This window comes from Arthrobacter gyeryongensis, from assembly GCF_039543785.1.
Taxonomy (GTDB): domain Bacteria; phylum Actinomycetota; class Actinomycetes; order Actinomycetales; family Micrococcaceae; genus Arthrobacter; species Arthrobacter gyeryongensis.
In genome coordinates this window covers 169,436-219,348 of record NZ_BAABKK010000032.1, presented here as the reverse complement: position 1 = coordinate 219,348, position 49,913 = coordinate 169,436, and the positions used below count along the sequence as shown (strand labels likewise).

46 protein-coding genes, 1 tRNA gene and 3 pseudogenes (1 of these 50 cut by a window edge) are annotated in these 49,913 nt (G+C 62.8%); 21 read left to right on the top strand and 29 right to left on the bottom strand.

Annotated features, from left to right (window positions below):
• The first annotated feature begins 748 nt into the window (after positions 1 to 748).
• The 4 genes and pseudogenes from ABEA18_RS21680 (at position 749) to ABEA18_RS21665 (ending at position 4,609) form a co-directional block, all read left to right on the top strand.
• Positions 749 to 1,243: an SRPBCC family protein gene (locus tag ABEA18_RS21680; RefSeq protein WP_345452658.1), complete on the top strand. Its 495-nt coding sequence runs from the start codon at positions 749 to 751 to the stop codon at positions 1,241 to 1,243.
• Positions 1,212 to 1,682: pseudogene (locus ABEA18_RS21675) on the top strand (GNAT family N-acetyltransferase); the annotation flags it as partial. The gene ABEA18_RS21680 and the pseudogene ABEA18_RS21675, both read left to right, overlap by 32 nt.
• 114 nt (positions 1,683 to 1,796) lie before the next feature.
• Positions 1,797 to 3,155, top strand: a complete 1,359-nt coding sequence (locus ABEA18_RS21670; RefSeq protein WP_345452666.1) for an FAD-binding oxidoreductase — start codon at positions 1,797 to 1,799, stop codon at positions 3,153 to 3,155.
• 134 nt (positions 3,156 to 3,289) lie between these two features.
• Positions 3,290 to 4,609: an MFS transporter gene (locus tag ABEA18_RS21665; RefSeq protein WP_345452656.1), complete on the top strand. Its 1,320-nt coding sequence runs from the start codon at positions 3,290 to 3,292 to the stop codon at positions 4,607 to 4,609.
• Between the two features lie 57 nt (positions 4,610 to 4,666).
• On the opposite strand, the gene ABEA18_RS21660 is transcribed toward ABEA18_RS21665, so the two are convergent.
• Together ABEA18_RS21660 and ABEA18_RS21655 are read right to left on the bottom strand one after the other, a co-directional pair.
• Positions 4,667 to 5,896, bottom strand: a complete 1,230-nt coding sequence (locus ABEA18_RS21660) for an amidohydrolase family protein (RefSeq protein WP_345452654.1) — start codon at positions 5,894 to 5,896, stop codon at positions 4,667 to 4,669.
• 24 nt (positions 5,897 to 5,920) lie between these two features.
• Positions 5,921 to 6,235 (bottom strand): oligopeptide/dipeptide ABC transporter ATP-binding protein, encoded by a 315-nt coding sequence (locus ABEA18_RS21655; RefSeq protein WP_345452652.1) that lies wholly within the window; start codon positions 6,233 to 6,235, stop codon positions 5,921 to 5,923.
• Between the two features lie 373 nt (positions 6,236 to 6,608).
• Between ABEA18_RS21655 and ABEA18_RS21650 the strand changes: the two genes are divergently transcribed.
• Entirely contained in the window at positions 6,609 to 7,280 is a 672-nt protein-coding gene (locus ABEA18_RS21650; RefSeq protein ID WP_345452650.1) for a GntR family transcriptional regulator, read from the top strand.
• An 8-nt stretch (positions 7,281 to 7,288) separates the two neighbouring features.
• Here the strand turns inward: ABEA18_RS21650 and ABEA18_RS21645 are convergent, their stop codons facing one another.
• The 4 genes from ABEA18_RS21645 to ABEA18_RS21630 all read right to left on the bottom strand — a co-directional run bounded on the left by ABEA18_RS21645 (position 7,289) and on the right by ABEA18_RS21630 (position 12,424).
• Positions 7,289 to 8,698: a DUF4032 domain-containing protein gene (locus ABEA18_RS21645; protein WP_345452649.1), complete on the bottom strand. Its 1,410-nt coding sequence runs from the start codon at positions 8,696 to 8,698 to the stop codon at positions 7,289 to 7,291.
• A gap of 144 nt (positions 8,699 to 8,842) precedes the next feature.
• Positions 8,843 to 9,925: an ABC transporter ATP-binding protein gene (locus ABEA18_RS21640; RefSeq protein ID WP_234751365.1), complete on the bottom strand. Its 1,083-nt coding sequence runs from the start codon at positions 9,923 to 9,925 to the stop codon at positions 8,843 to 8,845.
• 194 nt (positions 9,926 to 10,119) lie between these two features.
• A complete protein-coding gene (gene otsB / locus ABEA18_RS21635) occupies positions 10,120 to 10,944 on the bottom strand; it encodes a trehalose-phosphatase (protein ID WP_345452647.1) in 825 nt (274 codons plus the stop codon).
• On the bottom strand, positions 10,934 to 12,424 hold the full coding sequence (locus ABEA18_RS21630) for an alpha,alpha-trehalose-phosphate synthase (UDP-forming) (RefSeq protein ID WP_345452645.1): 1,491 nt from the start codon (positions 12,422 to 12,424) through the stop codon (positions 10,934 to 10,936). Before ABEA18_RS21630 ends, otsB begins: the two co-directional genes overlap by 11 nt.
• 179 nt (positions 12,425 to 12,603) lie before the next feature.
• Here ABEA18_RS21630 and ABEA18_RS21625 point away from each other — a divergent pair, with 179 nt between their 5' ends.
• Both ABEA18_RS21625 and ABEA18_RS21620 read left to right on the top strand, forming a co-directional pair.
• Positions 12,604 to 13,482: a DsbA family protein gene (locus ABEA18_RS21625; RefSeq protein WP_345452643.1), complete on the top strand. Its 879-nt coding sequence runs from the start codon at positions 12,604 to 12,606 to the stop codon at positions 13,480 to 13,482.
• Between the two features lie 150 nt (positions 13,483 to 13,632).
• Positions 13,633 to 13,706, top strand: a tRNA-Thr gene (locus ABEA18_RS21620).
• A gap of 89 nt (positions 13,707 to 13,795) precedes the next feature.
• Here the strand turns inward: ABEA18_RS21620 and ABEA18_RS21615 are convergent.
• From ABEA18_RS21615 to mobF, 4 genes and pseudogenes are all read right to left on the bottom strand, one after another.
• The gene (locus ABEA18_RS21615; protein WP_345452641.1) at positions 13,796 to 14,935 is read right to left on the bottom strand and encodes a site-specific integrase; all 1,140 of its coding nucleotides are present in this window, start codon (positions 14,933 to 14,935) and stop codon (positions 13,796 to 13,798) included.
• Positions 14,936 to 15,033: 98 nt separating this feature from the next.
• Positions 15,034 to 15,246, bottom strand: a complete 213-nt coding sequence (locus ABEA18_RS21610) for a helix-turn-helix domain-containing protein (protein ID WP_345452639.1) — start codon at positions 15,244 to 15,246, stop codon at positions 15,034 to 15,036.
• Positions 15,247 to 15,358: 112 nt separating this feature from the next.
• Positions 15,359 to 17,524: an ATP-dependent DNA helicase gene (locus ABEA18_RS21605; RefSeq protein WP_345452637.1), complete on the bottom strand. Its 2,166-nt coding sequence runs from the start codon at positions 17,522 to 17,524 to the stop codon at positions 15,359 to 15,361.
• 412 nt (positions 17,525 to 17,936) lie between these two features.
• Positions 17,937 to 18,926, bottom strand: a pseudogene (gene mobF, locus ABEA18_RS21600) (MobF family relaxase); the annotation flags it as partial.
• Between the two features lie 429 nt (positions 18,927 to 19,355).
• On the opposite strand from mobF, the gene ABEA18_RS21595 reads away from it, so the two are divergent.
• From ABEA18_RS21595 to ABEA18_RS21585, 3 genes are all read left to right on the top strand, one after another.
• On the top strand, positions 19,356 to 19,490 hold the full coding sequence (locus tag ABEA18_RS21595) for a hypothetical protein (RefSeq protein ID WP_345452635.1): 135 nt from the start codon (positions 19,356 to 19,358) through the stop codon (positions 19,488 to 19,490).
• Positions 19,487 to 20,602 carry an IS110 family RNA-guided transposase gene (locus ABEA18_RS21590; protein WP_345452633.1) on the top strand — a complete coding sequence of 372 codons (1,116 nt, stop codon included), beginning with the start codon at positions 19,487 to 19,489 and terminating at the stop codon, positions 20,600 to 20,602. Before ABEA18_RS21595 ends, ABEA18_RS21590 begins: the two co-directional genes overlap by 4 nt.
• A gap of 214 nt (positions 20,603 to 20,816) precedes the next feature.
• Positions 20,817 to 21,005 carry a hypothetical protein gene (locus ABEA18_RS21585; RefSeq protein WP_345452631.1) on the top strand — a complete coding sequence of 63 codons (189 nt, stop codon included), beginning with the start codon at positions 20,817 to 20,819 and terminating at the stop codon, positions 21,003 to 21,005.
• 80 nt (positions 21,006 to 21,085) lie between these two features.
• Here the strand turns inward: ABEA18_RS21585 and ABEA18_RS21580 are convergent, their stop codons facing one another.
• Entirely contained in the window at positions 21,086 to 21,298 is a 213-nt protein-coding gene (locus tag ABEA18_RS21580; protein ID WP_234751376.1) for a hypothetical protein, read from the bottom strand.
• 547 nt (positions 21,299 to 21,845) lie between these two features.
• Between ABEA18_RS21580 and ABEA18_RS24735 the strand changes: the two genes are divergently transcribed.
• Entirely contained in the window at positions 21,846 to 22,049 is a 204-nt protein-coding gene (locus ABEA18_RS24735; protein WP_425550560.1) for an HAD family hydrolase, read from the top strand.
• A gap of 217 nt (positions 22,050 to 22,266) precedes the next feature.
• A complete protein-coding gene (locus tag ABEA18_RS21570) occupies positions 22,267 to 22,932 on the top strand; it encodes a hypothetical protein (RefSeq protein ID WP_345452627.1) in 666 nt (221 codons plus the stop codon).
• Between the two features lie 193 nt (positions 22,933 to 23,125).
• Here ABEA18_RS21570 and ABEA18_RS21565 read toward each other — a convergent pair whose 3' ends face one another.
• Positions 23,126 to 23,899, bottom strand: a complete 774-nt coding sequence (locus ABEA18_RS21565; protein ID WP_345452625.1) for an AbiU2 domain-containing protein — start codon at positions 23,897 to 23,899, stop codon at positions 23,126 to 23,128.
• A gap of 226 nt (positions 23,900 to 24,125) precedes the next feature.
• Positions 24,126 to 24,764 (bottom strand): hypothetical protein, encoded by a 639-nt coding sequence (locus tag ABEA18_RS21560; protein ID WP_345452623.1) that lies wholly within the window; start codon positions 24,762 to 24,764, stop codon positions 24,126 to 24,128.
• Between the two features lie 342 nt (positions 24,765 to 25,106).
• Between ABEA18_RS21560 and ABEA18_RS21555 the strand changes: the two genes are divergently transcribed.
• On the top strand, positions 25,107 to 25,640 hold the full coding sequence (locus ABEA18_RS21555; RefSeq protein ID WP_345452621.1) for an ankyrin repeat domain-containing protein: 534 nt from the start codon (positions 25,107 to 25,109) through the stop codon (positions 25,638 to 25,640).
• An 89-nt stretch (positions 25,641 to 25,729) separates the two neighbouring features.
• On the opposite strand, the gene ABEA18_RS21550 is transcribed toward ABEA18_RS21555, so the two are convergent.
• From ABEA18_RS21550 to ABEA18_RS21520, 7 genes and pseudogenes are all read right to left on the bottom strand, one after another.
• Positions 25,730 to 26,149 (bottom strand): SMI1/KNR4 family protein, encoded by a 420-nt coding sequence (locus ABEA18_RS21550; RefSeq protein WP_234751387.1) that lies wholly within the window; start codon positions 26,147 to 26,149, stop codon positions 25,730 to 25,732.
• 179 nt (positions 26,150 to 26,328) lie between these two features.
• Positions 26,329 to 27,234 (bottom strand): hypothetical protein, encoded by a 906-nt coding sequence (locus ABEA18_RS21545; protein ID WP_345452619.1) that lies wholly within the window; start codon positions 27,232 to 27,234, stop codon positions 26,329 to 26,331.
• 753 nt (positions 27,235 to 27,987) lie between these two features.
• Positions 27,988 to 28,245, bottom strand: coding sequence for a hypothetical protein (locus ABEA18_RS21540; protein WP_345452617.1), 258 nt, complete (start codon positions 28,243 to 28,245; stop codon positions 27,988 to 27,990).
• 71 nt (positions 28,246 to 28,316) lie between these two features.
• Positions 28,317 to 28,799 (bottom strand): hypothetical protein, encoded by a 483-nt coding sequence (locus ABEA18_RS21535; protein WP_234751390.1) that lies wholly within the window; start codon positions 28,797 to 28,799, stop codon positions 28,317 to 28,319.
• Complete coding sequence (locus tag ABEA18_RS21530) at positions 28,796 to 29,200, bottom strand: helix-turn-helix domain-containing protein (RefSeq protein WP_345452615.1); 405 nt, start codon at positions 29,198 to 29,200, stop codon at positions 28,796 to 28,798. Before ABEA18_RS21530 ends, ABEA18_RS21535 begins: the two co-directional genes overlap by 4 nt.
• Before the next feature lie 553 nt (positions 29,201 to 29,753).
• Positions 29,754 to 30,425, bottom strand: a pseudogene (locus ABEA18_RS21525) (recombinase family protein).
• Complete coding sequence (locus tag ABEA18_RS21520) at positions 30,376 to 30,993, bottom strand: hypothetical protein (RefSeq protein WP_345452613.1); 618 nt, start codon at positions 30,991 to 30,993, stop codon at positions 30,376 to 30,378. The pseudogene ABEA18_RS21525 and the gene ABEA18_RS21520 overlap by 50 nt, the downstream one beginning before the upstream one ends.
• 171 nt (positions 30,994 to 31,164) lie before the next feature.
• Between ABEA18_RS21520 and ABEA18_RS21515 the strand changes: the two genes are divergently transcribed.
• The 3 genes from ABEA18_RS21515 (at position 31,165) to ABEA18_RS21505 (ending at position 34,460) form a co-directional block, all read left to right on the top strand.
• Positions 31,165 to 32,676 carry an AbiJ-related protein gene (locus tag ABEA18_RS21515; RefSeq protein ID WP_345452611.1) on the top strand — a complete coding sequence of 504 codons (1,512 nt, stop codon included), beginning with the start codon at positions 31,165 to 31,167 and terminating at the stop codon, positions 32,674 to 32,676.
• A gap of 177 nt (positions 32,677 to 32,853) precedes the next feature.
• On the top strand, positions 32,854 to 33,516 hold the full coding sequence (locus tag ABEA18_RS21510; protein WP_345452609.1) for a hypothetical protein: 663 nt from the start codon (positions 32,854 to 32,856) through the stop codon (positions 33,514 to 33,516).
• A 44-nt stretch (positions 33,517 to 33,560) separates the two neighbouring features.
• A complete protein-coding gene (locus tag ABEA18_RS21505; RefSeq protein ID WP_345452607.1) occupies positions 33,561 to 34,460 on the top strand; it encodes a hypothetical protein in 900 nt (299 codons plus the stop codon).
• A gap of 160 nt (positions 34,461 to 34,620) precedes the next feature.
• Here ABEA18_RS21505 and ABEA18_RS21500 read toward each other — a convergent pair whose 3' ends face one another.
• The 5 genes from ABEA18_RS21500 to ABEA18_RS21480 form a co-directional block, all read right to left on the bottom strand.
• The gene (locus tag ABEA18_RS21500) at positions 34,621 to 34,899 is read right to left on the bottom strand and encodes a hypothetical protein (protein WP_345452606.1); all 279 of its coding nucleotides are present in this window, start codon (positions 34,897 to 34,899) and stop codon (positions 34,621 to 34,623) included.
• A 14-nt stretch (positions 34,900 to 34,913) separates the two neighbouring features.
• A complete protein-coding gene (locus ABEA18_RS21495; RefSeq protein ID WP_345452604.1) occupies positions 34,914 to 35,066 on the bottom strand; it encodes a hypothetical protein in 153 nt (50 codons plus the stop codon).
• A gap of 680 nt (positions 35,067 to 35,746) precedes the next feature.
• Positions 35,747 to 37,027 carry a hypothetical protein gene (locus ABEA18_RS21490; protein WP_345452602.1) on the bottom strand — a complete coding sequence of 427 codons (1,281 nt, stop codon included), beginning with the start codon at positions 37,025 to 37,027 and terminating at the stop codon, positions 35,747 to 35,749.
• 227 nt (positions 37,028 to 37,254) lie between these two features.
• The gene (locus tag ABEA18_RS21485) at positions 37,255 to 39,315 is read right to left on the bottom strand and encodes a phosphocholine-specific phospholipase C (protein ID WP_345452600.1); all 2,061 of its coding nucleotides are present in this window, start codon (positions 39,313 to 39,315) and stop codon (positions 37,255 to 37,257) included.
• A 123-nt stretch (positions 39,316 to 39,438) separates the two neighbouring features.
• Positions 39,439 to 40,296 carry a phosphatase PAP2 family protein gene (locus tag ABEA18_RS21480; RefSeq protein WP_345452598.1) on the bottom strand — a complete coding sequence of 286 codons (858 nt, stop codon included), beginning with the start codon at positions 40,294 to 40,296 and terminating at the stop codon, positions 39,439 to 39,441.
• 109 nt (positions 40,297 to 40,405) lie between these two features.
• Between ABEA18_RS21480 and ABEA18_RS21475 the strand changes: the two genes are divergently transcribed.
• Positions 40,406 to 42,031: a phospholipase D family protein gene (locus ABEA18_RS21475; protein WP_345452596.1), complete on the top strand. Its 1,626-nt coding sequence runs from the start codon at positions 40,406 to 40,408 to the stop codon at positions 42,029 to 42,031.
• A gap of 46 nt (positions 42,032 to 42,077) precedes the next feature.
• On the opposite strand, the gene ABEA18_RS21470 is transcribed toward ABEA18_RS21475, so the two are convergent.
• Positions 42,078 to 42,383 carry a hypothetical protein gene (locus tag ABEA18_RS21470; RefSeq protein ID WP_345452594.1) on the bottom strand — a complete coding sequence of 102 codons (306 nt, stop codon included), beginning with the start codon at positions 42,381 to 42,383 and terminating at the stop codon, positions 42,078 to 42,080.
• 732 nt (positions 42,384 to 43,115) lie between these two features.
• On the opposite strand from ABEA18_RS21470, the gene ABEA18_RS21465 reads away from it, so the two are divergent.
• A complete protein-coding gene (locus ABEA18_RS21465) occupies positions 43,116 to 44,258 on the top strand; it encodes a fibronectin type III domain-containing protein (RefSeq protein WP_345452592.1) in 1,143 nt (380 codons plus the stop codon).
• A gap of 66 nt (positions 44,259 to 44,324) precedes the next feature.
• Here ABEA18_RS21465 and ABEA18_RS21460 read toward each other — a convergent pair whose 3' ends face one another.
• Positions 44,325 to 44,948 carry a PadR family transcriptional regulator gene (locus ABEA18_RS21460; protein WP_345452590.1) on the bottom strand — a complete coding sequence of 208 codons (624 nt, stop codon included), beginning with the start codon at positions 44,946 to 44,948 and terminating at the stop codon, positions 44,325 to 44,327.
• A gap of 207 nt (positions 44,949 to 45,155) precedes the next feature.
• Between ABEA18_RS21460 and ABEA18_RS21455 the strand changes: the two genes are divergently transcribed.
• Together ABEA18_RS21455 and ABEA18_RS21450 are read left to right on the top strand one after the other, a co-directional pair.
• A complete protein-coding gene (locus tag ABEA18_RS21455; protein WP_345452589.1) occupies positions 45,156 to 45,620 on the top strand; it encodes an SRPBCC family protein in 465 nt (154 codons plus the stop codon).
• A gap of 8 nt (positions 45,621 to 45,628) precedes the next feature.
• On the top strand, positions 45,629 to 45,916 hold the full coding sequence (locus ABEA18_RS21450; protein ID WP_345452587.1) for a YciI family protein: 288 nt from the start codon (positions 45,629 to 45,631) through the stop codon (positions 45,914 to 45,916).
• A gap of 598 nt (positions 45,917 to 46,514) precedes the next feature.
• Here the strand turns inward: ABEA18_RS21450 and ABEA18_RS21445 are convergent.
• Together ABEA18_RS21445 and ABEA18_RS21440 are read right to left on the bottom strand one after the other, a co-directional pair.
• Positions 46,515 to 47,129 carry a PepSY domain-containing protein gene (locus ABEA18_RS21445; protein WP_345452585.1) on the bottom strand — a complete coding sequence of 205 codons (615 nt, stop codon included), beginning with the start codon at positions 47,127 to 47,129 and terminating at the stop codon, positions 46,515 to 46,517.
• A gap of 152 nt (positions 47,130 to 47,281) precedes the next feature.
• Positions 47,282 to 48,280: an aldo/keto reductase gene (locus ABEA18_RS21440; protein ID WP_345452583.1), complete on the bottom strand. Its 999-nt coding sequence runs from the start codon at positions 48,278 to 48,280 to the stop codon at positions 47,282 to 47,284.
• Between the two features lie 310 nt (positions 48,281 to 48,590).
• On the opposite strand from ABEA18_RS21440, the gene ABEA18_RS21435 reads away from it, so the two are divergent.
• A protein-coding gene (locus tag ABEA18_RS21435; RefSeq protein ID WP_345452581.1) for an ATP-binding protein crosses the window boundary here: on the top strand, positions 48,591 to 49,913 show its 5' portion. It continues 228 nt past the right edge of the window; only the first 1,323 of its 1,551 coding nucleotides appear in the window; its start codon is at positions 48,591 to 48,593; its stop codon lies beyond the right edge, outside the window.

The window sequence follows — 49,913 nt, the reverse complement described above, 5'->3', positions numbered from 1 at the left end:
GGCGTCCCGCCCGGACCCGGTATATGTGAGCCCGCGTCCAAGGAAAACCCTTAACAAGTGAGCGGGGGGTTGGGTTATCAAACCCCCGCTCACCTATCACCGGAATCCCCCAACCCCCGCTCACGTATGGGCGGGAATCCCCCAAACGCCGGCTCACGTATGAGCCGGGTATCCCCAAACGCCGGCTCACCTATGGGCCGGTATCCCCAAACGCCGGCTCACCTATCGCCCGGTTTCCACCAACCCCGGCTCACCCTGGAGCCGGGCCGCGGCCCCTGCCCCACCCCGACCTCAGCAGAAGTGAGCCGGCGTCGGGCCAGAACCCCTTATATGTGAGCCGGCGTCCGGCCGGGACCCCCTATATGTGAGCGAGCGTGCGGCCGGGACCCCCTATATGTGAGCGAGCGTGCGGCCGGGACCCCCTATATGTGAGCCGGCGTCCGGCCGGGACCCCCTATATGTGAGCCGGCGTCCGGACGGGACCCCCTATATGTGAGCCGGCGTCCGGACGGGACCTCGGGCATATGTGAGCCGGCGTCCGGCCGGGACCCCCTATATGTGAGCGAGCGTCCACCCGGCACCCGGGACCCGGCACCCGGGACCCGACAGAAGTGAGCCGGCGTCCGGCCGGGAACCGGTATAAGTGAGCGGGCGTCCGGTCAGAACCCCGTATATGTGAGCGGGCGTTTGCGGGGGAGCGCGTCGGGCCCGAAGTCGCGGGTGTCGCTGGGCGGTAAAGTTGGTGCACATGGAGAGCCTCTTTAGTCACCTCGCGCCGGACTCCGAACCCCAGCCGGAGCAATCCGGTGAGCTGGACCCTGTAGTGTGCACCGTCGTCGTGCCTTCGCCGGTGGCGCATGCTTTCATGGGCTTCACTGATCACCCGCATCTTTGGTGGCCAATGGAGGACCACAGCGTCTACGGGGCGGGTTCGCACGTTGAGTTCGAGGAGAATTTGATCCTGGAGACGGCGGACGACGGACGTACCTCGATATGGGGAACGATCGACGATTGGCAGCCGCCGTTGTCCTTCCATGCGAGCTGGTATCCGGGCAGCACCGCGATGTGGTCTACGGAACTTCGAGTGGCCTTCCGGGCGGTTGACGGAGGTACTGAAGTTCGCCTGGTGCACGACGGCTGGGAAGGCGCCGAACACCCGGCGCAGACCCGTGCAGACTACGCCGCTGACTGGCCTGGAGTTCTTGATCGATATGTCCGGTTCATGGGCGGCGGCAGTGAATAGAATCCGTCGGCTGCAAGCGGCTGACTGGCGGTTGCTTCGCGACGTCCGGTTGGAGATGCTGTCGGACACCCCGATGGCCTACGTCGAGAGCCTCGCGGCCGCCCGGCGCCAGACTGACACTCAATGGCAAGAGCGCGCAGCCACGATGTCGAGCGACTCGAGCATCACCCTCGTGGCGGATGACGGTACAGACGGTAGCCGGATCAGTGGACTCATGCGCGTGGTCGTCAAGCAGCCGCAGGATCCTTCCCAAGCCCTACAAGCCATGTTGATCAGCGTCTACGTTGCACCTGAACACAGGGGCTTGGGCCTGGCTGACCAGTTGCTTGATGAAGCTTGCGCAGTAGCAGGCGCCGAGCTTGGAGCCGGCGTGATAGAACTGGGGGTCCACGAGGATAACGCCCGCGCGAAGGCGTTCTATGAGCGGCATGGATTTGAATACACCGGTGCCAGCCGGCCGTATCCGCAGGACAAAGCGAGGTTGGAGATCGTCATGGCCCGACGGATTCCGCATGCGGGTCCAACCCGGCAAAGCGCAAGTCCTCACGAGTTCATGGATGAGCTAGCGGCGGCCCTTGCTCCTGGGCAAATCGCCGTCGACAAAGACACACGGACGAGCTATGCGGCAGACTTGGGACCAGTCCTGGACTTGCAGCTGCCCCTGGCAGTGGTGTTCGCCGAATCCGTTGAAGACGTGCAGAATGTGGTGCGCAGTTGCGCCAAGCACGGGGTTCCGATTGTTGCCCGCGGCGCCGGCACCGGGGTTTCCGGCGGCGCCCATGCCAGCAAGGGGTGCATCGTACTCAGCCTGGAACGCATGAACCGCATCCTGCAGCTCAACGCGGATGATGAGACTGCCGTCGTTGAACCTGGCGTGGTCAACGCTGACCTCAACGCCGCAGCGGGTGAACACGGCCTGATGTACGCGCCGGATCCCGCGAGCTACAAAATGTCCACGATCGGCGGCAATGTGGCCACGAACGCCGGTGGCTTGCGCTGCGCAAAATATGGCGTGACCAGGGACTCTGTGCTGGCGCTCGACGTCGTCATGGCCGACGGCTCGCTGATCCACACAGGGCACCAGACCTTCAAAGGTGTGGCCGGATACGATCTCACGGCGTTGTTTGTGGGCTCGGAAGGCACCCTCGGGATCGTGGTGGGCGTGACGGTGCGCCTGCGCTACCTGCCCCGCGAGGTACAGACGGTGGCGGCCTTCTATCCGGACTTCCGCGGTGCCGCGGCCGGCGTCCTGGCTGTCGGAAGGGCACGCGTTCAGCCTGCCATCATGGAAATGCTCGACGCCGGAACGCTGGCCCAGCTCGACGAACTGTACGGCTCGGACCTCGGAGAACGTGGACAGTCGCTGCTGCTGATCCAGACAGACGGTTTCGGAGCTGCCGCCGAGGCAGCGCTGGTGCGGGAAGTTCTCGCGTCCGGCGGCGCCGCGGTGACGGCGGAATCGACTGCGGAAGCCGAGCGACTCATTGAAATGCGGCGCTCGAGTCGAGGCGACGAAGTGGACAACGAGTACCGGGTTGGCGAGGACGTCGCCGTTCCGAGGTCGCGGCTAGTCGACTACGTGGCCGCCCTTGAGGCCATGGCTGTTACCCACGATGTCCGGCTCAAGGTGGTGGCGCATGCCGGCGACGGCAACCTGCACCCCACCTTCTGGGTGGACCGTGTGGACAGGGAAGTGGACGCTGATGCCATGTCCCGCCTCAACAAGGCCCTGGACGACTCCATCGATGCCGCGCTTGAGATGGGCGGAACCATCACCGGTGAGCACGGGGTGGGGCAGTACAAACTGCGTTGGCTCGGCCTTGAGCAGCCCGGGCCCCTCCGGGAGTTGCAGCACCGCATCAAGGAGCTTTTCGACCCAGCCGGAATCCTCAACCCTGGCAAGGCGATCTAGAGCCCTGGTATTCCAAGTCTGATCGTCAAGGTCCAGTGTCACGCATCGTTGCGACTTTGACGCCAGTTTACTTTGCCCGGCAATGCCCCTAATCTTATTTGGTATACCAAATTAGGATTCCAGGGAGGCAATCAATGGGACAAGCACAGCCGCCGCGCCGCGGTACTTCTGCATACGCCGCTCGGAGGACTGCCTGGGTACTCGTTGCACTGGCGCTTGTCTCCATCAACCTCCGCCCGGCCATCACGACGATCGCCGGCACCATGGGTCAGCTGCAGACAGGCTTCGGACTCGACGCGCATTTACTGCCGCTGCTTGGCGCCTTGCCTGTACTAGCGTTCGGCGTCTCGGCTCCTTGCGGGCCATGGCTGGCCCGTCGCCTGGGCACCGGCAGGGCCGTTGCGGCGGCGCTCCTGGTACTTGCCGCGGCGCTGCTCGTCCGCGTATTCGTCCCCGGACTGTTGCTGCCCGGAACGCTCCTGGCAGGAGCATCCATCATGACGGCCAGCGTGCTGGTGCCGCAGATCGTCAAGGCAAACCGCGGTTCCGGCTGGTGGACGGGGCTGTGCACCATGGGCTTCGGGCTGGGCGCGGCACTCGGCGCAGGGCTCGTCCAGCCGCTGCAGGAAGCGCTCGGCGGAAGCCTCGCCTGGGCACTGGCCGTCTGGGCCGTCCCCGCCTTGCTTGGGGCCGCGCTGATCCACCGCGCCGGTCAAACAGCCCCGCGTCCCGACGGGACCGGCGAGACCGGCGGGACCGGCCGACAGGCGTCGGGCGCTGGCCTACAGGATACGACGACGGCGGGCGTCGCCACGCGGGAAGCCGGCACCATCCCGCTGCGGAAGCAGCGGACGGCCTGGGCCGTGACCGCATTCTTCGGGCTGCAAGCCATGCTGTATTTCGCCGTTACCTCGTGGCTCGCGGTCTTCCTGGTATCGAAGGGCCAGACCGCGGCCGACGCAGCAGGTCTCTTGGCCTGGTTCAGCGTCGCAGGACTGCCCGCGAGTCTGTTGGCTCCCGTTCTCGCGGGAAGACGAGCGATCCTGAAGTTTATGGCCCCGGGCTTGGGACTGCTCGTCGCGGCGGCTTTGATAGGAGTTTTGACCGCGCCAGTAGATTTGCAGTTCCTCATGGTCGGCGTCCTGGGGATCGTCCAGAGTGCCGGATTCGGGCTGGGAATGGCGTTGGTCGTCATCCGCTCGGCAGGGCCAGAGAGCGCTGGCAGCCTATCCGCCATGAGCCAGGGCCTGGGCTTCGCGCTGGCTTCCCTGGGGCCGTTGGGGGCGGGATTCCTGCATGAGTGGTCCGGCGGCTGGGACGTTCCTTTCTGGGTCTTGGCCGCGGAGGCGGTGCTGCTCGCGGTGGCCGGTTTCCTCGCCGTGCGCGGGACCACCGTGTCGGTGGCAGCCGCCGAGACTGAGCACCTTGGCGAGCCCGCCGTCGTCGGGCGCTAAGCCTTAAACAAAGTAGCCGGTCCCTCAACGAGGGACCGGCCACATTTTTGTGCGGGCTTAGACGAGCTCGAGCTGCTCTGCCACGACCTTTCCGCGGTGGATGACAGTGCGGTCGGTGCCGCGGTCCATGACGGCCGAGGCGACGGTTTCGCCGTCGAGCAGCAAGAGTTCGGCGGGGTCGCCGACCTCGACGCCGGGGCGGTGTGCCGTGCCCTTCAAGCGGGTGGCGGACGGGTCGAGGATGCTGGCGCCGCCTACCGTGGCGATCGCAAGGCAGTGCTCGATGAGCTCGTCCTTGCGGAAGCCGTGGGTGAAAGCGAGCTGCCAGGTGCGGTCGAGCATGTCGGTGTTGCCGTAGGGGGACCAGTAGTCGCGCTGGCCGTCCTCGCCCAAGCCCATCCGGACGCCGGCTTCGGCGAGCAGCGGGATCGGAAGCTGGCCCGCCACACCGGCGGAGCCCGGCGCCACGGACGCCATGGAGATGTCCAGCTCGGCGAACTCTTCGATGAGGCGGCGCGTGGTGGCTTCGGAGACGCTGCCCAGCTGGTACGCGTGGGACATGGTGACCTTGCCCTGCATCCCCAAGGCGCGGGTGCGCTCGATGACCAGGTCCGTGCTGAAGACGCCGAGCTCGCCGGGCTCGTGGAGGTGGATATCAATGGGGACCTGGTACTTTTCGGCCAGTCCGAAGACGATGTCCAGGTGGCGGGCGGGGTCGCGGTCCAGGCTGCAGGGGTCGATGCCGCCCATGACATTGGCGCCGGCCTTGAGTGCTTGGTCCATGAGGGGTACGGTGCCGTCCTCAAGGAGCAGGCCAGCCTGCGGAAACGCGATGATGTCGACGTCGGCCTGGCCTTTGAACTGCTCCTTGGCGGCCATCACGGCATCGAAACGCTCGAGGCGGCAATCGACGTCGATCTGGGCATAAGAACGGACACGGGTGGTGCCGCGGGCGATCATCCGGCCGAGGGTGTTGTTGACCCGTTCCTGTAGCGGGACCTCGGCGTTGCGCCAGTTCTGCCGGTCGTTCATCATCATGGTCCACACGCCCGGGCCGCCGGTGTGTTCACGGAACGGAAGACCGATGCGGGTGGAGTCCAGGTGCACATGGACATCCGAGAAAGACGGCACGAGGAGGCGGCCGCGGCCCTCGACGACGGTAGTGTCGCCAGTCGCCGCAGGGCGTGCAGGGTCATGGGCTTCGACGCCGGTGATCTTGCCGTCCGTGATGAGGACGTCGCTCAATGCTTGTCCCCAGGGGCGGACGGCGCGAATCAGGGTGTTCAATGTATTGCTCCTTTGATATTGGATCTATTGGACACCAGCGAGAGCTGCGGATTCCAGCCCTGAGTGATGGCAGGCCGGGGCAGCCGCGCTGGCTGGTCTCGGGACTTCGCTGATGCAGCGTTGCTGCTGTTCCGCGCCCAGGGCGCCGAACAACGGACATCGGGTGCGGAAGACGCAACCGCTGGGTGGGTTTGCCGGGGACGGCAGATCTCCCCGGAGGCGGATCTTTTGCTGCTGGCCGGCTGCCCGGGGATCCGGCAACGGCACGGCGGACAGGAGAGCTTGCGTGTAGGGATGCCGGGGATTCCGGAACAGTTCCTCCCGGGCTCCTTGTTCCACGATCTTGCCGAGAGATCCATGATCCGGCTGATGCAGAGGCTCAACAAGGCGATCTTGCTGCGACGGATCCGCAACCACGCGGTGGCCAGAAGCGACCGTGCCTCGGCGGTGAGTCTATTCGGGGCCGTACTGGGGGATGGACTCGCAGCCGTAGCTTCGACGGTGGACTGTAGCTGGGTCAACGGGGGTGCTCGATTCATGATCCAAGGAGTGATCTCCGGTCTTTTTGTATACCAAAAATAGACTAGAGCAGGTTCGATGGGATGTAAATCACAAATATCGCACTATCTGGAATACCAAACAGCTCTCTTTCCGTCCGTGTATGCTCGGGTGGAATGCAAGACGATGGGGAAGGGAAGGGTGGCCGAAGCCGATGCCCGAAACGTTGACGACCCGCGACGACGAAGCCTTGGCCGAACAGGTCTACCAGCTGGTTCTTGAGGGAATAGTGGCGGGGAGATACGAACAGGGCGCGCGGCTGCGCGAACGGGAGCTCTCCGAGCTCTACAACGTTTCACGAATCCCCGTGCGGGAAGCTATCCAACGCCTCGAGCAGGATGGCTTCGTGGAAACCTTCCCGCGCCGGGGCGCCGTGGTGCGCCAATTGACGCTCACCGACGTCAATGAACTCTTCGACGTACGGCTCTGCCTGGAAACTTTCGCGGCCCGCATGGCGGCCGTCCGCGTCGCGGCGGGCGAACCGGGCGGGCGCCTGCAGGAACTCCTCGACGACACGAGGCAAGCGATCGACGACGACCGGACCGACGACGTCGTGCGCCTCAGTGCTGCGTTCCACGCCGAAATCGTGCGACTGTCCGGCAATCGGCTGCTCATCGAATCGGTCAAACCTTTGTTCGGCCGTATGCGCTGGATCTTCGGGCTCGCGCACAACCGCAGCAACGAACTCCAGCGCGACGAGCACATGGAACTGTGCAACGCCATCCTCGGCGGCAAGGCCGATCTCGCCTACACTCTGGCGTACTCCCACATAGAGCTCGGGCGTGAACCCGTGCTTAAGGGACTCGCGCAGACGTTGGAGCCCTAAACCCCGCGCTAGTCGTCGGAATCCGGGTATTCGTCCTCGTTGTACCGGGATTCCTCGGTTTCAGCTTCAAGGATCTTGAGCATCGCCGTGTCCGGATTGAGCATGATGGCAGCCTCGTCGCGCCGGTGGCGCAGGATGGTGTCCAAGTAGGACTGCACGGCTTCAGCCAAGGGGATGTGGCTGTCCTGCTTCTGGCTCATGTACCAGCGGTGTTCGAGGACTTCGTGGACCACTTCCGCCGGCTCAAGCTTGCCTGCGAGGTCGCGCGGGATGGACCGGACGATGGGCTCGAAGATCTGGCTGACCCAGGTATGGGCACTGATTTCTTCGTCCATGTCCGGGTTGTTGTCCGCCCGGAATGAATCCATGTCATTGAGCAGCCGGCGGGCCTGGTTCTCCTGGGCGTCCAAGCCCGTGAGGCGGAGCAACCGCCGCTGGTGGTGGCCGGCGTCGACGACCTTGGGCTGAAGCTGGATGGTTGAGCCGTCCGCCGTGGTCTTGATGGCGTATTCCTCGACGTCAAAGCCGAGTTCGTTGAGGCGGCGGATGCGCGCGCCCACACGCCAGCGTTCGCCGAGCTCAAACGATTCCTTCTCGGTGAGTTCGGCCCAAAGCCGGCGGTACGAGTCCATGATGAGCTCCGACGTTGCCACCGGGTCCACCTTCTCCTCGATCAGGCCGCCTTCGAGCAGGTCCATGAGTTCCCCTGCGATGTTGACGCGGGCAATCTCCAGATCGTACTCACGCTGGCCCACCGACAGATCGGGGTACAGCTCACCCGTCTCGGCGTCCACCAAGTAGGCGGCGAACGCGCCGGCGTCGCGGCGGAACAAGGTGTTGGACAAGGAAACGTCGCCCCAATAGAAACCGATCAGGTGCAAGCGCACCAGCAGCAGCGCCTGGGCGTCGATAAGCCTTGTGAGGGTGTCCCGGCGCAGCATCTGGGAGAAGAGCGCCCGGTATGGCATGGAGAACTTGAGGTGCCGCGTGACCAGCACGGGGTTCAGGGGCCTGCCGTCAACAGTGGTGCGGCCGGTGATGACCGCGACCGGCTCAACGCAAGGCACATCCATTCGTGCCAGCTTCCGGAGCATGTGGTATTCGTGCCGGGCAACGTGCTCGGACGTTTCCTTGATGGCGATGACGGAGCCGGCCAGGTGCGCGAAACGCACGATGTGCCGGGAAATACCGCGCGGCAGGGCGGCCAAGTTCGCTGCAGGCCAGTCTTCGAGTGCGATGTGCCAGGGCAGGTCCAGTAGCTCGGGATCCGCTGCCGCGGCGGTGATGTTGAGGGATCCGATCACACCCGCCGGCGGAGCAATGTCATTGGCGCTGGCAGCCTCGGTGCGCGGGAGTTTGCCGATCTGCGCGTAGTCGGTGGGTTCGTCATGCCACTTGGCACCGCTTTGCTCGGTCATGGAGTCAATTCTTCCGTATGGAGGCTGCTGTTAACGACGACGGCGGCCCGTCCACTCGGAAGGGCCGCCGTGCGATTGACCTGGGCCCACGCCGGCAGGGTTCCCTGGCCGAAGCGGAGCGAGGTTAGGGGGCTGGTGGGGCTGTTAGTCGCCCAGGCGCAGGCCCGACTTGGTGTCGAACAAGTGCACGTGGCCCGACTGCGGACGAACGAAGATGGACTCGCCCTTCATCGGGGGGCGGCGGCCGTCGACGCGGGCCACGATGTCGTGGCTCTTGCCGTCAAGCGTGGTGTGGCCGTAGACGTAGGCGTCGGCGCCGAGCTCTTCGACGACGTCAACCTCAACCTCAAGGCCTTCGCCGGCACCAACGGTCTCGAGGTCTTCCGGACGGGAACCGAGCGTGACGGTCTTGCCGTGTGCCTCTTCGAGGACATCGTGCGGTACCGGGTAAACGGTGCCACCGAACTGGACGCCGCCGTCGACGACGGGCAGTTCGAGCAGGTTCATGGCGGGGGAGCCGATGAAGCCGGCAACGAAGACGTTCTTCGGACGGTCGTACAGGTTGCGCGGCGTGTCTACCTGCTGCAGCAGGCCGTCCTTGAGAACGGCAACGCGGTCACCCATGGTCATGGCCTCGACCTGGTCGTGGGTCACGTAGACCGTGGTAACACCGAGACGGCGGGTCAGGGACGCGATCTGCGTACGGGTCTGGACACGGAGCTTGGCGTCCAAGTTGGAAAGGGGCTCATCCATGAGGAAGACCTGCGGGTTACGGACGATTGCGCGGCCCATGGCAACGCGCTGACGCTGGCCACCGGAGAGTGCCTTCGGCTTGCGGTCCAGGTAAAGCTCGAGGTCAAGAAGCTTGGCTGCTTCGCGGACACGCTCGGCGCGCTCTTCCTTGGAGACGCCGGCGATCTTGAGTGCGAAGCCCATATTGTCCGCAACCGTCATGTGCGGGTACAGAGCGTAGTTCTGGAAGACCATTGCGATGTCGCGGTCCTTCGGCGGGACGTCCGTGACGTCGCGGTCGCCGATCAAAATGCGGCCGGAGTTCACATCCTCGAGGCCTGCGAGCATGCGCAGGGAGGTGGACTTACCGCAACCGGAGGGTCCAACGAGGACCAGGAATTCGCCATCGGCGATGTCGATGTTGAGCTTATCGACGGCGGGCTTATCTGTGCCCGGGTACAGACGCGTAGCGTTATCAAAAGTAACTGTTGCCACAGTTATCAATCCCTTCACCGGCAGGTACGTGCCGGACGATCCGTTGTGAATGGTTCATGTTTATTCAGTTGGACTCCCCGCCCTGGGCTGGGCCCGGGCAAGGGAGACTGAGTGACGCCGCACGGTAGTTGTGCGCCACATCACAACCTAGAGTATGGCAGTAGCTCGGGTTATTCGCCTAAATGTTACGAATGTCACATGTGAGATGAGTCTCCTGAGACTTCGCGGCGACGTTCGCGAAGGACCGCCTCCAAGAGTTCGGCGACGTGGACAGGGGCCTCGACGCGGAACTCGGCCTGGGTGAAATCCAGCCCGACCTTGACCCCGACGTCGGCGGCGCCAAGCCTGGCGATTGCGTCCTCGTCCGTCACATCGTCGCCGGCGAAGAGGATCCCGGTGGCGGAGGTGGCCTGGCGCAGGAACTCGACAGCTTCGCCTTTGGAGGAGTGCACCACCGAGGTCTCAAGGACCCGCTTGCCGTTTTTGAGGAAGACTCCCGGGCGACCTTCAAGGACCGCCCGGGCAGCGGCGACAGCGTCCTCCGCCACGTCATCGTCGGCTCGCCGCGTGTGGAGTACGACGCCGGCGGGCTTGTCTTCGAGGACGGTCCCCGGAGCTTCCTGCGAGATTCCGGCCAGGACCTCGCGGACTTCGGCAAGGAGCTCCCTTTGCGCGTCGTCGAGCTGCAGTTCCGCCGAGCCGGGGCCCATCCAGGCCTCCGCGCCGTGGCTGCCAATCAGCAGCGTGGCCTCGGGAGGGGAGGCGACCGCCCGCAGGCTGGCCAGTGCCCGCCCGGAGATGAGCGCCGTCGTCGTCCTCGGAAGCTTGGCGAGTTCAGCGAAAGCGGCGGCTGAGCGCTGGAGCGGGCGCGCGGCGTCGGCGTGGTCCACGATCGGGGAGATGGTGCCATCAAAGTCCATGGCCACCAAAAGGTGGTCGGTGCCCGCGATCCTGCGGACGGCGTCGAGCAGTTCCGGCGGCAGGCTCAGCGGGGGAGTAGCTGCTGTCTCAGGAGTCATCGCGCACCACTATTTCTGCCAGGGCCGAGAGGAATTCGGCTGACCAATGATCGACGTCGTGGTCGAGGATTTGCTTGCGCATGGACTTCATCCGCCGGCGGGATTCGTTCGGGGGCAGGTCCACCGCCCTCATGATGGTGTTCTTCAGTCCATCGATGTCGTGCGGATTCATGAGGAGTGCTTGCTTGAGTTGATCGGCTGCGCCAGTGAATTCACTCAGGACCAACGCGCCCGTGTTGTTGGTCCGGGCTGTCACGTATTCCTTCGCAACGAGGTTCATGCCGTCGCGCAACGCCGTCACCAGCATGACGTCGGCCGCGAGGTACAGGGCCACCATCTCCTCGATCGGGTAGCTGTGGTGGAGGTAGCGAACGGCGGTGTTCTGCATCGTGTCGTAGCTGCCGTTGATGTGGCCCACGGTGCCTTCAATTTCTTCACGCAGGAGTCTGTACTGCCGCACGCGCTCGCGGCTGGGGCTCGCCACCTGGATCAGTGTGGCGTCCTCCACCGTGAGCCGTCCTTCCTTGAGGAGTTCCTCAAAGGCCTTCAAGCGGTGGGGGATGCCCTTGGTGTAGTCGAGGCGGTCCACGCCCAGGAGGATGGTTTTGGGGTTGCCGAGGTCCTGGCGGATCTGCCGGGCACGATCGATGATGTCCGGGCGCTCAGCGAGTTCGCTGATCTGATCCACGGCGATGGAGATCGGGAAGGCCTGTGCGCGGGCAATATGGGTGATCCGGCCATCGGTTCCTTTGACGTGGATCTGTTGCTGTTTGACGCTTGCGCCAATGAAGCGGCGTGCCGAGCGCATGAAGTTTGCCGCGTCACTAGGGCGCTGGAAACCTACCAGGTCAGCGCCGAGCAGGCCTTCGATGATGGCCTGGCGCCACGGTAATTGGGCGAAGATCTCCGGAGGCGGGAACGGGATGTGGTTGAAGAAACCGATCCGGAGGTCCGGGCGCGCCTGGCGGAGCATGCTTGGCACGAGCTGGAGCTGGTAGTCCTGTACCCACACAGTGGCTCCGTGGTCCGCGTGCTGGATGACAGCGTCGGCGAACCGCCGGTTGACCCGGCGGTAGCTGTCCCACCACGTTCGGTGGAACTCCGGCGGGGCAATGACGTCGTGGTAGAGCGGCCAGAGGGTGGCGTTGGAGAAGCCTTCGTAATAGAGCTCAACATCGTCCGTGCTGAGGTCCACGGGAATCAGGTCCATGCCGCCGTGGTTGAAGGGCTCCAACGCTTCGTCCGGGGCGCCGTGCCAGCCCACCCACGCGCCGTCGGTCTTGGTCATCATCGGCGCAAGGGCAGTCACTAGCCCACCGGGGGAGCGGCGCCAACCTTCCTCGCTGTTTTCCCCGTCATCGCTAGGGTAACGGTCAACCGGAAGGCGGTTGGAGACCACCATGAAATCGTGTTTCCGGGTCGGTGGAGCCTGTTTGCCTTCGGGTGCGCTGTCGATTTTTTCGCTTGCCGTTTCTTGCATTGCTGCCCCCTGGGGTTGCTTGTGACTCATCTCCCACCCTACCGGCGGGAATCATCAACGACACTTGCTCGTTCCTCAGACTGGAGTCGAAGACTCCAGCAAAGCTGCCAGTCTTCTCCCGTAAACTGGCCCCGTTGCCATTGCTACAAACAACGCCGTCGATCAATCACGAGGAACTGATGAGCCCCGCAAACGAACCACGCCTGTCCAAGGCAGAGCGCACCGCCCAGGCCCGCGAAAAGGCCCGCGAGATCCGCGAAGCTCAGCTGAAGAAGGACAAGCGCAACAAGTTGCTCATCGGATGGGGCATTGTGGTCGCCGTCGTGGCGATCCTCGCGGTCATTGCCCTCGTGGTCACCCAGAACATTGCGAACAATGCCCCGATCGCCGATCAGGGCCCGACGCCGGCCAACGCCAACGCGCACGGCGGCGTGACGCTGCTTAAGGGCACGGATGTGACGAAGGTGGCCGCCGGCACCGTTAGCCTCGCGTCGCTTCCGTCTGCCCCGGCCACCGCGCCCGCCACGGTGACCGCTCCCGGCGCCGAGGCTGAAGCTGGCAAGCCGGTCAAGGTAGTTGCCTACATCGACTTCATCTGTCCCATCTGCAAGAACTTCGAGAGCACGTACAGCCAGCAGCTGACCCAGTTGCGCAACGACGGCAAGATCACCCTGGAGTACCGTCCGTTCGGCTTCTTGGACGCGAGTTCCAGCACCAACTACTCCTCACGCGCCGCCAACGCCGCAGCGTGCGTGGCGAACACGTCGCCGGACAAGTACTCGGCTCTCGTGGACCTGCTGTACGCACAGCAGCCCGCCGAGGGAAGTCCAGGCATTTCGGACAACGACCTCAAGAAGTTGGCCACCCAAGCGGGATCAGCCAACATTGACTCCTGCATCGACAACAAGACGTACCGGCCGTTTATCAAGGTGGTCACGCAGGAGGCCAAGAATATCGGGATCTCCGGCACGCCCACGGTCTTCATCGACGGCCAGCAGTGGGACAACAAGTCGGACTTCATGACGGTCCTGAACGCAGCTGTCGCAGCAAAGAAGTAGTAATCGAGGCTTAGGCCTCCTGCCCGCTGGAATTTCCGTGGGCGGGAGGTCTTGGGCTACCCTTATCTAGCGCTCGCGCGCACCAGCTCCGGCTTGCCGGGGCATTAGTCCCGGCTAGTCCGGGGCACCAGCTCCGGTCTGCCGGAGCGCGCCTCCTTAGCTCAGTTGGCCAGAGCACCGCTCTTGTAAAGCGGGGGTCGTCGGTTCGAATCCGACAGGGGGCTCTTAGTTTGGCTCTGACCTGCAGGTATGTTGATTCTGGTCAGAGCCATTTGAACTTTTTGGCGCCGGACTCACCTTTAACTCACCTGAATCAGATTTGGAGACCGGTCTTGCCGGGCGCTCCTGGTCCCCCGTTGGCTGCGTCGAAGGCGCCGAGCACGGCCCGTGTGTCGATCGCTTCTTTGTATTCCTCGACGTAGTGCTTTCGGGTCATTGACACCTTGGAGTGTCCTGCCTGGTAGGCGGCCGTTTCGGCGCCCATGGTCCGTGCGATGAGAGTCGCGTTGGCCTTGCGGAACGTTTTGAACGTCACCCACGAGTATCCGATTTCGTCCGCGGCTTTGCGCCAGGTCTTGCCGACATTGTTCGGATCGCACACCGTTCCTGTGGATGAGGGAAAGACCAGGTCCAAGTGATTCCCAGTGGCGTTGCTGCTTTGCCTGAGCTGTCGCCTTCGAAGCGACTCGGCGAGATTTGGCGGTATGGTCACGTAGCGGAATCCGTGCTCGGATTTTGGGTGGTCTTGAATGGTGACACCCCCGGTGGAAGTACGGATGACTGTGGCGTGGACATGGACGGTCGGCGGGTCTGCCTCGAGGTCGACATCAGCCCAGGACAGTGCGAACAGTTCGCCTGGGCGTAGGCCTGTGGTGATGAGGACGTCGGCGATTTGGTGGAGTTCCTGGGACCTCGTGCGGCCAAGCATCGATCCCTGCTCCCAAGCAATGAGCTTGGTCCTCAGATCCAGAAACTGTTCCGGATCCAGAGCTTGAGGTTTTGCCGCCCGACTTCTCGGGATAGAGATTCCTAGGACCGGATTGATGCTCACCGCGTCGTGGCGCAGCGCAATTTTGAACATCGATGACAACACGGCCCCGCAAGTGCGGGCCGTAGCCGGGCCGGCCGCGTCGACAACATTTCGAATGAAGTGATCCACGACGCCTGGCGTGGTCTCTCCAACGCGGACAGAGCCGATTCCAGGCAGAATGTACTTCTTGACGCTGAATGCGTACTTGTCTTTGGTCCGCGATGCCTTGTCCGAGCGTTGCAGCTCTGCCAGGTAGACCTCTGAGAGGTCGGATCTGGTCTGTTGCGCTGATGAGGGCGTTGCCTTGGGTCTGTCTTTTTTGCAGTTTGATTTGGAGATTTCGCCGTGCCGCTGCGGCGGATGGTCCGCGGGCTTCGATTTTTCGCGTTTGCCCGTCGAGGTCCCGGTATCTGGCCCGTGCACGCCAGCTTCTTGCTGTTGCCCGGTCAGTGCGGATGAGACCCCATGTTCCGAGGGGCAGTGGGTACCTGCTCATTTATCGCGTGCAGGTTTTGGGCCGGTTACGGCTCTGCGTGCAGCGACAGCCAGGCAACGAAGTCGCTTTGCCTGATTCGCAGGTGCCTGCCGATGCGGTATGCGTGTGGCCCGACGTGCTTGGCTCGCCACTGGTAGAAGGTCTGTTCGGGGATCTGAAGCTGAGCGCAGATCTCCTTCGGGGTTAGCCACTGTTGGTCAACCTCGACGGGCTGGTTGCGATTTGGCGTCTTAGTCATTGCAGTCTCCATGGTCTTGGTCACCTGACACACAGCCAGGCTCTGTTCCAACTTCATGGGGGACAAAGGTGCAGACGGCATGACCGTGCGGAGGAGCAGAGCGATCTTGATGTCAGAGCTGCCAACCGACAGTAATGGGGCTGATCTGTTGGGAAATCGAACCTTCCAGCCATGGGCCGGGTTGTTGTTGCCGGTTGGCCTGCGACGAAGCCCAGTCGGCAACGCGCTTGAGGTGTTCGTACTGCGACGACTGTTCCCAATCGTGGTCTGCCGGTGCAGGTCCCAGAGGGAGGGGTGAGTCGTCGATACCCCAGCGGTCCCTGTAGATGGCAACCCTGGCGACCAGGCGGGCGGTATCTGTCGCGGTCACGTTCGGCGGGAGCGTTTGGAGGAGTTTTCGTTTCCATTCAGTGTCCTGCGTCAAAGCGGCCGATGCGACTTGCTTGGCCCGCTGCCTGATCTTATGGGTTACTTGGTTGATCATGTCGGCGAGGTCGGGCCGGTTGGTATGAAGTGGTTCGGGGATGACGACACGGTCGCCGGCTGGCAGGCGGGATGAGAAATTGACGAGCCGGGCGTGCAGAACGGCTGCGACGTCCTTTGCATCGCCGCTTGTTTCCAAAGCGGCCATGACAGTCCGCTGAGCCCCGGGCCGGCTGGCCGCGGTCGCTCGGCGCCAGGCTGCGACGGCCGCGCCCCACGAGGGGGATTGTTGCAACACCTCATCAATCTCCGAATTGCGCGCCTTGACGAACCTTGTCAGATCTTCGGCGGCTGCGATCTGGGCGAGGTAGTCGTATTCCGCGCTGAGCCGTTCCAGGCTGTCGGCGTTGGACTGTTCGGCGTCGCGGACTTCGTGAGCGGTTCGCTCGGCGCCTTCTGCCGCGAGCACTTCGGCGAGGATCTCCTGCGATTGCGGTTGCAAGGAGGGGTCCAGCGGTTCGTGGTCGGTGGGGTCGTTTTCGCTGACGTACGCGTAATTGCCGCCACGTCCTCGCGTCATGCTGACGTAGAGAAGCTCGCGGGTGAGCCGTCCCTGGGTGACGACGGTGTGGCCGGTGTCGACCGTGATTCCTTGGGAGCGGTGGGCAGTGGTCGCGTATCCCAGTTCCACGGCCGACTCGACATACTCGCGGTGCAGGGTGACGATGGCGCCGGTGTCCCTCCGGACCGCCACCAGGGAGCCGTCGCGCTTGCCGACACGTACGACGTCGAGCAGAGTGCCGTTGCGGATGAAGTCACCGTTGCTGTCGGCAACGGTGCGGTCGTTGCGGCGAGCGATGACCGTGTCACCGCGCCCGACACACAGCGTGTCCCTCAGGAGTGCTGTCTGTTCGGCGTCCACAAGACCCTGGATCACGCGGTCCGCCTGGGCCCGTTCGTTGAGCATGCCGACTGTGTCGTTGTCCGCGGCAATAAGGATGGACGACCTTCCGGCCAGGATGTCAGCTCGCCAGTTCAGATAAGCCTGGTCGACCACGTCCAGATAAGCGCCGTGCCGGATCCGTTGATGCTGCTCGTAGTCGCTGATGGCTGCGACGTCCCCGGCACGGAGCTTCAACGAGGCATCCCGTTCCCAGGCGTCCTCGAAGCGCAAGATGGTGCGGAGCCGCGCGGTCTTGCCCTGCCGGTCCAGCCAGCCCAGGACCCCGCCGGCGTCGATGGCATCCAGCTGCCCGGGATCGCCCACCAATAGGATCTTTGCTCCGGCGTCCCGGGCCTGTTCCACAAGCGCGGCGAGCTGAAGGGTCGACACCATCGAGGCCTCGTCGACGACCACCAACTGGTTCGAATGGAACCGCCACCGGTCCTGCTCGGCGGAGAGCCAAGCGGCTTTCTGTGCGAGCAGAGCGGTCTGCGGGCTTGACTTTGCCACAGGATTGGTGAGCCGCCGCTCTGCATCGAAGAACCGCTCAGCCCGGCGACTGGCCCCCCCACGGGCGGACTCGTACAGCCACTTGGAGACATTCTCCGCGACCATTGACAGTTCCCGTCCGAGGACCTCGGCGCTCGCCGCCGCGGGCGCCAATCCGACGACGCTGCCGGGACCGAACTCTGCTTCCCAGGCTGCCTTGATTGCGCCGAGGGTGGTGGTCTTGCCGGTTCCGGCGGGTCCGACGACGGCGTCGAGCCGGTTTACGCTTAGCAGGATCTCTGCAGCGGCGGCCCTCTGGTCGTCGTGCAGCCCGAATTTGCCGTGGTGCTGGTAGCCGGTGAGTGCCTCCATGGCGACGGTCGCGCGGACGGCCGGGCCGCCGTCGTCGTTCCTTGCCGCCATGACGGCCTCCTCGCAAGCGAGGGTCGTGGCATCGGTGTAGAGGCGGGACCCGTGGAAGTCGAAGACGCTCCGCCTGCCGAGACGCAGATCCGGACTGCGCGTCCGCGGGGACGCTGTACCGGTACTCGTTGAGGTGAACCGATTGGGCCTCGGCGGCGGTGGCGAGGGCGTCGATCAGGGCGTTGCGGTCCGCGGGTGTATGGCAGCGGATCGCGGCGCAGACCCGTTCGGCCTCGGCGAGGAGGTTCCACCGGTTCCAGGTGGCGCGTTTGGCCGCCACACGCTCCCGGGTCAGTGTTGCGACGGCGTCGATCCAGTCGGCGGTGAAGTCGGACGAGCGGAACGGATTGGTCCGTGACCTCCGGATGGTGTTGGCCAGAACGAGCCGGGGCTCGAAACCCTTGGCTGCCGCGCGTGCCTGCCATCTTGCGGAGAGTTCGTGGAGAGGGGTGATGGTGTCGGGTTTGGGGGTTCGGGTGGAGAGGGTTGCCTGCTGGCGGAGCTTGATGGTGGTTGTCGCAGATGGGGGAGTGCCGTGGTCTTTGGTCCATTCGGCCACGAGGCGGTCGGTTTCTACCTCGATGAGGCGCGAGCGGTTGGAAAATTCGCGGATCAGGCTGTCATCGACGCCGGTCAGCTGCGCACTCGGGTTGTGCGCGGTGGTTGCGGGCTCCCGGATGCCGGTGTCGGTCCCGAGGTCCCGGTGGAGGGCATCGAAGAGCAGCCCGTTGTAGTGCTCGCTGGCAGCGACCGCGGCCTTGTAGAGGGTCCTGGAGTCCAGTGCGACCCAGGCACCGTCGGTGACCCGCTGGACACGGTTGGCGATGACCAGGTGCGTGTGCAGCTGCGGGTCCCCGGCACGAGACTCCCAGTGGTCAAACGCTGCCGCGATCGCGCCGCGGGTGCCGACGTGTGCTACGCCGTTGCGACCCGCACGGGTGTGGATGACCAGCTCCTCGAGCCACCCGAGTGCGGCGTTGACGGCGTCGTGGTGGGTTTGGAGGATCTGGTCTTGGAGGGTCCGCGGGCTCAGCGCCCAGAGCACGGAGACTGATTTGGGGACGCTGAAGGTCAGGTCGAAACCGGCGACAGCGCGGCGCGTGCCGGCTTGTCCTTGGCGGTTTTGGACGAGTGTGGGTTGGCCGTGCGGGCGGCCCAGGGGAGCGCCGGTGTCCGGATGGACCGTTTCGTCGAAGATGGCGTTGGCATCGGTTTCGGTGACCGGATCGCCGCGGGCCCGGCTGACGCCGCCCAGCCCGCCACCGAGCCAGCGCCCCTGCGGGGTCCCGGCCTTCATGTAGTAGCTTGTGGCGTCCCGGGGAGCGGGCGAGACGTCGTCCATCATCGTAGTCTTGAACAGGTACCTCAGACCTGACTGCGCGGAGAGCCTGGCGATGGACATGGTCATGGCCGTCTCCGTATCCGCGGTCGGCGGTGCCGTTGCCCGTTGCCGCAGCCTGTAAAGCAGAATTGCTTCGAGGTGCGAGACAGTTCGAAGTCTTGACCACATTCACCGCAAGTCTTCCCATTCACGTCGGTTCATCAACGCCGAGCCCGTCTGCTACATGACTCCCCGTGAGTCAGCCCTCACGGCGGTGCCTTGGATGCCAGAGGTGTAAACAAATGGGGAAGTTCCTTCCGCGTGCAGGGGGATGAGAACTGTGGTGCCGCTTGGCGACGTCGACGCACACTGGTGCGGGGTGAGCCCGTAGAGGTGTATGACGCGGGGTTCGAGGGTGAGCCGGATTGTTGCGGTGAAGCACGTGGGTCTGTGTCCTGATCAGCGGATCCTCCAAGCGGCGCTGATATTGATTCTCGCTTCAAAGGATGGGTGATTCTGATGGACGTGATGTTCGAGCGCGTTGCCGGACTGGACATCGGCAAGAAAGTCGGTGACCGTGTGCGTGCGCACGCCCCGGGCCGGGCGGTGGTCGTCACGGCGAGACGCGCACGTTCCGGACCATGACGCGCTCGCTTGAGCTGATGAGGGACTGGCTGGTCGGGCAGGGCGTGACGCTGGCGGCGATGGAGTCGACCAGCACCTACTGGAAGCCGGTGTTTTATGCCTTGGAAGAGCAGATGGAGTGCTGGCTGCTCAACGCCGCCCACATGAAGGCCGTCCCGGGCCGCAAAACCGACGTCAAAGACGCTGAGTGGATTGCGCAATTGCTCGAGCACGGTCTGCTCCGGCCCTCGTTTGTTCCGCCTCCGCCTCCGCCGATCCGCCGGCTGCGCCTGCTGACCCGGTACCGGGTGCAGTTGATGGGGGACCGGACCAGGGACGCCGGCCGGTTGGAGAAGATGCTCGAAGATGCCAGCATCAAGATCTCCTCGGTGGCCTCGTCCGTGACCACGGTCTCCGCGCGTGCCATGCTCGCAGCGTTGATCGCGGGGGAGGCTGACCCGGAGGTCCTGGCGCAGCTGGCGAAGGGAAAGATGCGCTCCAAGATCCCTGACCTGATCGAGGCGCTGACCGGCCATTTCGATGCCGATCACGCCCGGCTGGCGGCTGCGATGCTGGGTCGCCTGGACCGGGTTGACGCCGCCTTGACGGCACTGGATGAGACCATCGACACCGCTTCGCGGCCGTGGGCCCACCAGATTCAGTTGCTGCAGACGATCCCGGGAGTGGGGCTGAAAGTCGCGCAGGCCATTGTCGCCGAAACCGGCGGCGAGATGTCCCGGTTCCCGTCGGCGGCGCACTTGGCGGCCTGGGCCGGAGTCGCGCCGGCGATACACGAGTCGGCAGGGCGCAGGACCCTGGCCGGTGCGAGGCACGGAAACAAGTGGCTCACCTCGGCACTGGTCGAGGCGGCCGCGTCGGCGGCCCGCCGTAAAAACACCTACCTCTCGGCGCAGCAGGCCCGGATCGCTTCCCGCCGCGGCGCCAAACGGGCACAGGTCGCGGCCGCCCATTCAATCCTGGACAGCGCCTACTACATGCTCGAACGCAACGAGCCCTACCGCGACCTCGGACCCGACTGGCTGCAACACCGGCACGACGAGGCACATACCCGACGTCTGGTCGCCCAGCTCGAACGGCTCGGACACACCGTCGTCATCGACCCAGCCGCCTGATTCCCAGACCCACCTATTGCCCGGAGCGGCACCTCCGGTCGGTCACCCACGCCCTGCTCGGGCTATTCACGGGTTTGTACGTGATGCGGAAGTATCTTCCGCGGGCCGAGGAGTGAGAATTGTGGTGCCGCTTGGCGACGTCTCATTACATTGGTGCGGGTAAGGCCGTAGAAGTGTATGACGCTGGGCGGAGCACGACGGCCTAGAGAGCAGGATGCTCGCCGCGCCAGATGCGCGGCGCCTTTCGCAGGCAACTCTGCGGGACATTGTGACCGATTACCTCGCCAGTCACGGTCCTTTCCCCGACGGCATGAGTGTCGAGGTCGCGCGCCGGGACGGCTCTGGCTGGGAGCAGGCCGTCGTCGTGGAGCGACCGGGCACCGATGAACGGGCCGTCGAGTAGGACGACGGCACCCAGGCCTGGCGCGATCACAGCGAGCTGCGTCCACGCCGTTAACGGTCGTCGGTACCTCGATTTTTCAGCTAAGAGCCATTGTCGGGCAGTCGATTCCTGAACTGTGCGATTTGCTCGTCTCGCTTCGCCTTCCGATTGACGAAGATTGATGAGGCAGCGCCGAGGGCTCCGGCCGCGACAAGGAACAGAACGCCGATCCATCCCAATAGCTGGTAGATCACCCAGCACATCAGCAGAAACCCCACCACCCCCCAAATGGCGCGATTCACCTTCTTGCTCATGGCTCATCCTATTGACCCGGTAGGGACTTCCGCGACACGGATCGCGCCGGAGGCACGCGCCTGTTTTGATGGCCCGTGTGGCAGTCTTCTTCTTTGATGGTGACCAGGGGCTGTGGGATTTCCAGGCGATGATGCGGCGGGCACTGGCAGCGACGATCGGCGAGCTCCGCAGGCTTCGGCCCGGGACCGGAGGAGACATGAGTGTCGAGGCGTTCGTCACCGACAGGGAGGTCGTCGCGGAACGGTTGCGGAGCCGCGTGACCAACCTCGAGCGCGTGCGGTTCGAGGCCTTCAGGCAGAGCCTCGCCCGCCTGCGATTGCGGGACGACGAGCTAGCGGCCTATCTCAACGAGTTTTACCTGCAGCGTCGCTTTGCGGATGTGATGTTCTACAACGACGTCCTGCCAGTGCTGGCAGAGCTGCGACGAAACCACCATGTCGGCCGCTTGTCCAACGGTAACTCCTACCCGAAACGCCTCGGCCTGAAGGATTACTCCAGGCCGCCGTCCTTTCACAGGAGCACGGCGTCGAAAAACCAGATTGCCGGATCTTCGACATCGCTTCGGACCTGTTGCCCGGGGAACCGCGGATCATGGTCGGCGACTCACTGGCCAATGACATTGCAGGAGCCCAAGCCGCAGGTTGGACCGGGGTCTGGCTCAGCAGGGAAGGCGCCCCGAGCCCGAAAGCTGTCCCAGACCTTACGATTCGAAGCCTGCGCGAACTTCTCCCCATAGCGAAGGCCTTGTGACTCTGCATCCCTACTTGGGATCCTTGAACGGACAGTCCGTGTGGGCGGTGGTACGGGAAATGTTTAGCTTTTTGGCCGTTCCCTAAGTTTTTCGTCAACTCCCATGCTGTTGGCTCATGGGCGGAGATAGTTCAAGATTTGAGCATCAGGCTCAGTGGCATCGGCGGAGGACAGCCGGGGGCCCTTGTATCTCGACTCGTGCCTAGGGAAGCGGACGATGACCGGAATCGACGATCTCATACCCAAGTCCGAGGACCGTTGGGACACCGCCACAAGAAGAGCACAGGGAATTGCAGACCTGGGTCTCGGCGGTGCCCTGAAGACGTACTACACGCTCTATTTCCCGGCCGGGGTAATTATCCTTGTCGCGGTGGGGACAGTGGGCGGGATGCTGGTCTTCGGAGGCGTCCCGGCGGACTGGCCGTCATTTTTGCTGTTAGGTTTCTTCCTCGCGTGGCTGGGTGCCGCCATCGGTGGACTCATTTACAACGCGAAGAAGATCCGGCCCGTAGTGGAACCCGGCAGGATAGCCGTGCTGCTCTCCCTGGAGGACGAAGAGCGGAAAGACATCCGGCGCCAGGTTCTCGGGAAGACCCCCGTTGATCCGGAGCATCTTGTCGTCTCGCGGGCCGCCGCTGTGCAACTGCGAAAGAATGTCGCCACACAGCTGATCTGGATGTCCATGTTCCCGCTTGTATTCATTCCCCAAGTCATACGAGGAGCCGGGTTCATCGCATGGTTCATGGGGGCTGGCGTGGTTGTCTTGGTGATTGGGACGATGTTCGTTGTTCGCGACTTCCTGCGTGCTGGCAGGTTCCTCGCCAGGACAACGGAGCCGGGAGACCCGGACGCAGCCAATGACGACAACAGCGGCCGGCCGTAGCCTCCGTTTCGACAACCAGTCGCTCTTCATCGCTGGATTTCGACAACTACCGCCCGCTGCGCCCTACGGAGCGGCGCCCGGTAAGGGATCTTCTACCGGACACTTGCCAAGGAGTTTCGTTTGGTCATGAATTCAATGAGCCCGACGTGCCCTCGAAAGACTCGTTGACACGAAGTGGGCGATGCTCTGGAGCCTATATGTCAGGACCGCCCAGGTCTCGTTGAGGTTCTGCCGTAAGCCAAGGTTCGTAAAACACCCGGGTCCATGGAAACTGAAAGATCGGAGGCCCTTCGATTCGATCACTCGAGGTCAGAAGAAGAAGGTACTTTTTCAGCAGATCGAAATGAAGGTCAAGGGCAGCGTCGACGTCGCCGTATGAGGGAAGGTCAGCAGTCGGCCTCAGTTGAGCGTGCGCGACATGCTCATTGACATACTTCTCAACCTTCTTTGATGCTTCACGCAATGCCGCCAGATCCGCGGAGGGAATCGCTCCCTCCAGATGCCCTTGATAGTGAGGATCAGCGATTCGGGTGAAGGTCTGATCCAAGTGAAGTGCGATGGCAACCTGCGTTCCGCCTATGTACCATTCTCGTGTGACTCGGTGCGGCTGCTCCGCCAGCCGTGTCAACAGTTGAGTGAAGGATCCTGTCCTCGAATCTGCATCCACCATCTTCCGAATCCCCAGCGCCGCCGTTGAGGCGTAGAGTTCACCCACCCATTGCGCGAAATACGGCTGTGCGTGCGCGACTGGACTTCTCTTAGCGGCCTCAAGGAAGGTGTGCCAAGTTGCTCTGTGCCTAAGGAGGTTTGCGACCTCATCGTCGATTCTGCTGATCAGCTCACTCCACTTTCGTGGTGGGGCCGTCTCGATGCGGGTCCTAGAAGCCAGGTCGGCGCGGCCGTACTCCTTGGCCAAAGCTGAAAGCTCAATCCGGGGCTTCCAAGATTCTGCTTGCTGGTTGCCCATACGGCCGTACCCCCATCAATTCGTTAGACCAGCGAGGCCCCGTCATTAGTTCCAACCGTGCGTCCGAGTATGTCCGCATAGCTCCCGAGCCCGGATTGGCGCAGGTACGGCGGGCCAGCGGACGCCGCACTCAAGTTCACACGCTCCCGAAGCGCTCAAAACCCAAGACGTAAAGAGGCCGCTCCAGCGACCGGAGCGGCTCCCTTCTACCACCAATGCGCAGCCCTCAGCCCTCCGAACCGCTCACCTTGGGGAGCGGAATCTTGCTCAGGATGTCCCGCTCTGCCTTGATTGCGGCGATGCGCTGCTGTATCGGCCCAAGGTCCGCGATCCGCGTGTTGTGACCTTCCACTGCATCGCGGTGTTGGTCGAGGTGCCAATTGACGCTACGCAGCACCTCAGCGAAGCTCTTGCCGATCTTCTCTGGGTCGGGGGCCTCTCCCGCCGGGTTGACGAATTCAACCGTGAGCCTGCGCCCGGAACTGTCTACGTGGCCGGCTGGCGGGTTAAGAGTGTATGTCGTCGGACGGATCGAAAACAGTCCAGCATCCCCGGTAAAAGGGACAGCGAGCCGGTACACCTTTACAGACCTGCGCACGTCATGGAATGAGTACTCCCGGCCGAGGTTCACGGTCCTGTCGACGGAGTCCGGCGTGCCGTCTGGCTCATGGATTCTGAGGCCCATGACTCCATGGCGTTTGAGGAGTTCAGCGGCTACTTTATCGGGCGATGTTGCCAGAAGACCGCCGGGGTTCCATCGCGCCAGATCCTCGGCGTAGTCGTTCATCTTCGATGTCAGGAACTCCGCGATCCCTTGTCCCGCAAACAGGGTCCTGACTCGCTTGTTATCCACTGGGATGTCCATACGTATCCTTGCTCTTAGTAATTGACTGCTCGGAACGAGGGACCTAGAGTTTCGGACTGGAATAGTTCGGGCCCTAGGCCCCTCGGAGGCCGGGCGTTGACGCGCCCGGCCTCCACCTTTAAATGTGACAGCCGGCAGACCAAATTACAACGTTGGGATTTAGCCGCAGGCTGCGTACGCAACACAGCATGCCGTCGGGCTCGCGGAGGAGGCTTGCTTGCGGCCTCAGGGGCGTCCTGTGTCCGTTGAGGGATCCTTTACCGGACGCTCTGAACAAAATCTGTCTGCAGGGATTGGGGCGCACCTCCGAACGAGCAGCGAATCTTGGTGGATGCTTAGACCATGCCCTCGAAGCCGAGCACCCCACGCACCTTGGGGTTCGCCGTGTGGAGCGACAACGTCGCCCTTGTCCGCGAACTGCTGGACGCCGGTGCTTCTGTTGACAATTACGGTTCTGACACAGCTGCCGATGTGACGCCGTTGATGGAGTCGGTCGACGAGCTTGAGCCCTTCTATGACGCTTCCAGGCTCGTTCTGACGCGGCTTCTCCTCTCGGCCGGTGCTGATGTAGCTAGGCGCGACAACACCGGACGCACTGCCTCGCACTACGCTGTCGGAGCTGGTCGCATGGCGGTCGAGGTTCTCCTCGCGGCCGGTTCGGATGTAGACGCCGCCGGTGACGGAGGGGCCACACCGCTACACGAAGCGATCGTCCGCGGGAATGTCTCAGCAATCGAAGCCCTCAGTCAGGGTGGCGCGAATCGCAGCGCCCAAGACCACACAGGTCGCACACCCGCGGACCTGCTGTCCGAGAACAAGGATGTCTTCACATCTGAGGAACTCGCTGCCGTGAATCTTCTGCTTGAGTCCGCCTAGTCTGCGCCCGTTAGACGTTCGCGAGACGCTTATCTACGGTTCGTGACGTTGCCGGGGACCCGGCGTTGCGTCGCGATAGATCGTGCTTCTCAGACCTTGAGTGTCCCGGTCATCCAATCCTCGAGGTAGCGCATGACGGTCGGTGCGACCCATACACGGCTGTCATCCACGTGGTTCCAGACGTAGATCTCGTGATTTCCGGTGAGAGAGACGGCGAACTGGTCACCGTTGCCAGCGTCAGCAAAGAAGACGAGTCCCGCGAAGGGCATATAGAGCCGCCGGAAGTCTGAATTATTCCGGAAATAGGCGTTGTCCTCAGCAATTCGGTGCGTGGGCCAAAGCAGGCCCAGACCGTACTCACCCTCGATGCCATTCGTCTCTGCCAGGAGTTGCCGAAGTTGGTCAGGGAGCTTGTACCCTAGTTGGGCTTCGCACGCTAGAACAGCGTCCGCCGCTGCAGGGGCACCGAAAGCTGCCTTACCCCAGTGCCGAATCTGTTCCACGAGCATGCCACCATCATGCCGCACCGGGTTCCGGGCCGCTCCCTCACGGCAGTAGACGTCACCGTCCGTCCGTTGAAGGATCGATCACCGCACCCTCGGTGCCCGATAGCCGAACGTTGAGCCGGCTCTTTGCAGGCGGGGCCCGGTGGGCCATTCTCGTTGCGGAATGCTGCACGCCTCACTGGTTATGAGAGGCCACCTTTTTTGAAGAGGTCCGTCCACCGTTTCCTCCGCGGGCCCGTGCGGGCACGCGTCAGTTCACGCATCGCCTCGTAACGGGGTTGGTCCATGAATACGCCGAACCAGCTCCAGTGAACCCCGGACACGATGACGTCGCCACTCATCACGGACCCGTCGCGGTATTCGCCCGCCGGAGGCCGGGGAATGCCCTTGGCGATCACCTCACCGATGTTCACGCTGAACGCTGAGGCTTTCTGCGCTGTGAGGACACTAAACAGTTCCGGCCGTATCCTGGCCGGTCCCTGCCTGAAAGGATTGGGGACTTCACTGTCGGTAAACAGGGGCGGTGCGGTGGCCATGAACTCTCGCGTCGGCAGCTCTCCTGCGTCCTCCCATAGCAGCAGTTCTACTACCGGGTTTTCGGTGCCTTTTGGCCAGCCGGGTTTATGCCCTACCACCACCACGATCGCGCGCTTACCGCCCGGAGACCGCAGCAGGACAGCATCACCGACGTCAAACGCCACACCGTGCGGCACGGAACGCTTCAAACGCTTCGGTGCCGGCTGCGGTCCGGCCAGCTTCCTCCGTAGCCTCTCCAGCACTTGCTGCCGCTGTTTCGCCAGGCCAGGATCCTCCTCTTCCCAGCGGGCAACGTCGCCCCCGCGGTCAAGGATGTCCAGTGCCGTGTCCCGCACGTCGGGACGGAGTCGACCGGTCTCATGCTGGGCCGCGGCCAAGGCAAGCCAAAACACCACACCGTCGTCCGGGTCGTCCGCCTGCGCCGCATAAGAATTGATGAGCTTTGCCGTCAGTTCCTCGGGAGGGACTCTGCCGAGGATCCCCTCCCGCCAGTCCGCACGCACATCAGCGGCCACGTCATCGGAAAAAATCGCAGTACCCCAGCTACCCATGAAGACAGCATAAACACGACCACACAACCATCACCGACCTCAGCTGATACAGACCCAGAGCTCAGAGCCCGACGAATTTCACAGACAGCCTGTCCAGCGCAGAGCGCCGGCCAGTTTCATTTGAGCATCCCTCGAAGCGAACGCGACACAGTTCGCTTCGAGGACGATCCTAATCGGCGGTGCGTTTGACCGGCCCTAGAAGCTTGACCGAGCCCACTGTTCTCCCAATGCGGATCGCTCCGCTTCTTCGTTCGGGCCTAGGTCGAGGACCTCAGAGACTGACGGGTCCCTATCGATTACATGGCCGATGCCAACGACTCGGTACACGCCCGCATCATCTGGATGCTCATCTCCGCAGAGCGCGCACCAATCCCCGTCTGGCCGGGCGACATAGAGCACGGGCCTAATTCCGTCGAAGACACCAATGCACACGTAGCACTTCGTCTCATGAGGCAGACCCTGCGGTAGAAGTGGGTGCGTCACAGACATGCGCCCCTCGTCGGGGGTACAGGAACACGCCCGGCAGACAATCCGTTCCCCGGCTTCATGCCGCAACTATCGCATGCGTCAATCTTCCTGCAGCTCAACGAAGTTGCGACGCGCGGGACACAAATGCACACTATTTCGCGCATGGCCTTCCCCTTCTTGCCTTTCCTGAGGCTGCCCGTAAGCCGGTCGATCACCGTGCTGCGATGGCCCGCTCGCCACCCCGCACAATTGCTGGTCACGACTACGTACGTAGGACCCGCACGATCAAATGCACGGCGACGTATCAGGGGCCAGGTAATGCTGGTGCTTATTTATGAGGCTTTGGAGCAACTCCGCAGCTGTGCGCAGTTCATGTTGGTCGTTCATGAACGCCGTCGAGCTGGCCCAGAGGACTTTCTCCCGGATGATCCCGGCCAAGCCTGCGGCATTCGTATAGTGCCAAACAATTCCCTCCGGCCAGCTTTTGCTTGAGAGCAGGTCAGGAAAACCGTGCGAATCGGGCAGCAGGGGAAATGGGCTCATTCGCCAAGAATAGGGCGTCAGACACGGACCCGACCAAACTCAGATTTGGCCGGGTCACCTGAAGTCAGAGACTAGACCACGTCCTCCTCGACATGGGGAGTGGCAGTTGCCTCTAATGAGCGATGCTCACCCTGAGTAGTGTCGTCATCGCTGCTAGTTCGTTCCTCGAGGATGGTGACCTCAATCTCTGGAGCCTTCCACGGGATGTCAAACTTTTCGTTCAACCCGAGCATGCCAATGATGATGCCCGCTTGCTGGCGGCAAAAATCGTAAAGGGTTTCTAGGGCCTCAGAGCCCTCGACTGCCAAGGCATAGTCCCTATCAGTTTCAGCAGCCCCGGTATCCAAGAAGAGAGAACCGATAGTAACGGTGAAACCGGCTTCCTTGTTTGCGCCATGTAATGTGCCGATAACCACGCGACCGGCTTCAACGACTTCTTCCTTGGAGTAGGCGGCCGTCCACTGCAAGTGGTCCTCTGCTTCATGGTCGGAATGTGCCTCCACGCTGAGGACTTTGGGGTCCACGAGAATGAAGGCCCTATTGAATTCAGTCATGGTCTCGGCCGCACCAAGTCCTTGATACGGTCCACATTCTGGTGAGTTTCGTGGACGTGCCGGGTTCGAGGTCCGCCGCTGTTGATATAGGCGTCTCGAATCAATTGTCCGCGGGAAGGAGTAGTAACTGGCTCCTCGACTTCGATGTCGAGCACCAGGCGCGCGCCCAGAACATGCAGTGTCTTGGCTAGATTTCGAACTGTGATGTTGCGGTCTCCCGAGAGTCTGGCCGTGATTTCACTGCGGGGAACTCTCAGTAATCTTGCTAGATCAGAGCGACCGACCTGTGCCTTTTCCATCGCGAGGGCAATCAGCTCACTAGCATCCACCATCGCGGCTTCCTCGGCGTAAACCGCCTGAAACGTGGCGTCCCCGACAGGGAAGACGTTTGAGGTCTCCATATTGCCCCTCCCCTTCAATTCCACTCCCAGAAGATGTTGACAGCCTTCTGGATTTCCCTATTCACTCTGCTATCGGCCGGCTTGGGCCGCCCATGAGTCGCGTACCAAGTTACGTGGTACCGGATCAGATACAGCCTGTACTTGTCCGCTTTAAGCTCGAAGATATCGAGCTCGTCGCGTTTGGCAAGGTGTCGAAGATTTTCTGGGCTTTTGATGTTGTGATGGTCGCGTAGACGCTCGAAGTACCGAAGGTACTTCGCTTGAAACCGCCGGTCCAAACTGCCCAGGAATTCCTCTGCATCGCATGCCCCCGACCTACGAACCATCGCCAGGACGGTGTCGCAATCTGGCAACAGTCGCTTACAGTGTTCGTGTTCAGTCATAACTGAACAACCGCTTTCAAGGTATCACACGCACCAAAGCTTCGACATATCGTTCTGATCACGCTTCTTAGGCTCTTCCCCATATAAGGCCCCATGACTGCAGTTGGCCGAGGCATAGGGCCCAATCATAGTTCCTCGCCGGGCGCAGGTGGCGTGAGAAGGGCGGCAAATTATGCTGTGCCCTTGGGCTTTGATGGCACAAGCTGGCGGCCGATGCTGGCTTTGTTGAGGTGTCCGTAGATCGTTGAGCGCGGGACTTGAAGCAGGTCGGCAATGCGTTGGACGGTGTGGCTCCCGGCGTCGTAGAGCTGTTCGGCGTGATTGGCTTGGTCGGGCGTCAGTTTCGGACGTCTGCCTTCGCTTTTTCCCGGGGCGCGGGCGGCCGCGAGTCCGTCGCGGGTATTGCCGATAATGAGCTCGCGCTGGAGTTCAGCCAGGACGGCGAGCATCCCGAACATCGCCCGTCCTTCCGCGGTGGCGGTGTCGATGCCTTGCTCCAGGACACGCAAGCCCACGCCTCGTTCCCGGAGGCCCGCCCCGAGAGTAACAAGGTGCAGTACCTAGCGTCCGAGCCGGTCGAGGCGGGTGAAGACGAGCTGGTCGCCGGGTCGGTTGGCCGACGCGAGCGCTTTATCAAGCTCGGGCCTGCTGGCTTTGGCGCCGCTGGCGTGATCGATGTAGATGTTTTCAGGGTCGACGCCGGCATAGATCAGTGCATCTGATTGGTGGTTAGGGTTTTGCTCTACGGTGGAGATCCGCGCGAATCCGATCAGGGAGACGCCTTTGGTTGATTCAGGACTGCGACTTAGGGCCGCCGAGCCAGTAGAGCGCAACGTCGACATCTCTCGCAGTCCAGGCGTTCCCATGCTGCTTCGCGATCGACCGCAGTTCTTCTACCAACTCCATGTAGCGCCCGTACCTGCCGCGCAAGAGCGGACGATGCAAAATGTTCAATCCAGCTCGGGCGCGCCGGTCGTACACAGCCATGCGCTCGGGTGCTGCTGCCAGCAGGAGAGCTGACGCTAGTGCGTCCCCTGTTCTGAAGCCAGGCAACGGCTTCAGCTCCCCCCGACCAGCCGTAGCCGCTTGAGGTACGGAGAGCGAGACGTCGGTAACGGCACGCACCGCGTTCTCCGTCACCGCCCGCACTTTCGGTTCTTGCCATGTCATCAGATCGCTGACCCAGGGAGTATTTGCACGGAGGCGCTTCCAGAACAGCAGGGCCCCGATATCGGCCTTACCGATGCTGCCGCTCGCCTGAATTCGGTCAGCGACTTCCTTGAGCACTTGGTCGTATGCCGGCGATGTAGCCGCCATATAGGCGCCGTGGGCTGCGCGAAGTGTCTCCCAGACCTGCGAGTCGTCCACGGCGTGGGGCGCTTCGTCCTGCTCGTCCATAGCTGGAAGCATGCCACACACGTTGCCAGTCGTCCGGCCGTGACGAGCAGGCATGGCAGAAGATGAATATGCGGGCCAGTGCGGGGGAGCCCGATGCTGGGATTGTCCCAGTCCCAAGGAAGTGGGACGGCGTCCCACTGCGCTGTCGTCCGCACAGCTCAGCGTGGGTTGAGAGAATCAAGTATGGCCCCTATCGAATACATTCCTGCACGGCTGCGAAGCGCTTTTCGTGAGCAGGCGCGGGGGATTGTCGTGCATGACATCGAGAGGATGTGGCAGGACGAGGGATTCGCTCCCGGGTCGGGTCAGTCCTTCAGCGGCGTGCGAATGTCTCTTTGGTCTGATTATGAAGCTTCGGTGCGATGGTCAGATTGGGAGCACGTTTCAAGAGTGCTCAGGGTCTATGAGGGGGCTATGGCCATGGCCACGCCTGACGACCGCGAAAGGCTTGCTGGATTGTTGATCCGCGAGGGATTTCGGGTGGGTAAAGCTGGCCGGATTGAATACGTCGGAGCGGGTAACAGGATCACCGAGGTGACTCGGACTCGAATTTTGGAGTATTTAGAGAAGACGCCTGGAGGCCGAAACTGGGCCGGGCGGTTTGATCCACCCGAGTTTTTGAGGAGACTCTACGATCTCGCGGCGATGCCCAGTGAAGACCCACGATTCGAGAATGCCGAGCTGGATGTTTGGCAGCATTGCGTCAACAATGACGACTGGGACTTCGACTGGGTGTTCAACGATTCTAGGTTCGAGTTGTCCTCTGATGGCATGCTGTTGAGGTTCCTTGCAGAAATGCTGCATCCAGCAGTCCGTGCCAACCCAGAAGAAGTTGCTGCTCTTCTTGGCGGTCTCAACGAGGCACTGAGGCCGGATGGATACGAGCTTTACGAGAAGTCCACTGTCAGCGGCCGTCCGCTCTATGCATGGCGAAACCTTCAAAGCACCATAGCCCGGCTAGAAAAATCTGGACGTGACTACGCTCTCAAGTCCATTGGTGAGGGATCCTACGCGCACGTGTACAAGTACAAGGACGATGAGTACGGCATGCATGTAGCCGTGAAAAGGGCTCGCCGGACACTGAACGCAACAGAGCTGGCCAGGTTTAGGGCTGAGTTCGACGTCCTCGCCAGCCTCAGTTCGCCGTACGTGCTGACTGTGTACCGATACAACGAGTCTGACAACAGCTACGCCATGGAGTACTGCGACTACACACTGGGCAAGTACATCGAGGAAAACAATAACAAGGACAACTTTGGCTTTGCGAAACGTAAACGCATCGCCCTGCAGTTCCTTTATGGAATCAGTTACCTTGCCGTCAAAGAAGTCCTGCATCGAGATTTGAGCTTTACGAACGTTATGGTCAAGACGTACGACGCGGGCGTTGTTCAAGTGAAACTGTCTGATTTTGGGCTACACAAGACCCAAAAGTCGCTGTTGACCCGGACAGGCACTGAAATGAAAGGGACAATCCTTGATCCCACACTGGACAGCTTTAAGGATTATTCACTAGCTAACGAAATCTACGCTGTCGGGCATGTCCTTTCTTTTATCTTCACAGGACGCAAGGCGCCCCACGTTCGGGGAGAAAACCTCGGCCGTGTCGTTCGACGTTGCACCGACCTGAACTTGGAAGCTCGATACAAGATTTTGAACGAGATCATCAATGAGGTGATGGGCCTTACGGAAGTTTGATCCTCAGATACAAGGAATCCCGTCGGCCGGGCGCATGGAGTTCAACACGGTGCTCCAGACTCTCCAACGCTCCTACCGGGTGTTCCGGTTCTAAGAAAGTGGGACGGTTGTAGTTGGGATGTTTCCGGTGCGCGATTTACTCGCGCGGCCGTTGCGGGTGCTGGATAGTCTTGCTAGATGTACCCCGTTATTTTTCTTGGCGCCGTATACAATTTTGTCGGATTCCCAATGAAGCTCTCCGACGACGACTCGTTCCTCACTTGGACAGGGATCGTCATCCCTTTGTTCGCCGCCCTGGCGTCTCTCTCAGTTGCGATAGTGTCTGTTGTCATCGCCTCGCAGGCGCGAAACATTGCTAAGAGCTCCGAGGCCGCTCGGGTAAACGCTGAGTCAGATCGGGTGAATTTCGAGCAACAGCTAAGGTTCGACGCTGCCCTCAAAGATCTCTACGTGGGGATCTCGCAACGAATAGAAGCGCTGAGAGCCCACGATGCTGGTGTCAGGGCGAACATGCTTAATTTGGGACGCGGTGGGCCAGGTGTAGCCGTGCCAGCACACCCTCCAGTCTCTTCTCTGCTTGCCCTGATTGCAGCAGCACGATTGGATGCCCAGGAGAATGAGCCTCTGGACCTCTTAGAGTCCGTTGCCGCGTATGCGAATGACGTTGCGCAAGCAGGAGGTCCTACGCCCGAACCGGAAACTCGTGACGAAAGAGAGCACCGGGCAGAAAGGGAAGTGGACTCGTGGGGGAGGCTCTTGAACTACGTCGATGAATGGCGCCATTCAGGCACCGATACCCGCGAATCGATACTGAGCGAAATGGAAGCCGCCAGGAAATGAGACACCGGTCATGGGAACTTTTCCGGAGCTGCGACAATAAGCGGATGACACCCTCTGATTTCTACACGGACCGTATGAACGGCCCGGTTCCTCGGACGCACGACACGCTTCCTAAGGCGACCGCCGAGGGCCTTTACAGCTTGTTTAGGTCAAAAGCGCGGGCGCATTGGCTCGCTCAGCATTTTCCCGAACACTGTGTCGACGGCAACACAATCAGCGGTACCGATCTGGATGCGCTGTGGAGCAATGTGCGAGCGGTGATCCCCGAGTTCAAAGTAGCGTCGTCGCCTTTTGGGTTCCAGGAGACACAGTCTGACGGAGTCCTGTTGGACTTGACGGAATACGCCGCGACCCGGGTTGCGAGGCCTATTCCAGGCCGGTGGCACGAATACATGAAGCACTTCGAACTGGACTTTGCGGAAGCTCCAGGCCGAAAGGAGTTTCGCGACGAGGTCAATCAGATCCTTCAGCGTGGAGGAACAATGTACGAGTTGGACGCTGGAGGGCGGATTGTCCGTATCGGAAGCCCTGAGGTGCAGCAGGTTATCGGACAGATGGCGCCGGCAAGCGGTGATTCGACGCTGGACGGGCTCCTGGTGCAGGCCAAGGGTCTCTATCTCTCCCGGAAGGAAGACGACAGGGCGCTGGCCCTAGAAAAGCTCTGGGACGGCTTTGAACGACTGAAGACAGTAGACGTCTCCGGTAACAAGAAGCAGAGCTCCAATGTGCTGCTGGACAATATCACCAGTGCCGAGTTCCGTGAGGTCACCAGCGCCGAGATGATTGCTCTTACGGCTGTGGGCAACCAGTTCATGATCCGTCATCACGAGACCGACAAGCACCCGGTGCCTGAGGAGGCGCAGGACTACCTTTTCGCCCGGATGGGTTCGCTAATCGTCTTTCTCCTGAAAGCTAGCAACCGCCTGGCCGACTTGAATCGGTAGTGCCCAGCGGACATGGGATGTATAGCTAGCAGCCGGACCTGGCCGAGGGTGCGGATCCCGCTGTTGCTACCTCAATTCTTTACGAGGGGTGGACGTCGGAACAGGAACGACCGCGCGTCGTGGTTGGGAGGGCGGTCCAGGAGCCTAGTCTTCCGGGCTACTAGGGCCTGTCTGATCCTTGGTAATTGCGCCTCCGCTGGTGCAGTTGCTCCAGGCACGCCTCGTAGCCGGCCATCACCTCGTCGAACGAAGATAGCTGCAAGCCGTCGTAGGCGGCGGCAGCGTCGAGCGGATCGGGTAGCTCCTCCTCCACGGAACATAACAGGGGCTCGCAGCGCAGCCCGTCCCATTCGAGGGTGGCCACAGCCCTGGGACGCACCGGCGGGGAGCCCGTGATAACTGCGGATTTCAGCGTGTCGGTTAGAAGGTTGCGGGTCACAGCCCGCCACGCTTCTAGGAAAGGACCCTGAGCATCGCGATCCGCTCGTCGTCCTTGCCGTCATAAGCAAGGAACAGGTCCTTGGACAGTGCGTTGCACTCTTCGGCGGACTGCACGAGCGAATGGGCGACCCGGACGCGGGCTGAAATAGTCTTCAAGAACGGCACGCGCGTCCCCTTTCGCGATGATTCAATCAGTCTCTACTCTGTGCCACTCGCCGGTGGTGACGGTGGGGATCGCCGCCCGCAACCCCGGCGGTAGCCCCCTGAGCGCCTGAGAAGCCGGCTTGGCTCCCAGGTGATATTCCCGTGGTGCCCCGGCCTCGCGCATCTGTGTGGGTGACGTCCCGGCTGAAAAGAACCAGGCCACGACGGCAGGTGAGCCGCCGACGCCAGGCCTGGACCATGGGGAAGCCCCGCGTTAGTCGCAGGTCTCCACATTCCGCTCTGAAACTCGGAGGGTGCCCCTAATTCTCACTTTGGGGCGGCTTTAGGTGTATCGGGTCCACCACTGCTGGGTCTCGTCGTTCCTTGGTGCCAGACTTCGGCTGTGGAGGCGATCGTCGACCATGAAGGACCAGCGGGAGGCTGCGGAAATCCCTCTCGGCGGACAGGAGGAAGTATCGGCTGTGAGGGTTTTGGACCGGGTAGCGGTCGGGCATCACTGGCGGAACCATTGCAACCGACTCACCTTTAACTCACCTTAATCAGCGTCAACCAATGACAATTCATCAGCCATCGTTGCCTGTAAAAGCCCTAGATTCCGGGGGAGATCGACTATATTCGAGGCGCACAGAGGGCCTTGGTCCTAAAGCGGGGGTCGTCGGTTCGAATCCGACAGGGGGCTCTTAGTTTGGCTTTGACTTGCGCGTTACCAATTTCGCGGTGCGCCCGACCAATAGCCGGTCGCCCCAACCTAGTGGCCAACTCGATCTGCTGATGCGCGCAACGCGTATTCGGCCGGTGTCGGGTCTCTGGATGAGCGCCCGCCCCTCGCCGTCCGCGATGAGCTTGAGGCTTGCTTTGTCGCCTTTGCTGGCGTGGCCGATCAGGCTCACAAATCGGGACAAGATATAGAACGAGCGCCGGTTTCCTGCGGGGTCCTTTCCTTCGAGCCGGATAATGACGCCCTCTCGACCGGCGGTTTTCCGTGTGACGGTGACCTCGACCTGCCGCCACTGGGCTCCAAGGGCGAGCAGTTTCCGGATTCTGCCATAGTCTCCGAGCTCGTTCCTGAGTACGAGGGCGATTGCGGGCGGCAGTATTAGCAGAAATATGGTCATGGCTGACGGATCGGGATGGTTCGCATCGTTGGCGCCGTCGATCCATATGTCTTGGGGATCGGCTGTGTCGACATCGATAGTTGTCGGGAACCCCGGGCCCGGCAGAGCATGGCAGTTTGCGTTGACTTTGGCGACGCTATGCAGTTGGCGGCCGCCGACTGTGTAATCCACGTCCAGCTGACACGAGGAAACGCGGCGTGCCGAGGTATCGGTTTGTGCCGTGACTGTCCCGTCGATCTTGGTGTAGCTGGCGAGTGTGTGTTTGATCCCCGCGATGACGGCCCATCCGAGCCAGCCTGAGACCGATGCGATGACGAACACGGCGGCGGCTCGTTTGAGCCAAAGCCTCCTGCGAAGCCAGCTTCCTTTCCACGCCGGAGGCGCGGAGTCTGGCGGGATGGTCGCCGCTATGCGGGTTTCCCTGGTGACCTGGACCCAGGGTCCCGTCGCCTCGCTGCCCGTGACCTCCGGCGGATCCTCGGTGGTTTCGCGTGCAGAGTGGCGAGGGGTTCTCTGTGGAAGATCGCCGAGCTCGGACGAGGTCAGGTTGGCCTTTGCCGTGAACCATGTGCGGGACATGGCGCTCGTGTTCCACTCGCCCTCGACCTTGCGCGCCGCATCCGTGCCTGTCAGCGTCCAAGGCATATACCGGCCGGTTCCGAATGCTCCCGCGACCAATAATTCTTCGGCAACCAGCTCTTTGATCGCGTCGAGGGTGAGTTCCCTGGCCCGTCGATGATCCGAAAGAACACCAGTGCTCCGTGTGGCGGCGACTAAGTCGGAAGCGCTGAGCCAGCGGTCAGCGGCCGCTTCCATCATCGACTCCCGGAGAGTGCCGGCCTTCATGCGGGCATCTCGGCAGGAACATCGCCTGGAGCCCGAGCTGAGGTGTGTCCACAGATGTAGGTCATTCCGTTCCCCCGCCGCGAATGGTGCCCCCGTTCTTACGGCAAACTATCGCATAATCTGCGAGGGGCCGACACCGTGATCTGGTCTAATGTTGACCGATCTAGAACTGGTTGGGACCGATCCAGACGAAGGTGGGCACGTTGCCGCTTTCGGGTGACCGCCCGTTATCTGCCCAGCTGCGGATCGGAGGTGAGCGCCCGGCCGTCGTCGAGGCGCCCGGCGAGGACTCGAACGAGCTTCGGATCCGCCGCGGCGGTGATCTTGAGGTCGTACCAGCCGCCCTGCGTCGGGATCACCACGGTTTTGGCCTGGCCTGGGTTGAGACCGAGGGCCTGCGACCCGGTGCCATACGCGTCGGTGAGCGTGAGGGCGGCCGCGGCCGTGCCGGTGTTCTCGATCCGGAACTGCGCGTGGCCGGACACGCCGTCGCGGGTGACGGTCGCACGGATGTCCGCGGCCGCCGTCGTGCCCGCGAAGCGGCGGTACCAGCCCGCCGGGCCGTGCATCTGCGCGTCGTACTCGGTGCCAAGCGCCCACGAGGCGTCGAGGGCCGCACCCGCGCCGATCGTGTACGAGTAGGGGCCCGCCGGAAGGAGATTCGAGCGGACCTGCACGTGTGCGCCGAGGGCCCCGGCGTTCGACCAGTGGGCGGAGAGCTTGCCGCCCGCCACCGAGACCTCGACGTCGAGCGCGTAACCGAGCGGGCGCGACGGGCGCGTGCCCTTCTCCTGGGCCGGCATCGAGTTGACTGCGGGAGGCGTCGGCACGTAGCTCGGGTGCCGATTGTGGTCCGCGGGCTTGAATGCCGAGGTGTCGGGCAGGGCTGGGGCCGCACCCCCGTTCGCCGAGAAGTCGAACGCGCTCGTGAGGTCACCACACACTGCGCGGCGCCACGGCGAAATGTTGGGGGACTTCACGCCGAAGCGCGACTCCAGGAAGCGCACGATCGATGTGTGGTCGAACGTCTCCGAGCAGACCCACCCGCCCATGCTCCAGGGCGAGACGACGAGCATCGGCACGCGCACGCCGAGACCGTAATGGCCCGGGACGTCGGCGATCCCGGAGAACGTCATCCGGCCGTCGTACCACTCGCCCTCGGTCGAGACTGTGGATGCGCCGGGGATCTGCGAGGTGTTGGGGTGCGGCGGGACGACGTGGTCGAAGAAGCCGTCGTTCTCGTCGTACATGAAGAACACGGCCGTCTTGCTCCAGACGTCCGGGTTGGAGGTAAGGATGTTGAGGATATTCGCCGTGTACCAGGCGCCGAAGTTCGGCGGCCAGTTCGAGTGCTCGGTGTACGCCTCGGGAGCCACGACGTAGGAGACCTGCGGGAGCTTCCCGCCCGCGACGTCCTCGCGGAAGATCCGGAACAGATCGTCCCCGGCCTTCGCGTTCGTGCCGGTCAACGCCTTCTCGTAGAGCGGGCTGCCGGGCTTCGAGTCCTGGTATTGCTTGAGGTATAGGAGCGAGTTGTCGCCGTAGTTGCCGATGTGAGCGTCGCCCGTCCATCCCCAAGAGCCCGCGGCCGTGAGGCCGTCGCCAACGTCTTGGTACACCTTCCAGCTCACGCCGGCTTTCTCAAGCTCCTCGGGGTACGAGCTCCACGAGTAGCCGACCTCGGCGTTCCACAGGTCGGGGCCGCCGGACTTGTAGTCGTTGCCGTCCCAGCCCGTGAACATGTAGTAGCGGTTGGGGTCCGTGGGGCCTAGCAACGAGCAGTGGTACTGGTCGCAGATCGTGAATGCGTCCGCGAGGGCGAAGTGGAACGGAACGTCGCCGCGCTCGTAGAACGCCATGGTGGCCTCGGACTTGGCGGGGAGCCACTTGTCGTACTTTCCCACGTTGAAGGCCTCGTGGGTGAGCTTCCACGAGTGGTCGAGGTCTTCCATGAACTGCATGCCGAGATCCGGCGCGGCCGGGTGGTAGGGGAGGATGTCCCGCGTTCCGTTGTTCTGCGCGAACGCGTCCTTCCCGCTTGGGAGGATGGCCGGATGCGGGTCGCCGAACCCGCGTACGCCCTTGAGCGTGCCGAAGTAGTGGTCGAAGGCGCGGTTCTCCTGCATGAAGACGATCACGTGCTCGACGTCTTTGATCGAGCCGGTGGCACGGTTGGCCGGAATAGTCGCGGCGCGCGCGATGCTCTCGCCGAGCATTTCCGCGATTGCGGCGCTCGCCGCGGTGGCCCCTGATAGTTGAAGAAAACGTCGACGGTTGAGACCTGACATGAGCTGCTCCCAGTGCTTGGCTTTGCTGACAAAACCCCCGCCCGACTCTTCCAGCGCTAGGCAAAAGTTAAGTGCCGGAAAAGCAAACTTTGGACGACACGCGAGGAGGCGGGCATGTGGCGTTTATCTGCCTTGAGTCCCGCCCCGGGAGCGGCTGAGCTTTTCGGTCTTCCGGGCGGTGAGGTATAGGCGGTGGGCTGTAATGACCAGGACCAGCCAGGCAGCGCCGAGCGTCCAGGCCGCCAGGACATCGGTGAGCCAGTGGTGGCCCAGGAACACCCGGCTTAGGCCGATGGTCAGGGCGAAGAGGACCGCGGCGGTAACGGTCCAGGCGCGGGCGCGGCGGGAGCGGCAGCGCAGGATGACCAGGTAGGCGACGATTCCGGCGATCACAAACGAATTCAGCGAATGTCCGCTGGGAAACGAGGGGGAATACTCGTAGGGCGGCACGGCGTCGCTGAGCGGGGGCCGGGCACGGCCGATGAGCTGCTTGCCGGCGATGGTCATGAGGAGGGAGCCGGCCGCCGCCGTCACAATGAGGATCGCCGGCGTCCACGAGCGGCGCCGGAGGACCAGCACGGCGGTGGCGATTACGGCCAGGATCGGCATCCCGATTCCCCCGCCCAGATCGGTGTAGGCAGTGGCGGCGGCGTCCAGTGCGGGGCTGCGCAAAGTCATCGCTGCCTCCAAGACCGGGTGGTCCAGGGCGGCCACGCCATCTGCTTCCGTCACGGCCTCGTACACTCCGCCGGTCGCGAAGGCCAGTAGTGATGCCACTACGGCTCCGGCAGCGAGGACCAGGATCAGCGCACCGTACGGGCCGAGGTGGGCACTGAGGCGTTGTGCGCTGGAGGCGAGCCACTTTCCGGCGGGGGACTCCCACCGGGCCAGATCTGTGTCGCCGACGAACCGGTCGTCGGTAAGCTCGCCTTTGCCTTCGGCTGAGTCGTCGTCCGGCGTGCCTGGGGGATGAACGCCCATTGTCTTCCGCCTCACATCGTGAATTGATTTGATCAGTAAGGTTACCTTCTAGGCAGTTTGAAGACCGGACCCCAGAGAATTGGCCTTGCCCCCCCGGAAGGAGCACTGAGTGGACGCTGATGCCGGTACGTGGTTCTTGAGCCGCGCTGAGCGCGGGAATCTGGCCACGGAGGTGCACGCGGGCGGTGCCGGGTCTCCGGCGTGGTCAGACGGCAACCTTGTGCGGCCCCTTATTCATGGAGCGAGCTATTTTGCCCGACTGCATGAGGAACTGACTGCTCTGCAAGCGGGGGACCGCGTGTGGTTCACCGACTGGCGTGGCGACGCCGACGAGCGGCTGCTGGCGGACGGACCGACGATCGGGGACTTGCTCGCGCGGTTGGCCCGCGAGGGCGTGGAAGTGCGGGGCCTTGTCTGGAGATCCCACGGAGAGCGGGTATCGGCCCCGATGAGCGGCCGATCCAACGAGCTCCTGAGTCGAAAGATCAACGACGCCGGCGGAGAAGTGTTGCTGGATCAGCGTGTCCGCCTGTTCGGCTCCCATCACCAGAAAATGTTCGTCATCCGCCGTCGTGACGATCCGTCGCGGGATGTCGCGTTCATCGGCGGGATCGACATCTCCCACAGCCGAAGGGACGACGCCGATCATGATGGAGACCCGCAAGCGGTGACCATGGATCCCCGGTACGGGAAACGTCCCCCGTGGCACGATGCCGCGCTCGAGCTGCGCGGCCCCGTGGTCGCGGATGTCCTGGCAGTGTTCGCTGAGCGATGGAACGACCCCCATCCACTGGACCGGCGCACCCCGTACCGGATGCTGCTGCAACGCCTGGCTCGTATGCCCCGGCACCCCGAACCGCTCCCGGCCGCTGCACCGCCGCCACCCGCGGCCGGATCCCATGCCGTGCAGCTGCTGCGCACCTACGGTGTGAAACGTCCCCCGCTCCCGTTCGCGCCCGACGGGGAACGCAGCGTTGCCCGAGGCTATGCGAAAGCCTTCGCCCGCGCCCGCTCGCTGATCTACATCGAGGACCAATACTTGTGGTCGACAGAAGTTGCAGCCGGAATCGCAGAGGCCCTAGAGCGGAATCCCGACCTTAACGTGATCGCCGTCGTGCCGCGCTACCCCGACTCGGATGGCTCGCTTACGGGGCCGGCAAGCCGGATCGGGCAACTTCGCGCCCTCAAAATGTTGCGCCAGGTCGCACCCGACAGGGTCGGCGTGTTCGACCTGGAGAACAGCTCCGGAACTCCGATCTACGTCCACGCCAAGATCTGCATTATCGACGACATCTGGTTCACCTGCGGCTCAGACAACTTCAACCGCCGGTCCTGGACCACCGACAGCGAGCTCACCTGCGCCGTATTCGACACGACTGCCGATACCACTGACGACAATGCGGAACTGCGCGCCACCGACAACGGCCGCGATGCTTCCCGCCCGCTGGCCCGCTGGCTCCGGCTCCAACTCTGGGCAGAACACCTGGGCTTGGACCAGAACGATCGCCAACTCCACGACCTGGCGGCGGGGCTCAAGCTTTGGAAGACAAGCGCCGACGCTCTCGACAGCTGGCACGAAACCGATCGCCGATCGCCCCGCCCCACTGGAAACGTGCGGCACCACACCCCGGAACCCGTTTCGGCCCTCCAGCGTCTCTGGGCGGACCCGCTCAGCCGCTTCGTCGTGGATCCGGACGGCCGTCCCCGCGGGCTGCACGGCACCGCCCGGTTCTAGGCAAGAAGGAGTCGAAGCGGCCTTAGCGCGTTCGTGGCTGCCGAATTCAGGCGGCCATCACAGCGTCGGCGGATGACCGGACGGAGATGTTGATATCTGACTGTTGGGGATCGATCAGGGCCGGCAGGCGGCGGGATTGCGAGCAGCGGCTGAGCGCTTCCATGGCCGCAGGGTCGACGCTGGCCCCGCTGACGTCGATTTCAAGGGCCAGGCCATGCATGAGGGCGTTGGCCCGCCTCGCGACGACGTAAAGGGCGTGGAGGCTCCGGGAGGTCAGCCGTCCATGGGCTGTAATGCGGACCTGTGCACCATCGATGTCCATTTTTACGAGAAGGCGGATTTTTTCGGTCATGAGTCCTCTTCCGATCAGGAACCGCGACGCTGCGGCCCGGAACAAAGACTAAACGGAGGATGTGACGCAGGCAACAGTTTCCACCGTTAGCGGCCTAACTGATTGCGAACCATCTCTTCCGGCTTGCCCATGGCCCTTCAGGGCGTCCTGGCATAGGGTTTGACCCACTACCCGCTGGCTGCCCCATTGGGTTCATACGCACGATGTGGGCGTCCGGGCATGAACTTTGAACTCGGGATCTGGCCGACGCCGATTCCTGACCGATGAAGACGTGAGGGAGAAACATGACGCTTGCTCGTGCTGGACATCGAATTGCGACCCATCGTCCCTGTATTCCCGCAGCCGCGCCACGGGTGCCGGCCTGTGGGCAGTGCGGTCCTGGGTTCCCTTTGACCTTCCATGAGTATGTTCCCGCTGTCTATGCGGCCGATGGCAGCGGATTGCGGCCGCCGTCGGCGAGCTACAGCTGCGCAAGATGCGGTACGAAGGACAATCATCAGGTTCCCTCGGGCTGGGAACCGCCTGAGTGGCAGTGGTACTCCTGAGCGGCGTCGCCGCTAAACGCAGGGAACTCGTTGCGGGAGCTCGCCTCCGCGCCCTATGATCGCCATGGGCTTGCCGTTGGCGGGCTTCGGGGTGCGGCACGGGCGTCGCTACATGGGTGCGTCTAAAGTGACTTCAAAATTGATCAGGACCCGGGAATTCGCGAGGCGTTTGATGCGTCTAGGGTTCATGACGACGACTATTGCTTCCATGGCCGCGACCGGCATCATAGGGATGGGTGGGGGTCTCATGCCCCCGGGTTCACCTGGTGCCCCCACAGCCGTGGACGGAGTCTCTTCGGCCAGCGTTTCCGTTTCCCCGCCGTCTTCCGGCGGGGCCGTGGATTCATACACCGTAACCGCAAACCCCGACGGCGCCACCTGCACCATCACAGGGGCATCGGGTTCATGCGTGGTCAGGGGTCTGATCAATGGTTACACGTACAGCTTCACAGCCACGGCCACCAACAGCGCCGGTACGTCACAGCCGTCGCCACCCAGCAATTCGGTCACCCTCCACCTGACTCCTATCGATATCTACTACTTTTCCCTCGGCGGTCCTGCATTTCTTGGTGATCCCACCGGCTGGGAGGTAGATAATTTGCGCTTCGGTGGAGCCTACCGCAACTACAGCAGGGGGACGATCTACTGGTCGCCGACGACCTACTCCCACCTCAATCAGGGTGCGATCCGATCCGCCTACGCGGCTCAAGGATGGGAGAACGGCCCCCTCGGATACCCCACCTCCGATGAAGTCGGGCCGATCCGCGGCGGCGGCGTCTACCAGTCCTTCCAGGGCGGCGCGATCTATTGGTCACCGGCCACAGGCGCACACGTGAACGCCGGCGCCATCCGCTCTGCCTATGTCGCTCAAGGTTCGGAGAACGGCCTGCTGGGCTACCCCGCGGGCAATGAGGTAAAGGGGTTGCGCGACGGCGGCGCCTACCAGTTGTTTCAAGGCGGGGCGATCTATTGGTCCCCGGCGACCGGCGCCCATGTGAACGCGGGCGCCATCCGCTCCGCCTATGCGGCACAGGGATGGGAGAACGGCCTGCTGGGCTACCCCACGGGCAATGAGGTAAAGGGGTTGCGCGACGGCGGCGCCTACCAGTTGTTTCAAGGCGGGGCGATCTACTGGTCCCCGGCGACCGGCGCACATGTGAACAAAGGCGCCATCCGCGATGCATACGCCGCTCAGGGGTGGGAGAACGGCGAGCTCGGCTATCCCACAAGCAACGAGTACTCAGTTTGTTGCGGTGGTGCTGCCCAGGACTTCCAAGGCGGCCGAATCACCTGGACGCCGACTGGGGGCACTTCCATCACCCGACGCTAGCCGCGCCCGCCCGGAAGCCGCGAGCGGAGTGGGTAATTCCGCATCGCGGCTTCGGAAGGGGCAGTACTAGTCAGCGAGGATGTGGTACAGCGCTCGCCGGGTTTCGTCGATCTTGTCCATGGCGGCTGTGCGCTGTTCGTCGGTTGCGGCGAAGCGGAATTGGTGGATAACCCCCATGAGCTTTGCCACGCTCTGGTGAAACGCGGGTCCTGATCCTTCTGGATCGATGTTCCACGCATTTTCCAGCTCCTCGGCGTGCTCCGCTACGTATGCCTTTCCGGCGTCGGTGAGTGTGAACTCAGTGCGCCGGCCTTCGCCGACGGGTGCAATGAGCTCTTCGTCGACGAGCTGCTGCAGCGTCGGATAGACGGAACCCGGGCTTGGGCGCCACGATCCGGACGTCTTCTCGGCGATTGTCTTGATGAGTCCGTATCCATTGGATGGTGCTTCGGCCAGCAGGGAAAGGATCGCGAAGCGAACGTCGCCCTTGTTGGCCCGACGCTGCCCACCGGGGCCAAAGCCGGGACCAAAGCCTGGGCCAAACCCCGGCCCGAAACCGCGGCCTGGCCCAAACCCGCGGCCCGGCCCGAATCCGCCGTGTCCGTGGGGCCCGCGACGGCTCCGGCCGCGTCCGAAGCGTTCCATATCCGGACCGCAATCCGTGAGTCTGTTGTCATGAATGCCTTTCATAGCGGCATCGTCCTTTCAATCTTGTGTGGATTGCCCTGAGGCTCGCAGTTTGTTCTGCGATAGTTAACGATATATCGCTGACTGTCGTTAAACAAGCGTTGGATTTTTGCTCGAACTGGGCTACGACGCAGCCCGGGAATGCCGGATCGCTCCGCCGACGGCCCCCGCGGAACTTAGGATGGTCGTGAACGAGATTGAGGACACTAAATGAGCGAACAACTTGCGACCATCGAGGTCGAAGAATTCCTGCCGTATTCGCCCGCCAAGGTTTGGCGGGCGCTGACGGAACCCGGGCTGATCGCCCGCTGGTTGATGGAAAACGACTTCCAGGCGATCGTCGGGCACCAGTTCCACATGCGCGGGATTCCCGTTCCGGCAGTCGGATTCAGCGGTTTGGTGGCCAGCGAAGTCCTTGACCTGGAAACGGAGAAGCTCCTGCGTATTTCGTGGCGGGACGCGAACTCTGGAAACAGCCTCAACAGCACCGTCACGTGGTCAATCACCGCGGAAAACGCGGGCACCCGGCTGTCGCTTGTCCACGAAGGGTTCGATCCCAACGAGCCGACCCACGTGGCATCGCACCGCATCATGAGCGGCGGATGGCGAAACCACGTGCTCCCGCGGCTCGGTCAGACCCTGGCCGAATCCGACAGCGCCGAATCCGACAGCTAAGGCAAACAATGCAATTCGTCGTCTTCTACAGCTCGGATCCTTCGGCACTCCCCGGGCTCCAGGCCGTCTACCCCAGGCACGTTGAATATATGCAGGCGTTCGCCGCCGAGGGCGGCCTGATTGGCATCGGGACTTTCAACAATCCCGCCGTGAACGGTTCGATGGGCATCTTCACCAGCAAGGAAAGGGCGGAGCAATTCATCGCGGGCGATCCTTTCGTCCTGGAAGGACTGGCCGTGCCCGGCGAGATCCGGGAGTGGAACGCAGTAATGTTCAGTCCGCAGGATCCCGCCTGACGTTCGGTCAATCCGCGCAACTCACCCGCTAGGGCTCCACAAATGCCGGCACCTTAGGCTCGATTCTCCACGCCGCCCGGTGTAAAGCGGTCGCTAGCCAACCGCGCAGTCGAGCCAACCGCAGGCGCCTTGCCGGGCGTGCCGGAATAACCGGTGCCCCCGGCAAGGCACTGCGGCTGTCATTGTTCACGATGCTGATGACTGCGCAAGCCATCATCAACGAAAATTCCATAGTCATCTTCTTCTCATCTAAAACGTGGAGCCCTGGACTGTGATCAGTTAGCGGCTGGAAGAAACCCGAATACTCAAAGGCGGAACCGCCGTCGTTCAAGGTTCTGTTAAAGACGCTAAGCGCTCCGGAAGACGATGTCAGCAGCTGGGCCGCTCCCTGCTTTTCCTAGGATTGGCGGTCCTACCCTCAGCGCGCGCGGCCTCGAACGCTCAGTCCGAGATCGACGCCTGCGCAGCCAGTTCGCTTGCAGAGGTGGCCACTTCCGGCAGGGGACCGGTGGGAGGTCCTGTCATTACACCGTTCACGCGCTGTGGGCGGATACGGCTGGGTGCCGTATCCGCCCACAGTGGTTAATTGGACTGGGAGTTAGTGACCGGGGCCGCCGGTTTCGGTTGCGGTGACCTTGAAGCTCGCATCGAGTTTGACGGTGGCGTGCGTGCCGTCCGACTTGGTGAGGTGGGCTTCGTAGGCGGCGCTGCCGTCGTCTTCGGTGGTCATGTTCTCCACCGTGGCGCCGGAGTTGGCGGCCAGTACAGCGGCCTTCACCTTGGTTGCGGTGTCACCCGTGAGGTCGGTTTCGTTTCCGTGGTTGCCGTGGCCGCCCTTCCCGCCGCCCGGTCCGCCGGTTTCGGTTGCGGTGACCTTGAAGCTCGCATCGAGTTTGACGGTGGCGTGCGTGCCGTCCGACTTGGTGATGTGGGCTTCGTAGGCGGCGCTGCCGTCGTCTTCGGTGGTCATGTTCTCCACCGTGGCGCCGGAGTTGGCCGCCAGTACAGCATCCTTCACCTTGGTGGCGGTGTCACCGGTCAGGGCCGTTTCGTTTCCGTGCGTGCCACCGTTCGTGGCCGGGGCGGATGGGCTGGCGGTCGAAGTGTCAGTAGTTGCAGCGTTAGCCGGCAGGGCCATGGCGGTGAGGGCTCCGCCGCCTGCGACGGCGCCGATCAGGGCCGCGCCCACTGCGATTTTCCGGACTTTGTTCACGATGTTGCTCCTTAGAGGTTCAACTCCGAGGGGTTCGAAGCTGTATCCCATCCTCGAACCCCAGGCTTTGGCCCCTGTATACCTATGCTGTGCCTGAACTGTGACATTTTGCCCGGCTCACAGGATCCGGAAGCGTGGCACCGTGCGGACGCCTAGAGGTTGGTCATCCGTTCTGCGGCGTCGTTGTAGCGGCCGCCCTGCACCTGGATCCTGGAGGCGGCGTCCTCGATTTCGCCCAGTTCCGCGGCGGACAATTCGACGGCGGCGGCACCGATGTTTTCCTCCAAGCGGTGCAGCTTGCGCGTGCCGGGGATCGGGACGATCCAGGGCTTCTGCGCCAGGAGCCAAGCCAACGCGATCTGACCGGGAGTGGCGCCCTTGCGTTGTGCGATGCTGGCTAGCAGCTCGACGACGGCGGCATTGTGCTGGAGCGCTTCCGGTGCGAATCGGGGGATGGTGCTGCGAATGTCGTTGCCGGCGTCGAAGCTGGTGGCCGCGGTAATGGTTCCTGTCAGGAAGCCCTTGCCGAGCGGGCTGTAGGGGACAAATCCGATGCCCAGTTCCTCGCACGCGGCCAGCACTTCCTCCTCGGGACGGCGCCACCAGAGGGAGTATTCGCTTTGGACAGCGCTCACGGGCTGGACGGCATGCGCCCGGCGGATTGTTCCCGCTGACGCTTCGGACATGCCGAAGTGCTTCACCTTGCCGGCCTCGATCAGTTCCTTGACCGCACCCGCTACGTCTTCGATGGGAACGTCGGGGTCCACGCGGTGCTGGTAGTAGAGGTCGATGGCGTCCACGCCGAGCCGGCGCAGGGAGCCGTCCACGACGTCCTTGATGACCTCAGGGCGGCTGCTCACCCGCCCGCTCGGCTTGCGTTCTGCGGGATCGATGTCCCAGCCGAACTTGGTGGCGATCACCACTTGGCCCTTGTACGGGGCGAGGGCCTCGCCCACGAGCTCCTCGTTGGCGTACGGGCCATAGATTTCGGCAGTATCGAAGAATGTCACGCCCCGGTCCACGGCGGCGCGGATCAACGAGATCATTTCCTGCCGGTCCGGCTTGTCGCTGTATCCACCGGTCATGCTCATGCAGCCCAGCCCGACGGCGGAGACCTCCAAGCCGTTGGTGCCCAGTGCGCGCTTTTCCATAGTTCGTCCTCCTGTGTCGTGAATCCCTGTGTCGTGAAACAAGATCCAGCCTTGCCGTCAACCCTAGGGATAGCTCGGGACTGGCAGGGAGTCCCTGTCAGTACCTCTCAGGAGGGAGTTCCCGACGACGGCGGACCGCCGCCGTCGGGCACGGCGTAGTAGCCGTGAACTTTGTCACATAAGCTACTAGGAGAGTGGGAAGAGGTTGGCGGTGCATCCAGAGTTGCGTGGCTTGCGATTTTTCGGCGCGCGCTGGAAGGCGCGTCCACTTGCTTCCCAGATCCTCGTGTGGTTGCTCTGCATCCTCTTTGTGACAGTCACGTTGGGCGCGCTTCTTTACACCCAGATCAGCAACCAGACCCTCGAAGACCAGTACCGGCTCCGGGCGCTGGGAATCGCCACGACGGTGGCGCAAATGCCGGAAATCGTGACGTCGCTGGGCAACGGGGACCCGACGCACTCGATTCAGGCGATTGCGAGCAAGGTCCAGTCCCAAGCGCAGCCGGACTACGTCGTCGTCACCGACCGGAAGGGTGTCCGGTACTCCCACCCGAATCCAAGCCTCATCGGGCAGACCTTGGAAGAACCCGTCGCCGTCCTTGACGGGCAGACCCACGTCGGAATCGACAAAGGCAGCCTCGGCGACTCAGTCAACGCCAAGGCGCCGGTGCGCGCGGCGGACGGGACCGTCGTCGGGCAGGTCTCCGTGGGAATCCTGGAGACCACGGAAAGCAGCGAACTCACCAAACAGGTGTTGCTGATTGCCGGCTATTCGGCCGTGGTGCTCGTGATCAGCGCCATGGGTTCGGCCCTGCTGGCACGCAGAATCAAGCGGGTCACCTTCGATCTCGAACCGGTGGAGATTGCGTCCCTCCTCCAAGAGCGCGAAGCCCTGCTGCACGGCATCCGCGAAGCGATGATCGGCTTCGACGACGACGGCAAGGTCACCGTCATCAACTCCGAGGCGCGTTCCCTGCTGCACCTGGAAGAAAACGTGCTGGGCGAGAAGATCGAGGATCTTCTGCCGCCCGGACGGCTTCGTTCCCTCCTGACGGGCGAGATCAGCGGAACCGACCAGATCGTCATCACCGAGGACGCCTTGCTAGTGGTGAACCGGATGTCCGTTGCCCTGGCCGGAAGGAGCATAGGTTCGGTGGTCACACTGCGTGACCGTACCGAAGTTGAGGGCCTAGTCCGTGACCTGCGCTCCGTCGAAGGCCTGATGGAAGCCTTGCGCGCCCAGGAACATGAGTACGCCAACCGTCTCCATGTGGTGGACGGACTCCTGGAGCTCGGAGATGTGGACCAGGCGCGGAATTTCGTATCGCGGATTTCGGACACCTCGCGCTCCCTTGGCGAAGGGCTGCGCTCGCGGATCGAGCCGCCGGAGCTTGCGGCCCTGCTGCTCGCGAAAATCACCGTGGCTGCTGAGCAGGATGTCGAAATTTCGGTGACCGATGACTCTCAGCTGCGTCAACCATTCCTCGAAACGCAAGCGCTGCTCACGATCGTCGGCAACCTCCTGGACAACGCCGTCGAGATCCTCGGGGAGCAACCCACGCCCCGTGAGGTGACCATCCAACTGGACGATTCCTCGGGCATTTTCATTTGCGTGACCGACAACGGGCCCGGT

What these genes read in the sequence shown, in the direction of transcription:
- ABEA18_RS21570 (WP_345452627.1), top strand. Translation starts at nt 22,267, where the DNA reads ATGACCGGAATCGACGATCTCATACCCAAGTCCGAGGACCGTTGGGAC.
- ABEA18_RS21455 (WP_345452589.1), top strand. Translation starts at nt 45,156, where the DNA reads ATGAGCGAACAACTTGCGACCATCGAGGTCGAAGAATTCCTGCCGTAT.
- ABEA18_RS21545 (WP_345452619.1), bottom strand. Translation starts at nt 27,234, where the DNA reads ATGGGTAGCTGGGGTACTGCGATTTTTTCCGATGACGTGGCCGCTGAT.
- ABEA18_RS21565 (WP_345452625.1), bottom strand. Translation starts at nt 23,899, where the DNA reads ATGGGCAACCAGCAAGCAGAATCTTGGAAGCCCCGGATTGAGCTTTCA.
- ABEA18_RS21560 (WP_345452623.1), bottom strand. Translation starts at nt 24,764, where the DNA reads ATGGACATCCCAGTGGATAACAAGCGAGTCAGGACCCTGTTTGCGGGA.
- ABEA18_RS21450 (WP_345452587.1), top strand. Translation starts at nt 45,629, where the DNA reads ATGCAATTCGTCGTCTTCTACAGCTCGGATCCTTCGGCACTCCCCGGG.
- ABEA18_RS21440 (WP_345452583.1), bottom strand. Translation starts at nt 48,280, where the DNA reads ATGGAAAAGCGCGCACTGGGCACCAACGGCTTGGAGGTCTCCGCCGTC.
- ABEA18_RS21665 (WP_345452656.1), top strand. Translation starts at nt 3,290, where the DNA reads ATGGGACAAGCACAGCCGCCGCGCCGCGGTACTTCTGCATACGCCGCT.
- ABEA18_RS21505 (WP_345452607.1), top strand. Translation starts at nt 33,561, where the DNA reads ATGACACCCTCTGATTTCTACACGGACCGTATGAACGGCCCGGTTCCT.
- ABEA18_RS21490 (WP_345452602.1), bottom strand. Translation starts at nt 37,027, where the DNA reads ATGAAGGCCGGCACTCTCCGGGAGTCGATGATGGAAGCGGCCGCTGAC.
- otsB (WP_345452647.1), bottom strand. Translation starts at nt 10,944, where the DNA reads ATGACTCCTGAGACAGCAGCTACTCCCCCGCTGAGCCTGCCGCCGGAA.
- ABEA18_RS21585 (WP_345452631.1), top strand. Translation starts at nt 20,817, where the DNA reads ATGCTCGCCGCGCCAGATGCGCGGCGCCTTTCGCAGGCAACTCTGCGG.
- ABEA18_RS21520 (WP_345452613.1), bottom strand. Translation starts at nt 30,993, where the DNA reads ATGCTTCCAGCTATGGACGAGCAGGACGAAGCGCCCCACGCCGTGGAC.
- ABEA18_RS21590 (WP_345452633.1), top strand. Translation starts at nt 19,487, where the DNA reads ATGACGCGCTCGCTTGAGCTGATGAGGGACTGGCTGGTCGGGCAGGGC.
- ABEA18_RS21625 (WP_345452643.1), top strand. Translation starts at nt 12,604, where the DNA reads ATGAGCCCCGCAAACGAACCACGCCTGTCCAAGGCAGAGCGCACCGCC.
- ABEA18_RS21680 (WP_345452658.1), top strand. Translation starts at nt 749, where the DNA reads ATGGAGAGCCTCTTTAGTCACCTCGCGCCGGACTCCGAACCCCAGCCG.
- ABEA18_RS21470 (WP_345452594.1), bottom strand. Translation starts at nt 42,383, where the DNA reads ATGACCGAAAAAATCCGCCTTCTCGTAAAAATGGACATCGATGGTGCA.
- ABEA18_RS21510 (WP_345452609.1), top strand. Translation starts at nt 32,854, where the DNA reads ATGTACCCCGTTATTTTTCTTGGCGCCGTATACAATTTTGTCGGATTC.
- ABEA18_RS21650 (WP_345452650.1), top strand. Translation starts at nt 6,609, where the DNA reads ATGCCCGAAACGTTGACGACCCGCGACGACGAAGCCTTGGCCGAACAG.
- ABEA18_RS21550 (WP_234751387.1), bottom strand. Translation starts at nt 26,149, where the DNA reads ATGCTCGTGGAACAGATTCGGCACTGGGGTAAGGCAGCTTTCGGTGCC.
- ABEA18_RS21515 (WP_345452611.1), top strand. Translation starts at nt 31,165, where the DNA reads ATGGCCCCTATCGAATACATTCCTGCACGGCTGCGAAGCGCTTTTCGT.
- ABEA18_RS21580 (WP_234751376.1), bottom strand. Translation starts at nt 21,298, where the DNA reads ATGAGCAAGAAGGTGAATCGCGCCATTTGGGGGGTGGTGGGGTTTCTG.
- ABEA18_RS21465 (WP_345452592.1), top strand. Translation starts at nt 43,116, where the DNA reads ATGACGACGACTATTGCTTCCATGGCCGCGACCGGCATCATAGGGATG.
- ABEA18_RS21670 (WP_345452666.1), top strand. Translation starts at nt 1,797, where the DNA reads ATGGATGAGCTAGCGGCGGCCCTTGCTCCTGGGCAAATCGCCGTCGAC.
- ABEA18_RS21645 (WP_345452649.1), bottom strand. Translation starts at nt 8,698, where the DNA reads ATGACCGAGCAAAGCGGTGCCAAGTGGCATGACGAACCCACCGACTAC.
- ABEA18_RS21480 (WP_345452598.1), bottom strand. Translation starts at nt 40,296, where the DNA reads ATGGGCGTTCATCCCCCAGGCACGCCGGACGACGACTCAGCCGAAGGC.
- ABEA18_RS21555 (WP_345452621.1), top strand. Translation starts at nt 25,107, where the DNA reads ATGCCCTCGAAGCCGAGCACCCCACGCACCTTGGGGTTCGCCGTGTGG.
- ABEA18_RS21460 (WP_345452590.1), bottom strand. Translation starts at nt 44,948, where the DNA reads ATGAAAGGCATTCATGACAACAGACTCACGGATTGCGGTCCGGATATG.
- ABEA18_RS21535 (WP_234751390.1), bottom strand. Translation starts at nt 28,799, where the DNA reads ATGACTGAATTCAATAGGGCCTTCATTCTCGTGGACCCCAAAGTCCTC.
- ABEA18_RS21630 (WP_345452645.1), bottom strand. Translation starts at nt 12,424, where the DNA reads ATGCAAGAAACGGCAAGCGAAAAAATCGACAGCGCACCCGAAGGCAAA.
- ABEA18_RS21530 (WP_345452615.1), bottom strand. Translation starts at nt 29,200, where the DNA reads ATGGAGACCTCAAACGTCTTCCCTGTCGGGGACGCCACGTTTCAGGCG.
- ABEA18_RS21610 (WP_345452639.1), bottom strand. Translation starts at nt 15,246, where the DNA reads ATGACTAAGACGCCAAATCGCAACCAGCCCGTCGAGGTTGACCAACAG.
- ABEA18_RS21540 (WP_345452617.1), bottom strand. Translation starts at nt 28,245, where the DNA reads ATGAGCCCATTTCCCCTGCTGCCCGATTCGCACGGTTTTCCTGACCTG.
- ABEA18_RS21485 (WP_345452600.1), bottom strand. Translation starts at nt 39,315, where the DNA reads ATGTCAGGTCTCAACCGTCGACGTTTTCTTCAACTATCAGGGGCCACC.
- ABEA18_RS21605 (WP_345452637.1), bottom strand. Translation starts at nt 17,524, where the DNA reads ATGGCGGCAAGGAACGACGACGGCGGCCCGGCCGTCCGCGCGACCGTC.